Here is a 57,671-nt window from a genome sequence, read left to right on the forward strand (position 1 = left end):
TTTCTTTGTCTTTCGCTTGTCTCTCAAAGCGGGTGCAAAAGTAGTCAGTTTATCAGCATCCACAAGCCTTTTCATGATTATTTTTTATTTTTTTTTGAAACTTTTTTCTAAGTTTCTGATAATGCTAAACTTAGAGTTTAAAAATTTAAACAAATATTAAATATTTTTCTTACAATACTAAATTTAAATAAAAACACAATTATAATACTTACTGATTTTATTAAATTTATAAGCATGTGTAAAATATTATATTGTATCAATAAAATGATGTCGATATTTTTTACCGAAAAACTACGGCAAAATCATGGCTCTTAGCATTTTTTAAAAATTTCGAATTTCAAACACTATATATTTAGGGTTTGTATTGCGTGCCCTAATTTATGAAACGCAACGATCAGTCCTCTTGCAATGAATGGAAAAGACATTTCTCCAATAAACTGAATTAAAATTTATTAACTAACCGGTTTTCTGCATACTATTGCAGTAAAATCAAAAGAAACATCTTTAGATGTGCCCGCATGTTCGGAAATTTCAATTGTGTCCTGAAGACCATACGCTCCAAACTCTTTCTGTATAGAATCGGAATCATAAAAGAAAATCTGTACTCCCTGAGCATTTTCAAAAGTATCCGGGGCAATCTCCCTGCCAAGGCCATAATTAGAACTTGTTTTTGATAATACTGAAAAATACATGTATCCGCCGGGCTTTAACTGATTATAACAAGCATTAAGCATATCAGTCCGCTGTGCTGCATTTAAGAGATAAAGAAGTCCATGACAAAAAATTCCGTCATAAATAATATCATTAAAAGGCATTTCGGTTACAGATCCATGAATTATTTCTACTTTTCCATTATAATTCTGTTGTGCAATACGAATAGCCGTTTCAGATATTTCAATCCCAGTAACATTAATACCGTTATTCGTGAAAAGCTGTGCATTTCTGCCATATCCAAATCCCGGAATAAGTATATTTTTAAGACTGCTTGTACTAAACAATTCATTGGCCAGAATGGCAGAGTTTGCTGGTTCCAATCCCCATACAGTGTTATTAGACTGGAAACAATTGTCCCACTGTTCATGCATCTCTTTTGAAGAGTTTTTTTTCAACAGGCACAGCCTATCAGGAATAATTTTGCAGGAAAAACCTAAGTATAATGCTGTTTCGATAATCTTTTCACTATTAATGAACTCCGCTTCCACCCTCAATATGCGATCCTGGTCATCTAGGTCGAAATTAATCGTATAGTCGGCAAACTCTTTCTTTAAAGCCTCGCGCAGCTTATCCGCAAGTTTTTTATCTGTTATATCCGTTTTAAAAATTTCAATCATAATTATATTTTTTAATCCTCGTCAAACTTTTATATTTCCTTTTTACATTCCAAAATTACTTATATTTACTTTCCAAATGATAGCACTTCCTTTTTGGAAAGTACTTTCCAAAAAGGAAGTGAACTAAAATAATATTGCATGATACCACAAGAAAAAGACTGCTCAAAAGCTATGCTTTCTATAAAAGATGCACTCGAAGCAGTAAGCGGAAACTGGAAACTGCTTATTCTTTATGCTCTTTGTTCCGGTTCAAAGCGTTTCACCGACCTAAAGAAAGAAGTAATTGGGATTACAGATAAAACTCTTGCCAGAGAATTAAAAAATCTTCAGGCTGATAAACTTATAAGCCGGCACGTTTATGACAAAACACCAATATTAATCGAATATCAAATAACAGACCATGGAAGATCCCTGAACAAAGTATTGTATGAATTGTGGAACTGGGGTCTTTCGCATCGCAGAGAGGTAATTGGCTGAAGACAGCTCAGTCATAAAATAATTTTAATTAAAAATGTCTCAATAGTGAGACATTTTTTTATATTTGTATCCATGAAAGACACAAAAGGTAAAATAATTGAATCTGCAATATCAGTTCTTAATAAAGACGAAACAGCCTCTATAGAACAGATAGCGATCGCAGCAGGAGTTACAAGACGTACAATACATCGCTACTTTAAGGATAGAATGAACTTAATTGAGCACTGCAAAGAGAATATGCTGGCTGTGTGCAACGAAAAAATGACAAGTGCATTTAAATCGAGCGTGGATCCTGTTACACAAATTGAATATATGCTGTATGCGGCAATTGAAGTTGGAAATCAATACTGCTTTTTAAAAAAATTGTATCAGCATACTGATTATTCTGAAATTAAAAATAACAGTGAATCTGAATATGAGAATGTCAGGCTGGAGTGGTTCAGACTTATAGAAAATCTGCAGTCTAATGGTCAAATTGATACTGAATTAACAATTGGCTGGATATACAATTTATTTGGAGGAATAATTGAAACAGCTGTCATTTCCGTACAGTCTGGAAACATAACATTTAACGAGGTCAAAAAGTTTGCCTGGATTTCTTTCAAAGGAGGTATTAGTTTAAATAGATAAGAACTGTAATTGAATCTATACTTAAATAATTTCTACGGATATAACGAATAAATAAAAAAGCAAAAATGAATCTTTACAACGACGAATCTTTAATACAGCAGTTACCCGGTTTTAAAAATAACTATACTACAGTAAATGGAGTCAATTTGCACTATGTAACGGGAGGACAAGGCAGTCCATTGGTCTTAATTCCGGGATGGCCGCAAACCTGGTGGAGTTATCGTAAAATTATGCCCATTTTAGCAGAAAAGCACAGACTTATTGTTGTTGATTTACGAGGAATGGGTTCGTCGGAAAAACCTTTAGACGGCTACACTAAAAAAAATATGGCCCAGGATATTCAATTGTTAATTGCACATTTGGGATACAAAAAAATAAATATTGCAGGTCATGATATTGGAGCTGCAGTTGCTTTTAGTTATGCTGCTAACTTTCCTGAAAATACAGATAAACTTATCATTTTAGATACTCCGCACCCCGACGAAAACATATACAAACTGCCAATGATGCCTATTGGAAATCCTGTATTTCCTTGGTGGCTTGCTTTTAACCAAGTAAAACAACTACCCGAAGAATTACTGGAAGGACGTTATGACATATTGCAAAATTATATCTTTAACCACCTTTTGATTGACCCCGAAGCAATTAATGAGTTTGACAGAAAAGTCTATGCTGAGGCCTATAACAATAAAGATGCAATAAGAAGTTCTAATGGCTGGTACCAAGCCTTTACTGAAGACATTCAGGATATCAAACAATACAAAAAAGTCCAAATCCCTGCCTTTGGAATTGGAAGTCAGGAAGGTGCAAAAATGCTTAGTTTTTTCTTTTCTGTTTATCTTGAAGATTTTAGCATAGAAGAAATAGAAAATTCCGGTCACTTTATACATGAAGAAAAACCGGAGCTTACAGCGTTACTGATAAATAATTTTTTAATCTAAAAATCTTAATCATCTAATGTCAAAACTATGCAAGCCCGCAGGAATAACATGTGGGCTTGCATAATCTACAATATTTGGTTTAAAATCTGCTTCAAGTTACGGCTCAGCTTCCCAAAATAGTATTAAAGACAGCCAAATTTATTTTTGTACAAATTTAGCTCCCTATTGGTTTTATCCAGCAGTTTTTCCAGAAGAGCAATCTTGTCATTATAAAGTCTGCTTACAAGTATGCCCTGCTCTACAGGAACAGTGCTTTTGTCAAAAACAGGGTCCAGATAAAGACTGATATCAAACTTTATGATGTTTCTCACATCCATTTCAAAGACTTGAGCAATTTCTTCCAACTTTTCAAAACTTACTGTACTGGAGCCTTTTTCAATCTTACTGTAGCCTGCCTGAGTAATACCAAGCCTTAAAGCCATATATTCCTGGGTATAATTTTTAAGTTCTCTAATAATTTTTATATTGTCATTTATTCTACTGGACATGAAATTTGGATTTTTATTACAATTAAATTCACATGACTGATTAAATACTAAATCAGCTGCCACCGCAAATAAATAAACCTTAAGCACTCCTGCAATAACAAATGTTAACCGTTTGGGTTCTTTTTTTTCAAAGTATACTTTAAACGGCTGAGATGTACAGGACTAATATTGAGGTAGGAAGCAATATAATACTGCGGCACTCTCTGCATAAGACCCGGAAACTGAATATTCATTGCTTTATAGCGTTCCATGGGCGAATGCATATAAAAAGCCTTGATTTTTTCATTAAGCATAAAAAAATAATCCTCTGTAATCAGTCTTCCAAGCTTTTCACCATTTCTAAGGGTCGCGTATAAACTTTGCAGCATTTCAAGAGTAATTATTATAACTACACTATCCTCAAGAGCCTGTATTGAAAAATTTGAAGGCACATTCTTTAAAAAGCTCTCATAATCAGTAGCAAAGGTATCCTCCATACAAAAATGAAATATCTTTTCTTCTCCTCTCTCATCAGAAAAATAAATACGCAGCAATCCGCTGGCAATAAAGAAAATTTTATCACAGACCTCATTTTGGTCTAAAAGCATTGTCTTCTTAGGAAAATAACTGCTGCTGAACTTACTCTGGCAGTACTTCCATTCATTATCACTAATCGCTACATATCTCAAAATCAATCGATAGAGAGTATCTATCCCATTATTTTTAAGAATCTCAATTTCTTTGGCTTTCATCTCTGTTTTTTATTGGCATATATAAATTAACGCCGCAAAGACCGTGAAAATTTCTTAAAAACATCAACAGCATAGGGCAGAAATTAAATGTTCATTTAATCATTTTTTTGGCGGTGAGCATAACACATAAGATATTTCATTTCCCAAGCTTTGATAAAAAAGCAATTAGGTATTTTTAAAACTATATTTTATTCTTTTTACTCATATTTCATTCCTATTCAGACTCTTTAAAAAATAGCTTAAATCTTATATTTACATTTCGAGTGATCGACTAAAGATTAAAAAAAATCGACGTATAACATCTTTTTTAAATGTTTAATTATAAATCATTTATTTTTTTCTTTTCCAGATCAAATGCTAATTGAAAACTTAAAAATTATCTCAATTAGGAATAAAAACTACACATAATTTTATCTGTAATTTTAGTTTTAGAATATTTATTCTATTGTGTCTTCCTATTGATAATTTTAAAAGAATTAAGGTATCAGCGCATAGCTTTTATTAATATTTAAATTATCGTATTATGAAAAAACTTTTCTTATCATCTGTACTGCTTTTTCCTATTCATTCCATTCTTTTTTCGACCCCTGTCCCTGTTCAGAGCGCTGTTAATCTAGAAGCTGTATCCATTCAAAACTTTGGAGCTGACTTGCCTGCAAAATCAGTAAGTGTATTTGAAACGGAGAGACACCGGGTATGGATTAACTTAACAAATACACAGGGTCTTTTTAAACAAATTTTGATTGCATATATAACAGGAGCGACCAATGGATGGGATCATAATTATGATGCTCTCACAATGGATTCGAATCCCTATGCAGATTTTTACAGTATTAATGATGATAAAAAACTGGTTATTCAAGGACGCGCAGTTCCCTTTGACCCAGCAGATACTATACCTTTGGGCTACAAATCTAACATTACAGGTGATATGAATATAGCTATAGATCATGTAGAAGGCGAATTAACCAATAGGGCTATTTATTTACATGATAAACAAACCGGGACTGTTCATAATTTAAAAAGCGGAGGTTATACATTCTCTACTCTAACAGGTGTTTTTACAGATCGTTTTGTTTTAAGTTACAGTCCAGATAAAAACTTGGGATTAGATAATTTTGAAAATTCCCCACTGGGTCTTATTGTTACTTCTAAAAATAAAATCATAAAAATAAAATCTAACCAGTCACCTTTAAAACAGGTATCTGTTTTTGATGCTGCAGGAAAACTGCTTTACATCGTCCAAAAAATCGAAAAAACAGAATTAGAGATTTCGAGTATTGAGTCAGGATCTCAAGTTTTATTTGTTAAAACAATACTGAATAATGGGAATACAATTACTAAGAAGATACTTTTCTAGTGCAATTAAGCCTTAAAAATGCCACGCGGATATTATAAAGATTCCGCGTGCTTTTTATACTATACAAATTCGTGATTTTATTGATTTTACTTCCTTTACAAAACAATAAAAATCCTACCTTAAGCTTTCAATTCCGGTATGAGTAGGAACTACTTCCTTTATTGATCCTTCCGTATTAAACTCTAATTTATCGATACAAACCTCACGATGAAAACCGCCTGCGCGTCCCATTTTAATCCCAGTTGGATACGAAAATCTATGATACACAATATACCATTCGTCTTTTCCGGGAATCTGCAAAACTGAATTATGTCCCGTTGCATAAATTCCCTGTTTTGGAATTCCCTGAATGACAATATTATTCTGCGGTATTTCAAGAGGTCCAAGTGGTGAATCTGAAATACCGTATCTTACTTTGTAATTTGGACTTCTTGTATCGTCTTCACTCCAAAAGAAATAATATTTACCGTTTCTGTAAATTACATACGTTCCTTCTCTAAAGCTTTTATTTACTTCGATTATTTTAGTACTTCCTTCTTTTAGCGAAACCATATCCGGATTTAATTCTGCAGCGGCCATGTACATATTTCCCCAATACAAATAACTTTTTCCTGTTTTAGGATCCGTAAAAACATCAGGATCAATTTCCTGACCGTCTTTTATGCCTTGGGGTCTTTCTGCTACAATTGCTTTCCCGCTGTCCTTGAAAGGTCCTGTTGGATGATCAGAAACTGCAACACCAATTTTTTGTGCCGCCGTGAAATAATAAAAGTATTTGTATTTTCCTTTGATTTTCTTTTCTACAATACATGGCGCCCAGGCATTTCTGTTTCCCCAAGGCACGTCTTTTTTTAGGTCCAGAATTATACCTTCATCTTTCCAATCTACTAAATTATCAGATGAAAACGCTTTAAAATAATAACCCGACCAATCGTTAAATCCATCGCTTGTGGGATAGATATAATATTTTTTAGTTTTGTTTGAATACAGAATTTCAGGATCTGCGTAATAACCTTCTAAAACTGGATTATTATTTATTTTTGAAAGCTGCGCCGGTGTTCCCCATTTTGCAGTAATTCGTTTCAATTCAGAACGCGTAATCGGAAGAATCGTTCCGTGACGAGGTTTAAAATCCATTGAAATATCATTATCAATAACCGTAAAATTTTCTAAATCTTTGGTTTTTGTAAACTGATATTTTCCTTTTGAATATAAATCGTACATCAAAATATATTCATCAGAATTATTGAGTTTAAAAATACTCGAACCTTCTACTTTCTCTTTGGTTTGCTGCAGATAATTATCATTTTCAGTCCAATTTCCAGAAGTCAAATCGTTCGTTACCGCTGTTTTTATTCCTGCCGTTTCTGATTCTGTTTTGTAGAAAAGATGATACACACCATCTTTTAAAATAATATCGCCATCAATACACGCGCCTTTTGATTTTGGAACGAAAAGCAGTTTTGGAGCACTTTCTAAAGCTGTGAAATCCGCATTCGCGTAAGCGTAATAGATTTTATCAGGTTCATTGCCATGTTTCATACTAAAATAAATCATGTATTTACCCGCTTTCGTATCATAAATCGTCTGTGGTGCCCAAACTCGTTTTAAATCTTCGTTTCCCGAAAATGCTTTTTGAATATTAACAACACTGCTTTTCCAGTTTACCAAATCAGTACTTTTGAGCAAAACCATTGCACGATTGCTATCCCAGCCTTTTGAAGAAGTCATATCAGTCAAAACCATATAAAATGTCTTGCCGTCTTCACCGCGCAGGATATGCGGATCTCGAACGCCTCCTGTAGAACTGATTGTTTTACTGTCTAAAACGGGTTTATTATTATTAAGACTGTAATAATGATAACCATCTGTACTTACGGCATAATTAACCGCTTCTTCTTCGACTTTATTTCCAATAAAATAAACAAATAAATAAGCCGTCAAATCTTTTTCGGCAAGAACAGGCGGAATTCCGTCTGCCGCATTTTGAGCATTTGCCGGAATTAAAAAACTCGTTACTACTAGAAAACAGTAAAGCAATCTTTTCATTATTTTTTACTTTTTAGTTGGTACAAAACAGAACTGTGCGGTTTTAAATCGGTACCTATTTCTGTTGAATTCACCTTTGATTTTTCTCCTGTCCACATATTTAAAACATCGACAGAACCTGAAATTCCAAGATCTGAAAGATTTACAGAAACTTTTTGAGAAGCATTATCAGCAATATTAAATAATGCGAGATAAACACTTCCATCTTTTGCTTTTGAAGTAACAGCAATTTTCCCGTCTTTCTGAAAAAGCTGTTTTACATCTGTGCTTTCGTTATGCATTTTTACAACTTCTTTATTTGTTAATAATGAAAGTGTAAAAGCATCATTGCTGGGCAAATCACCACCAAAAAATAATGGTGATTTAAAAATATTGAAAAACGTGATTAAAGTATATTGCTCGTCTTTTGTCAAACGGGTCATTCGATCTTTTCCGCGTTCGCCTCTGATTGAAATTCTTCCTAACGGAATCATATCACAATCCGGCCAAGTTCCCGGCGCGATATACGGATACCATTTTTGAGCCACATCCATTAAATGTGTGATATGGGGCCATGTATCCCAAACGTCGTCTACCATACGCCACATATTCGCATGCGTGCTTACATGCGAAGCGGCTGAAATGGGCGTTTCTCCCGGCGAAGTACTCAAGACAATTTTACGGCCGCATTTGTCAATGGCGTTTCGAATTAAGTTGATTTCGCCTTCATGATAAGGTCTTGATAAATCATCAATTTTAATAAAATCTACGCCCCATTGCGCATACAATTCAAAAATAGAATTGTAATATTCCTGCGCACCTGGTTTGTCTGCCAAAACGGTATAATTATCTCTTAACCATTCACATTGCAAAGCGGTAGAATAAACTTGGTCTGCTGTAACTCCGTTTGTTCCTTTTATCGGCAGTTTGTTTTCGACTGCTTTTTTAGGAATCCCTCTCATGATATGGATTCCGAATTTCAATCCTTTTTTATGAATATAATCCGCTAAAGGTTTAAAACCTTGTTCGTCTTTAGCAGATGGAAAACGGTTTACAGCCGGCATATATCTTCCGTACTCATCCATTACATATCTCGGATCGGTTTGGTTGTAACCTCCCGCTTTATCATTTTCGACAAACCATCGAATATCAACTACTACATATTCCCAGCCGAATTTCTTAAGCTCTTTTGCCATATAATCGGCATTGGCTTTTACCTCATGTTCTTCGATTGTCGGCCCGTAACAATCCCAGCTGTTCCACCCCATAGGCGGTGTTTGTGCCCATTGTTTGAATTCTTCTTTTTGAAATGTTTTATGCTGCGAATGTGAAGAAATCGAAACCAAAACGATTCCTAACACCAATGTGATTTTATTTTTCATAAGATACCAATAAATTGTCCCGATGAGACATTAAGCTCTGGAAGAGCGTTATATGTATAGCTAATTTTATCTGTTTTGTATGAAAAGCTCCAGCGGAGCGGTATGTCACCCCGCTGGGGTTATGCCTTGCTCATAATGTAATTTCTATAAATATTTCATCTCTTTGGGATTTTTTCTACTACTGATGAGATGTCCCAAAGGGACATTATTTAAATTATTTGACATTAATAGTAACTTCTACTGATTTTAACCATTGACTTGTAAATTTAACTTTTATAGGCTCTGTCGAATCTCCATTTGCCTGAATATAAGCCGCAATATGTCCGTGAAAAACTCTTTGAACATTATCTGTATAATCGGTCATATCACTGTTATTTCCAGCTTCTAAACCTAATAAAGTTCCAGGACCTGCAATCGTACAAGTTACTTCATTGTCTGAAAGCATAACCGGAAGTCCGTTTTGGTCTTTTACCTGAACCATGATTTTTGCAACTCCTTTGTCTTTGCTGATAGTACTATTTTTATCAGCAATCGTTAATTCAAAAGGCTGTTGTGTAGAATTAATTGTGTAACGACTTACTTCTTTCTCATTTTTATCCAATCCAACTGCTTCTAATTTTCCAGATGCAAACGGAATATCCCAATATATAATACCGGTTTTTTCATCGTATAATTTCGTTTCGCCGACTACTTTGCCATTCAATTCTAAACGTGCTTTTGAGGCATTGGTATAACAAACCACGCGTATTTTTTGTCCTTCTTCGTAATTCCAGATTGACCATGCATCTTTAGAAATATCTTTTTCATTTACAAGCGGATAAGTTCCCAAATAAAGCATCGGTTTATCTGACCATAAAGATTGGCGGAAATATCCTCGCGGTTTGATAACGCCTGCAAAATCAACCAAACCAGAATAAAATCCTCTAGAAGGCCATCTTCCGGATTCTCCCAGATAATCAATTCCTGTCCATAAAAACTGCCCAAAAATATGTTTGTTGTTTTTAACTGCAAGCCAAGGCTGCATATCGTGTGTATTTTCACTTCCGTAAATAACACGATTTGGATATTTTTCGTGGTCTGACTGGTATTTACTTTCTGTATAATTGTATCCTGTAATATCCAAAGCTCCCGGATATTCTGTTTCGTTAGACATTGCTACTCCGGCCAAACCTGCCGTTGTCGGACGCGATTTATCATATTTCTTAACTGCTGCGACCAAACGTTTTGCAATTGCACCAAGATGCATCGCATCGGGAGCATCTTTTTTGTAACCGCCGTAAGTTGCCTGTCCAAAACCGTCTTTTCCTTTGTCTAAAACGGGATGCGAATACGGATCGTTTGGATAATCTACTTCGTTGCCAATACTCCATGCAAAAACCGAAAGATGGTTTCTGTCGCGTCGTACAAAATCTTCCAAATCTTTTTCGGCCCAATCGGCAAAAATATCAAACGAACCTTCGTAACCCGGCGTACCGTAATTCCAGCCTTGCAACCATTTGCGTTTTGGGAATTCCCATTCGTCATAAGCTTCATTCAAAACCAATAAACCCAATTCATCACAAAGTTCATAGAAATCCGGCGCCTGCGGATTATGACTGGTACGAATGGCATTTACACCAATTTCTTTTAACGTTTCTAATCTGGTTTTCCAAACTTCTCTTGGAACTGCCGATCCTAAAACGCCGGCATCATGATGCAGACAAACACCTTTCATCTTCATCCATTTTCCGTTAAGGGCAAAACCATTATTGGCATCGAATGTAAAACTTCTAAAACCAGTCTGTGTTTCGGTTTTGTCGATTTCTTTTCCGTTTTGTAAAACCGTAGTTTTCAGCTGATACAAATTCGGATTTTCTAAATCCCATAACTGTGGATTCTTAACATTGATTTTTGCTGTAATTTTTCCTTTAGTATTAGCTGAAATTGTCGCTTTTGAAGAAGATTTTGCAATAGATTTTCCTTTAAAAAACAATTCATTTACTACGGTTAAAGCGGTTTTTGATACCGCATTATTTTCTACCTCTACTTCAACATTCAAAATTCCGTTTCCATTTTGTATTTCTGGATAGGCATAAACGCCCCATTGTGCAATATGAATCGGATTTGCATAAACCAACCAGACATTTCTGTAAATTCCAGAACCGCTGTACCATCGTGAATCGGCGCTTTGACTGTGATCTACACGAACTGAAATGGTATTTTCGTTTCCAAATTTTACGAATTCTGTAGCATCATAAGCAAACGAAATGTAACCGTTTGGACGTTTCCCTAACGAATGCCCGTTGATGAAAACTTCGCTTCTATTGTAAACGCCTTCAAAATACAAATACACTTTTTCGCCTGCTTTGATCTGCGGAATATTTATGGATTTTCTGTACCATGCAATTCCTCCTGGCAGATAACCTGTACAGCTTGCCAAAGTCGGACTCAATTGTCCTTTTACACTCCAGTCGTGCGGTACGTTTACTTGTTTCCATTTGCTGTCGTCAAATGTGACGTTTTTAGCATCAGAAACATCCTGAAGGTTAAACTTCCAATTGTCATTTATTTTCTTTGCATCTCCAAACGAAATTTGAGCGAAAGCTGAAAAACACGAAAGAAAAAGTACGGGCAGTAAGATCTTATTTTTAAACACTATACTATTTTTTTTAGTTTATTAAATGAAAAATTATTGAAGAGGATTTATGATGTAAGATGTGCCATTCTTAGTCCCAAATACAGCCGTATATCCAATAGATGATTTCTCGCTTTTGATATTCAGTTTTTCAATTATAAAGGGTTCTGAAGATCTTATTTTACAAGTTCCTCCATTATTCGATACGATTTTAGTCTGGCTCATTTTTCCATCATTCCATTTTATATTTACAGTGAAATTTCCTTTTGCTGTAATTCCTTTAATTTCGCCCTCTTTCCAATCGTCTGGTAAGGCAGGAAGCAAATGAATTTCATTGTTCTGGCTCTGCATCAGCATCTCGATTACTCCTGCCGTTCCTGCAAAATTGCCATCAATCTGAAATGGCGGATGCGCATCAAAAAGATTGGGATAACAGCCTCCTTGTCGTTTGTATTTTGGATCGTTATCTTTTGTCAATCGCAGCTGATTCTTGAATAACTTATAAGCATGATTTCCGTCCAAAAGTCTTGCCCACATATTTACTTTCCATGCCAGACTCCAGCCCGTTCCTTCGTCTCCTCTTAATTCTAAAGTTTTCTTAGCTGCCGATGCTAATTCTGGTGTGTTTAAAGGTGAAATTAAATTAGCAGGATGCAAGGCATACAAATGCGAGGTATGTCTGTGATGCGGGTCTTCGTCTTCAAAATCTTTATACCATTCCTGCAGCTGCCCTTTTGCTCCTATCTGAAAAGGCAATAATTGATTGGCCGCTTTATCAACTTTCTGTCTAAAATCAGCGTCGATATTTAGAATTTTAGAAGCTTGACTCGTATTTTCAAACAAATCTTTTATAATACCAATATCCATAGTAGAAGCTGTTGTTACTACGCCTCCTTTTTTTCCGTCATAGAAATATTTATTTTCTGGGGAAGTCGATGGCATCGTAACCAAATAGCCGTTTTTGTCTTGCTGTAACCAATCTAAACTAAATTCGGCGGCGCCTTTTATAATTGGATATACTTTTTTAAGATATTCTGTGTCTCCTGTATATTGGTAATGTTCCCATAAATGTCTGCTTAACCAGTTGGCTCCCATATACCAGTTGGCCCACATTGGGTCTCCTTTTCCAAAATCGCCGACAGGATTTGTCGTTGCCCAGATGTCTGAGTTATGATGCAAAACCCAGCCGTTGGCATGATAATAACTTTTGGCAGTTTCGGCTCCGGTTATCGAAACATTTTTTACAAAATCGTCAAGCGGAAAAAACAATTCTGATAAACTTGCCGATTCAACAGGCCAATAATTCATCTGCAAATTGATATTGGTTGTATAATTACTGCTCCACGGCGCACGTAATTTATTGTTCCAGATTCCCTGTAAATTGGCTGGCGCGTTGTGTGTACGCGATGAGGAAATCAATAAATAACGTCCATATTGAAAAAATAAAGCCTCTAATCCAGCGTCTTTTTCTCCTTTGGCATATTGTTCTAAACGAATATCTGTTGGAAGATTGCATTTATTGGTTTCTTTTTCATTTAATTGTAAAGAAACTCTGTTGAAGAATTTTTGGAAATCCTGAAGATGTTCTTTTACTAGATTATCATATTTTTTGACTGATGCTTTTTTAATCGGGTTTTCAGCAAAAGCATGTTCGTCTTTTCCCTGACTGTCGGGACATTTATCAAATCCGTTGAAACTGGTTGCTGCCGAGATAAAAAGTATTATTTCTGAAGCATTTTTAATCACTATATTGTTTCCTTCATAACTTACCGTTCCATCTTTTACAATTGGTTTTACAATTAATTCAAAACGCATCCCTCGGCATCCCGCTGGATCGTCATAAATAACAGACTCTTTATTGTAATCAATATAATTCGGATCGGCATGTGAAGGCGCTTTTCCTTTTAAAACCAATGACTGGTTTTGTATTTCTTTTTCATTTTTTAAAAGACTGGAAGCGTCAATTGAAACCGAAAGTTTTTTCAGCTGGTCTGCCGAAAGTTTCATTACAATACATTTCGCAGGCGCCGATGCAAAGATTTCTCTTTTATAATTTACACCGTCAGCTTTAAAATTGGTCACCGCTAATCCAGTTTGAATGTCCAGACTTCTGTTATAAAAATCCGTTTTTTTGCCGCCTAAATCCTGCGTTAGTAAAAGATCTCCCAAAGGCATAAAACTTTCACTATAAGCGCCCTGCATATTTTTGGTCAGATTATAAGCTTTGTCAAAATCTTCCGCTTTAAGCGCTTCTCTAATTAAAGCCAGATTTTGAAATGCATTTGGATTTACATTTTTCTGAACAGGTCCGCCGCTCCATAAAGTCGCTTCGTTTAATTGAATTAATTCCGAATCTACTCGGCCAAAAACCATTGCGCCAAGCGTTCCGTTTCCAATTGGCAGAGCTTCTGTCCATTCAACCGCAGGCTGATTGTATTGCAGTTTTAAATCCTGTTGTGCAAAAACAGAAAATCCTGTCAAGGTTAACAATAAAAAGAGGTTTTTTTGAAGAGAATGATACGGCATGTATTTTATTTTTAAATGATAATAATGAAAGGAGCCAATTATATTTTTAGAAACCTGACAGGTTTTAAAAACCTGTCAGGTTTATTTGTACGAGTATGATTTTTAAATCGTTTTCAATTTCAAAACAGTAACAGAATAAGCAGGAAGAGTCAATTGCTGACTTCCTTTTGTTACTTTATATTCGCTTTGTTTCGGACTTATTTTTTTAGGTTCTGCAAACGTATTTTCGTCCTGAACATTCGAACTTACAAGTGTAATCATACTTCCTTTTGTACCTAATTTTGCTCCCTTCAAATCGATTGTAATTTCTTGATTTGATGCAGCAGTATTAACCAATTTCACAATAATTTCTTTTGCATTAAGATCTTTTACTGCTGAAGCATACAAATCATGCTGTCCGATTAAAGCTTTTCCATCTTGCGTAATACTCAATAAATCTGTTCCTTTATTGGTTGAAAATAATTGCTGCACATAATAATTTGCAGAACCATATGACTGCAGATTATTAAACCAAATCATATCCGGAGTCCATTGCCAAGCGTCTTCATGAGCCATTAAAGGTGCATACGAAGTCATATTTACCACTTCTGCATTTCGTTCTAATCCTGTCATAAAAGCGGCTTCAGAAAACGCACATTCCCAATTGTTTCTGTTATTCGGATTCGCCCCTGAAACACTTTGTGCCGCATATTCTCCAGCAAATATTTTTGGACCTTTTCTGTCGTAATTATCATAACGTCCGGCATTTTCTCTAAACCATTTCGGACTTTCATAATAATGTTCGTCTATCAATTCTGCGTTCAGTTTTTTTAGTTCTGTCATCGCATAATCAAAATGTTCTCCTTTTGGAGAAGGTCCAGTTCCAGATACAATTATGATTTTTGGATATTTTGCTTTTATAGCTTTTTCAAAAACTTTGTATCGGTCAATGTAATCTTTCCCCCACTGCTCATTTCCAACTCCGATATATTTTAGATTAAATGGTTTTGGATGTCCCATATCTGAGCGGAGTTTTCCCCATTTTGTGTTCACATCGCTATTTGCAAATTCAATCAAATCTAAAGCATCCTGAATATACGGATCGAGTTCATCCATAGGAGCTAATTCTCCAGTATTATATTGACACGCCATACCGCAGCTTAAAATTGGAAGCGGTTCTGCACCAATATCTTCTGAAAGCTGGAAATATTCAAAAAATCCCAATCCGAAACTTTGAAAATAATCAGGCGTTTGTTTGTGGTTGAATTCGACATTCCAGCGGTTCATCATTGTTTTTCTTTCCTCAACATCTCCAACCGATTTTTTCCATTGATAACGATCTGACAGCGTTCTGCCTTCGACAATACATCCTCCCGGAAAACGCAAAAAACCTGGTTTTACATCATACAAAAGCTGTACAAGATCTTTGCGAAGTCCGTTTTTTCTATTTTTCCAAGTATCTTCTGGAAACAGCGAAACCATATCCAGATCGATAGTTCCGTTTCCTTCAAAAGTGATTTTTAGTTTTGCTTTTGCTTCTGTTTCAACAGCTGTAAACTGCGAAGTATAATTATCCCATTGCTCTGATTTTGGAACAATACTCGTTTCGCCAATTACTTTTTGATCTTTATCAATTAACTGAAAAATGATTTTTTTTATCGCTCCATTATGATTGGCGGCTTTTAAAGAAAGGTTGTATTTAGCATCTTTCTTCACTCCCATTCCTCTAAATCCTTCGTTGATTAAAGCATATCCTTTATCATTGTTGATTTCAACCCTGCAAAAATTAGAATTGTTTTTTTCCTTCGAAAGATTAATTGGCAAAGCACTACCTGATTCTTTGTTCAAAGAAGATCTTTTGGTATTCGGCTGTTCCCACCCCATCATTGGTTTATCAAATTCAAAAGAGCGGTTTTTAATCATTTCTGCATATAATCCGCCATCTGCAGCAAAATTGATATCCTCAAAAAACAGTCCGAACATAGTGGGCTGGATTTTAGTAATCGTTTTAGAAGCATCAACTTCTAAATTCGCTTTTTGTGCATTTGTATAAAGACTGCTCAACAATAAACAGCCAAAAATAGATTTAGAAAGGAGGTTATTTTTCATAGTTTTTTGGAAATAGTCAAATGTTTATTTTTTTACGGCTTCTAATTTTTCAGGAAAAGCGGCCTGTCCGTCTAAATTAGTAATAATTAAAGAATCTACATTTTTACTTTCGACAGCATATTTAAAATAATCTGGTTTGTTTTTTCCCCATTTTACAGTACAGTTTTGGATCTTAATGCGTTCTGCATTTTCAAAATAAAATCCAGAAGTACTCCCTTTTACAAAACCTTCAACATTAGCCGGACGTCTGTCATATAATCCTCCCGGAAAAGAAGTTGTTTTATCCATAAAAACACTCACATTATCAAAAACAATATTCTGGATTTTATCTTTAGATTCGCCGCTTACAAACACGCCGTTTTCTCCAGTACACTGAATATTAGAAAAATATATATTTTTGATTTCGCCCACTTTCCCTTCAGTCGCACCTTTCGGAAAACGCCAGTTCGCATCTTTATGATTTCCTTTTGCTCTGCTAAAAGCAGTTACATAAATCGGTTCAGCTTTTCCCCACCAAGTATCTGTATTTAATTTACTTTCAACAATAATATTGGAGAAAATAACATCGCTTACTGTTCCTTCATCGCGATTCTGAATTCCTAAAGCCCGATTGCTGTTTTTAATAATGCAATTGTTGAAAACGACTTGTCGAATCGCATCCATATTTTCGGAACCAATTTTAATGGCACAGCTGCTGCTGGTCATGGTACAATTGGTAACCGTAATATTTTCGCAGGCACCAAATTCTTCAAACTCTCTGCGGTTTTTTAAACAAATACAATCGTCACCGCTTTCGATATAACAATCGCTGATTCTAACATTTTTAGAATGATCCAAATCTATTCCGTCGCTATTGCGGACTTTCAAGCTGTTCAATAAAGTAATCCCGCTGATTACAACATCGTTACAGCCCACTAAATGAATCGTCCAATAGGCTGAATTTCCAATATGCACATCATGAATTCTAATATTTTTACCACCGATAATCGTCAAAACGTGAGGTCTTGGATCTAAGACATTAAAAGGTTTCAGTACATAAGCATCTTCCTGCTCTTCACCCATAAAAGAAATTCCGTTTCCGTCTATTTTGCCGCTGCCGCTAATGGTAAAATCCTCAACATTTTCTCCTCCAATCCAAATTGTTCCTTCTCCCGGATTGGTTCTGAAAGCGCTTTTGGTATATAATTTCTCATCTGGACTTGCTAATAATTTTGCTCCGGCTTCGATATGTAAATCTACTTTTGATTTTACATCAAAAGGTCCTGCCAAAAACGTAAACGGTGCCGGAATTAAAACTCTTCCGCCTGTTTTACTGCATTCATCAATTGCTTTTTGAATGGCTGCTGCATCGTTGGTTTTTCCGTCTCCTTTTGCACCGTACTTTTTAACGTCGTAGATTTTCTGCGCAGAAACAGTTAAGGAAATACAGAAAATTAGGATCGCGATTATTGATTTCTTTTTCATTTTATTTTTGTTTATTAAAACCAATTGGTCTGATTAATATTAAACACATAGAAACATAGTTATTCTTTGGCTAAAAAGGCGTTTCACTTGCATCAATACACATAGGTATGTGTGAAAAACTAGTTTTTTTAAAACTCTTCTTTATTTTTTATTCTATGTTTCTATGTGTTTATTAATAGATTATTTAAAATCTTCATTTGTTTAAATCTGATTTACTTTGAAGGCAATTCAAATTTATTTTGCTCTGGCTCGATTTTTCGTTTTAAAGATTCGCTGTCTAGATTGCTTGATGAAACATCTTTAAAAACAATTTGATTTATTTTATCAGAAGGAACATCAATAGCTTTCATTGTCAAATCTTTCACATCATCAAAAACAAAAGCCGGACGAAAATCTTCTTTATCCAGAATCAATTTAATATTTTTCATTTCGATTCCGTTTACGTGGCGCACATAAAATCCCCAAGATGGCAGTTCTCCAAACATGGTAAATTCTGGATATCCGTTTATATTTTCTTTTACATCTTTTAATCGACTTAAAGGATGATACGCCATTCCTTTTGATGCTCTTCCCGGATACACAATTTCAATATTTTCTAAAGTCACATTTTCGATCAAATGCCCTGGAATTCCTGCAATCGAAGACGGAAACGGATTGTGGAAATAATCAACTTCTGGTCCGCGCATATCATAATCAATATCTGGACGCCCAAACGGAACTTGCACTTTTACATTTTTAACGGATATATTTTTGATATAGCCCGCTTTTTCTCCATTTCGGTGTCCTAAACGAATTAAAATTGCATTTCCTGTATTTACAGCCGTAATATCCGAAACTTTAATGTTTTCGATTTCCCCTCCGTCTACCGATTCGATCGCAACAGCCGATCTAAAAGTGTCAAAAACTTTAATGTTTTCGATTGTAACGTTTTTAAAACTTCCGTAAGAACCCGTTCCAAACTTCACTGCATTGGCACTTGATCTAATGGTACAACTTCCGATATAAATATTGTTATTGTGCAATCCCGGCACTTCCGATTTTAAACAGATTCCGTCATCGGCGGCATTTACATTACAATTGGTTATTCGAACATTTTCACAGCCGTTAACATCAATTCCGTCATTGTTCCAATAGGCTCTGCTATCAACTTTCATAAAATCAATTACGATATTTTTACATGCTGTAAAACACTGTACCCAGCCTGGACTGTCTTTTAATGTAATTTGAGTCATTGTAATTGAATCGCATTTTACAAACGAAATCAATTTTCCTCTTCCATCTTCAGGACGCATTCTTCTGTAATTGTATTTTGGGTCAATTCGCACTCCTGTATGATGCAGACTGTCAATTGCCAAAGCCAGTTCTCTTCCCTGTCCGTCTATAATTCCTTTTCCGTTTACCGCAATATTTTTGGAGTCGCTTGCAATAATAAAAGCACGAATTCCATCGTATTTTGGATAATCATCTGGATTTGTGCTTCCAAGCAAAATGGCACCTTCTTCAAAAAACAATTCCACATCATTTTTTAAAATAATGCTTCCAGACAAAAAGGTTCCTTTACAAAAAAGAACTTTTCCGCCTTTACTTTTATTGGCTGCATCAATTGCTTTTTGGATTGCTTTTGTATTTAAGGTTTTTCCATCTCCAACGGCGCCGTATTTTTTAATATCAAATACTTTCTGTGCCGAAACAGATAAGGAAATACAAAATATCAACAGTATGATTTTAAAATTTCTTTTCATTGATTATCATTTTAATTTTTATTCTCGATAGTATTGCTAAATTTTTTCACGCAGATTTAAAAAGATTTAAGCAGATTCCACGGATTTTTTTAAAAGAAATCTAATTTAATCTGCCAAAATCAGCAGAATCTGCGTAAAAAAAATCCTTTCTAATCTTAATAATCTGTGGCAATAAAATTTACCAGAAGACAGTATACAAAGCCACTAATATTCCACTGATAATAAAGGAACCTACAATAAATTCAGAAGAGACTTTGAACATTGATTTATCTACTTCTATTTTATGAATTTCAGACTCTTCCTCAGATGCTGGTTTTGCTAAACTAATACCAACCATTATGAATACGATCATAAAGAAAACAATAGTCATTCTATCTAAAAATGGATAATCTGGGAAAGCACCTTCTGTCCACATCGGCAGGAATTTTAAAACTGCTGCAATCGGCACCGTCAATAATGCTCCCGCCAATCCAGCAGATGGTGTTGTCTTTTTCCAAAACATTCCCAATAAGAAAATAGCTAAAACTCCCGGAGAGAAAAAACCAACATATTCCTGAATAAACTGATATGCCTGATCTAAAGTTTTTAATGCCGGCGCTACAAAAGCCGCGATAATCATACAAACTACAACACACCATCGTCCTGTACGTACCAGTTTTTTTTCTGATGCCTGAGAATTAAAGTATTTTTTATAAATATCTAAAGAAAAAATAGTCGAAATACTATTAGCCTTTCCTGCTAAAGAAGCTACAATTGCCGCTGTTAAAGCCGCTAATGCAACACCTTTTAATCCGGCAGGAAGCAAATTCATTAAAGTTGGATATGCATGATCTGGTTTTAAAACGCCTGCAGCATCAACCATTTCCTGTTGGAAAGCTCCATTTTGGTGCATTACAAACATGGCAATACCTGGCAAAACAGCAATAATTGGAACTAATAATTTTAGAAAAGCAGCAAATAAAATTCCTTTTCTTGCCGTTTTCAAATCGGCTCCTAAAGCTCTTTGTACAATATATTGATTACATCCCCAATAGGCCAGATTATTGATTAACATTCCGCCAACCAAAACCGACATTCCCGGCAGTTCATTATAATGCGGATTGGATTCGTCTAAAATCATATGCAGATGATCTGGCGCCTGATCTGCTATCACAGCAAGTCCTTTTAGAATATCTTTTCCAAAACCAAACTGATCTGAAAGTAAAGTCAATGCCAAATAAGTGGTTACTAATCCGCCCAAAATCAAAACGATAACCTGAAACATATCGGTATAACCAATCACTTTCATCCCACCTAAAGTTACGATAACCGAAAACAAACTCAAACCAATTACACAAAACTGAAAGCTAACTGGTGCAATAGAAGAAATCGCTAAAGCTCCCAGATAAATAATTGACGTAAGATTAACAAATACATAAATCAACAGCCATATAATTGCCATAATAGTACTTACGGTACCACTGTATCTTTTGGCTAAAAACTGCGGCATTGTAAATATCTTATTCTTAAGATAAATGGGCAGGATAAACATAGCCACAATAATTAAAGTGGCAGCCGACATCCATTCGTAAGAAGCAATGGCAAGTCCAATGGCAAATCCCGAACCGCTCATTCCGATAAAGTGTTCTGCTGAAATATTAGAAGCAATCAGCGATGCTCCAATTGCCCACCAGGTAAGAGAGCCTTCGGCTAAAAAGTATTCGTTTGAACTCGTTGCTGCTGTTTTTTTGCTTCTGTAAATATACATTCCATAAGCCGTGACTATGACAAAATAAATAAAGAAAACAATGTAATCTGCGGTTTGTAATACATTCATAATGTGTGGTTATTGTGTGGTTAGATAGTAAAATGTATTTTAAGATTTAATTGGAATCAAATCTTGAGAAACCATTTCTTTTTATATAAAAAATAGAGTAAAAAAAGCTGTATGACGGTTACTGATAAAGCAGCAAAAAAAGGCTGCCAAATAATTGACGTGTATTGTATAAGGCCGCCAAAAACATAATCTGCTGTATGCTTAAAATCGACAGAACCTTCTGCAGCGATGTAAATCAAAATAGAATTTGAGCCAATTAAAACCAATGGGAATGCCCATTTTTGAAAACCCAATAAATCAATTATTGCATAGAAAAAAACAAAAAATAAAATACTGAATCCGCCAACAAAACATACGAAAGAACTGGTCCACAAATGTTTATTGATAGGAAAGTTAATATCCCAGATTAAACCTGCAATAATCAAAACTACAGCTGCAAGTGCCATTAAAAGCAGTTTGACATTTATAGAAAAAGGACACTTGGATTTTAAAAATGTTCCGATAAAAACACCTAATAAAGCTGTTGCAATAGCCGGTATCGTCGAAAATATTCCTTCCGGATCGTACACCGTACTATGGAGTCTTCCTGGTAAAAACAAGCGGTCAATATAGCCTTCTAATGATCCTTCTTTGGTTAAAACTCCTGCTCCAAAATTGGGTACAGGAATCCATTTCATTGCAGCATAATACCCAATCAAAATACCAAAAAACCAAATTAATTGTTTTTTAAAGTCAAAATTCAAATAGATGATTCCTGCAAAAAACCAAGCCAGTCCAATTCTTCCCAAAACACTCGCAAATCGGGTCTGATCGAATCCGTCAAATCGCAATAATCCATTTACAACAAATCCTAAAACCAGTAAAATACAGGTTCTTCTCAGCATCGATAAATAGATTTTACGCTTTTCGGCTTTAGGCAGATCTTTTGGTTCCTTAACTCCTGCCAATTTCATTTTCTTTTCGAAAGAGAATGGCATAGAAACTCCGGCAACAAATAAGAAGACAGGAAAAATCATATCATAAAATGTAATTCCATTCCATTCCGCATGATGCAGCTGCGAAGACATCCAGATAAAAATAGGAATTGGTGCTGCTTTAGCCAGAGCATGAATAATATGTTCACCGCTCATAATCCAAAACATAACAAATCCGCGAAGCACATCTAAAGAGATTAGTCTTCCATTTGTAGTGTTATTCATTTTTTTAGTATTCGCTTTTGGGTTAGTCTTTAGCCGCAGCCGCAGTTTTCAGTACCAACTGTAACTGAAAACTGAGACTGAAAACTAAAGCAACAGGTTATTTTTAAAGTGGTTTAATGACAAATCCGTAGCTGTATTCGCTTTTTGTTAATACATACTGTTCATGCGGCGGTAATCCCCAGCTGTTATCGCCTCCAAGTCCGCGTTGCGTTAAGTCGACACAGACCACAACTTCATTTCTTGGTGTAATATCACTGGAATGAATATTCTTTTTCGAAATTCCACCGTCAAAGTCACTCGGATAATTATTCAAAGTACTCATAGCTAAAGGCTGCAGACCTTTTATTTCCAAGCCATTTCCTGAATTGCCTGATAATTTGAACCAGCGTATATCAGTCTTGTATCCATTTTCCTGAGGGCGTGTATAAGGCACATATTGGTCTGCAACTTTACTGCTATAAATTCCTTTTAAAGATGATGTTTTTCTGTCTGGATAATTTTCTAAAGGTCCTCTTCCGTAATAATCCAGATTCTCTAATGTATTTTTCAAAGTGAAAATCATTCCAAAACGCGGTAGTTCAGGAACAGGATTAGCACCTTTTTTATACGAAGCCTGAATTTCTAAAGCATCATTATTTGCCAATGCATATTTGATGGTATAATCTGATGCAACATCATTTAGTTTTAATTTTGCAACGATATATTTCTGACCGTTTTCTTCTGTCTGCTGAATACTTTCTAAAGAGGTATTTTTTCCAGCCGTTCTCCATACATTGGTTCTAATCTGCATTTTATTTCCAATATCATTATCGGTTGGCGCTCTCCAGAAATTAGGTTCAGGATATTGTTTGAAATATTCTTCGCCTTTTAAACTGTAATACGAAATCAATCCATTCGATTTGCTGATTTTAACCGTAACATTATCCGATGTCAAAACAAACTGATCTTTCTCATCCTGAACTTTTGCAGTATTTACTTTTTCAGATTTTTCGAAATACTTATCGTCTTCTATTACAAATTGTTCTTTGGCGACTTCGAAGTTTTGTGGCAATAATTCAGATCCTGTTTTTGTGTAAGCGAAAACATTCAGTAAATATTCCGTTCCTGCTTTTGACTGCAATTTTGGTAAATCAATTTTGAACTGTTTTTTCGTTTTTGGATCTAAAGCAACATTAAAAGTTCCTTCTTTAATTACTTTTCCGTTTTCTAAAACTTCGTATCTGAAATTGTATTTATTTAGGTTTGTAAATCCAAAATCATTATTAATTTCGATTACACCATTTTTGATATCAACTGCTTTGAACAAAATATTCTGATATACTTTTTTCACTTCAAACGCCCCAACATGCGGTGTTCTATCTGGATAAACCAATCCGTTGTGGCAGAAATTTTCATCGTTCAGGTAATTCTGGCTTCCCATATCACCGCCATACGTCCAATATTTACGGCCCGCTTCGTCAACTCCTTGAAATCCCTGATCTACCCAGTCCCAGATAAAACCGCCCTGCATATTTTTGCTGCCGCGAATGATATCCCAATATTCCTGAAAATTACCGCTGCTGTTCCCCATGGCGTGCGAATATTCACACATGATATAAGGGCGGGTAACTTCTTTTCTTGCCGCATATTCTTTCATGTACTCAATTGTTGGATACATTGGGCAGACGATATCTGTGTTTTCATTTTCTTTTGCCTGTTCAAACTGAACCAATCTGGTATTGTCTCTTTTTTTAATCCATTTGTATGCTTCATGAAAAACCGGTCCGTTAGCACTTTCATTACCTAATGACCAGATAATTACAGACGGCATATTTTTATCTCTTTCAACAAGGCTGTAAATTCGGTCCAAATGTGCTTCTCTCCATTCTGGAAGATAGCCCGGATTCGTTTTTGGATTCATCCATTTTAAAGGCTGACCCTCTACTCCCATTCCGTGGCTTTCTATATTGGCTTCATCGACCAAAAACAAACCGTATTTATTGCATAGTTTTACCCATAAAATATTGTTAGGATAATGACTGCAGCGAACGGAATTGATATTCAGCTGTTTCATCATTTTGATGTCTTTCATCATCGTTGCTTCATCCTGATAATGTCCCGTTTCTGGATTATGCTCGTGAATATTTACGCCATGAACCATCAATCTAACTCCGTTTACCAATAACTGACCGCCTTTTAATTCTACTTTTCTGAACCCGATTTGTGTTGAAACCGTCTCTACAATTTCTCCTTTTTGATTCTTTAAAGTCAAAAGCAGAGTGTATAAATTGGGGGTTTCACTGCTCCATAATTTTGGACTTGATACATTCTGAGCGAAATTGATTGTCTGAACTTTTGATGCTTCAAAATTGACATTGATTTCTTTAGTGAATACATTTTTCCCTGAAGCATCAACTAATTTTGCAACTAATTTTTGATTGTTAACTGAAGTCGAAGTCAGATTTTTCAAACTTACATCCACATTTAAACTTCCGTTTTTATACTTCGCATCTAAATCTGGTTTTGCAAAGAAATCTGAAATGCGAACATCTTCAGTACTATACAAATACACATTTCTGTCTATTCCAGAAAGTCTCCACATGTCCTGATCTTCCAGATACGAACCATCGCTCCATCTGTACACTTCTACAGCCAGATTGTTTTTTCCTGGTTTTAAATATTTAGAAATATCAAATTCTGCCGGACTTTTGGTATTTTCTGTATAACCAACTTTTTCTCCATTTACCCAAATATACATTGCTGCAGTTCCTGCTTCAAAATGAAGAAAAACATGTCGGTTTTTCCAGTTTTGAGGCAGCACAAAATCTCTTTTATAAGACCCTACTGGATTATCCCAATGATTGATAAAAGGCGGATTTTTTTCGAATGGATACGTGATATTCGTATAAATTGGCACGCCATAACCGTGCAGTTCCCAATTAGAAGGCACTTGAAGATCTTTCCAATGCAGCGTACTGAAATCTATTTTGTAAAAATCCTTCGGGCGTTCATCTGGTGTGGGCGACCAGGAAAATTTCCATGTACCGTTTAAAGAAAAATACCAAGGCGAATTTTCATATTTATCCATTACAGCAGAACTTTCATCTGCATAAGGAAGAAAAGCAGCGCGGGCTGGTTCTCTGTTAATTTGAAATACTTCTGGATTTTCCCAATCGTTGCGGTCTTTTTCCTGAGCTGAAATTCCTGCTGTGAAAAGAATTAACAAGCTCATAAAAAATATTTTGGTTGTGGTTTTCTGCATTATTTTGGTTTTAGATAGCTGGCAGTTATTTTTTTTAAACACATAGAAACATAGTTTTTCTTTGTATAAAAAGGCATTTCATTTATTACAAAAAACATAGCTATGTGTGGGAAACTAGTTTCTTTTAATTAATACTATTACACTCAAAAAAAATCTATGTTTCTATGTGTTTAAATAAACTTTTAAAACTTCAATTTTTCTGGCAGATATTTAGCAACTAATTCTTTATAATAAGGAAGTAATGCTTTTACATCTGGTTTTACGGGAGCTTTTGTGTACAAATCATAAGGATTGAATTTTCGTACCCAGTCAAACATTTCGATATCTTTTTCATTCATTAAATGTGCATACGCATTTTCTTTATGCTGAGAATAAAAAGAGTGATAACGAATCATATATAAGGCTGGATCTGGCAGATAATCTTTCATAATCTGATACAAATATTCGTCATGACCCCAGCTCATTTTTACGTTATCTAATCCGCAGTTTTCAGTGTAGATTCCTAGTTTAGTATTGAATCTATCATCTGTATAATCTGGATTTTCTTTGAAAAATTCTGAATACACAATTTTATCCGAATACGCACAGCCAACCGGAAAAGTATCTCCAACCACTGCCCATTGCGGTTCTCCAAATAAGCATAAAACTTTACCTAAGTCATGAATAAAACCTGTGAGTACAAACCAATCCGGATGACCGTCAGCACGAATAGCTTCTGAAGTCTGTAAAAGGTGTTGTGTCTGGTCTAAGTCAATATCTGGGTCACTGTCGTCTATAAGCGTGTTTAAAAACTCGACAGCTTCCCAGATTGACATTTCTTTTCTATTAAATTGCAGAAATTCTTGTTCTTTACTGCATACAAAGTCATAAGTTTGGTAGGTATGGTTTATCCTGTAAAATTCTTTTACCGTTTCTACTCTTTCAGAATCGACATAATTTCTAAATTCTTCTTTCTGCTTTTCTTTTACACTTTCATTTTCTTCAGAAGGGTCAGGATATCTCATTAACAAATCATCTTCCCACTCATCTAAATTTTTCAACGGATTGTCTGTGTCTATATGCTTTTTCATAAGGGTTATAGTTAAAAGTTAATAAGACAAAAATAGAATTACGTACTCCGTTCAAAATGGATTAATAGATCAAAAACATGGATAATTTTGATTATTATAGGATTTTTACATGTTATTAAATCTGTTTTTTTATCAAAGTATATCAAACATAGCCCGTGGTTTTAACCACGGAGATATCACGGAGATATCACGGAAAACATCACGGAAAAAAATAGATTGCGGATATGCCTTGGATTCCCGTGGTTGAAACCACGGGCTATAATCTTCAAAACATTTACTTGAATAATTTGTGGGAATTCGTGCAATTAGCGGCAAAAGAAAAATCCTTATAATCTGTGTAATCTGTCGCTAAAAAACCTAATTAATAATTTTACTAGGAGGAAAACCAAACTGCTTTTTAAAGCATCGACTGAAATAAAGCGGATCATTAAAACCAACCAGATTCGTCACTTCCGAAACATTATACTTTTTCGTTTTAAGCAGTTCTGCTGATTTTTTTAAACGAATCGTTCTAATAAATTCGTTTGGAGCTAAATCTGTTAATTCCTTAATCTTTCTGTAGAGTTTAGAAGAACTCACTCCAAGCTTATCGCAAAGAAATTCGGTAGAAAGATCTACTTCGCTTAAATTATCATTGATCAAATTGGTTACTTTTTCCATAAATTCTTCGTCAATAGGAGAATGCGTCAACATACTGACTTTACTTTCTACTTCGCCAGAGAATTTTTGTTTGAGCTCTAATCTCGATTTGATCATATTTTCTATAACCGTTTTAAGCAATAAAGGCTCAAAAGGTTTAACTAAATAGCCATCAGCTCCAGTGTCATAGCCTTTTACTTTGTCCATATTTTCAGAAAGAGCCGTCAGCATTACAACCGGAATATGACTTATGAATTCGTCATTTTTAAGCTCACGGCAAAATTCCAATCCGTCCATAACAGGCATCATGACATCGGTAACGCATAAAATAGGTTTTATTTGTCGGCAGATTTTTAAACCTTCTAATCCATTTTCTGCCTCATAAACCTTGTAATAATCAGACAAATAATCTACCAGATATTTTCTAAGTTCATTATTATCTTCTATTACTACTATTTTTTCTTTTAAATCGGTGTTTTGAATAATTTTCTTCGCCGCTTTTTCAGGAATAAGCATGCTCAGATTGTCATTTTTAAGCGCATATTCAAATACTTCTTTATGCTCATAAGATTCACGATCAATCGGAATTTCCACTTTAAATGTACTTCCTTTACCTTGTGTGCTTTCTACAGAAATAGTTCCTTTATGAATTGCCACTAAAGATTTTACTAAAGACAAACCAATTCCAGACCCTGTATTATTTGCTTTACTATTGGTCGCCTGATAAAAACGTTTAAAAATTTTCTCCTGACTTTTTAACGGAATCCCAATTCCATCATCGGTAACTTCGATAACAAGAATATCTTCAACTGTGTCTTTCAGTCGAACGTATAAATCTACGTTTCCATTTTTGTTAGTAAACTTTAAGGCATTCGATAAAAGATTGTACAAAATCTTATCGTATTTATCATTGTCCAGCCAGCCGTTTATTTCGTCATCTTCGGTAATAAAATTGAGCTTAATCTTTTTGTTATAAGCCATTTCCTTAAAGGAATCAAAGATATTTTTAGAATACGCCAGAATATCCGTTTTAGTCACTTTCAGCTTTAATTCGCCTGACTGTGCTTTTCTAAAATCCAAAACCTGATTCACCAGATTCAATAATCTGCTGGCATTTTGATAAATTAGATTATATCGGCTTTTTTCATAATCTGTTGCGTTGCTGTTTTCGTCTAAAAGCTGTTTCGCCGGACCTAAAATCAAGGTTAAAGGCGTTCTTAATTCATGCGAAATATTAGTAAAGAAACGTAATTTCTCATTGTTTAATTTTATATCATGCTCTCTGTTTACTTTCTCGGTAAGCAGTTCTTGTTTTAAACGTATACGGTTTTTAATTTCTTTTCTAATGAAATAAAAGACACCAAATAAAATCGCAAAAAACATTAAAAAAGATGTCGGCGTAAGCCAAAAAGGAGGCAGAATTTTTATTTTATAAGAAACCGTTTTGCTCCAATATCCGTCGCTGTTGCTGGATCTGATTTTAAAAGTATAGTTTCCCGGATAAAGGTTGGTATACTGAACTATTCTTGAGGTACTATTTGCCGTAATCCAATGTTTATCAAAACCTTCCAGCATGTACTGAAACTTATTCAGTTTTTCGTTTGCAAAAGACGGAGCCGAAAACTGAAGAGAAAAATTTCGGTTTTTATGGCTTAATTCTATTTCTTTACCATAATTGAGGTCTTTTGAAAGCGGAATTTCCCCATTGATTTCCATTTCAGGAAAAACTTCTTCGTTCTGAATTTTAAATTCAGAAATCACAGGCAGTGGCGACCAATTGTTTCTTTTCATTGCCGGCGGCGAAAAAGAAATAATCCCGTTTTTACCTCCCAGAAAAATATTCGAATTATTAAAATAAAAGAAACCGCTCGAACTAAAAACATCCAGTCTGTTACCGCTGTTTACATGGTAAATACTGATATCTTTTAGATTAGATTTTACAAAAGCAATATTATTGTTATTGATATTGAGCCAAAGGTTTCCATTAGCATCCGAAAGAATATCCGTAATCCATTTTCCTGAAAGCTCTCTAAGATTTTTTACAGGTTCAAATTCATTCTTTTTCGGATTAAACAAACACAAACCAAAACGAGTTGAAGCCCAGATTTTGCCTTTAACATCTACTAAAACATCGCTTACATTTTCATCATGCGGCACTCCTTTTTCTTTGACAAAAAGTGACGAATAGGTTTCTATTTTTCCTGAATTAATATTGTATTTCACCACTCCGGTTTCAGTAGCAAACCAAACGTTATTTTTGGCGTCTCTTTCTATCGCATTGATCTGAAAATTAGGTAAAAGTTTACTTGACGTTTCTACCTGAAGCGTTTTAGTATTGAGAATTACAGCTCCTTCTCCAAATGAACCTACAATCATTTTATCGGGTGTAATTTTAGAAAAAGCAAAAACAGGCGATTTTTCGAATCCTGCTTTAATTTCCCTTGAAGAATTTGCGGCGTAATTGTACACCAAAATGTTTCCGTCCCAAAGACCGCAGTAAAAAATCTTTCCGTCATCAGAATAAATGCTGGCAATGTCTTTACCAGTATTATGCAGCGGCTTCGAATCTTTTGTATTGGAAATAAAAAGTCCGTTGTGATAAGTTGCAACAATCACTTTTTCGTCATACGTTTTGGCAAAACCTCTAATTCTAGGAGCTTGATTACCAATAGAACGTGATATGTCTTTGTTTAAAGTAAACTGATTTTCATAAGGGTCGTATTTATCCAATCCGTCTTCTGTACCAATCCATAAAACGCCTGAAGCATCAAAATAAAGTGCCGAAATCAGGTTATCTACCAGCGAAGTATCATCTGATAAAATTGAATAATACCATTTGTAATTTCCATTTTGAATGTCTTCTAATTGATCACAAACCAATAATCCTCCTAGAGTACCAACCCAGTATTTTCCGTCAGGAGCTCGGGCAACTGAAAGAAAATAAGGTCCTAAAGCACCTCTAACTTGTTTGTTGTCAATATACAGATTAACAAACTTATCGCTTGCTTTATCCAGTTTATACAATCCTTCACGGGTTCCAATAAAAATATCCGATTTGGCATCTTCGTAAATGAAATTCAGATATGGATTTTTTATATTCGAATTTGGAACAGAAAGCGTATAATTATTAATTCTGACAATTGCTCCTTTTGAGTCTAAAGTAATTTTGGCTACACCTGCTTTTTCATAACTTCCAACCCAGATATTACCTTTTTTGTCTTCAAAAATTTCTTTTACGTAATCGAAACCTTTTAGATCAATTTTTTCAAATCGGTTTTCCTGCAAAAAGAATAAGTAAACTCCTTTGGTCTTCGTTCCTACCCAGATCCTTTTGAATTTATCTACATAAACCGATCTGACTTCATCATCCGGAAGACTGTTTGGATCTTCTTTTTTATGGAAAAAAGTAGTAAAAACATGAGTATCCATTTGAAAAAGCGTTAATCCTTTTCGGGTTCCAATCCATAACTGATTGGCTTTTTCGTCCAGTTTTAAAGCCGTAATGTCATCGTTGTATAATTTGTTTTTTCCAGGCGTAGAACTCATGTAGTTTTTAAACTGATAACCGTCAAAACGATTTAATCCTGAAAACGTTCCAAACCACATGAAACCTTTTTTATCCTGTACAATATGTCGTACCGAATTATGAGATAAGCCGTTATTATCATTATAATGCGCAAATTTTATATTCTGTGAATACGAATGATAAAAAAGGGCCGAAAGCAAGAATAATAAAAGGGATTTTAGTCTCATGGAAATAAATTATAAATGCAATTTAATCTTTTTGATTTAATAAATATCAAAATTATTTAACAGATAAATTATCAATTTTGTTGTTTTTTAAATCAATTTTAAAATGATCTGAAGGCTCGCCGTTCATGGTTTTAAGGAATATTGCCGCCCACAAAACCAATTTAGGATCGTTTGCTTTTTTTAACTGACTGCACATCAGTTCGTATTGTTTTAATCTTTTCTTTCCAATTTTTGAAAAGGCCAGTTCATCGGCGCTTTTTAGTCGATAAAAATCGAAAATCATATCAAATCCTGTCCACGATTCAAAATCAGAAATTGTCAAAGAATTGGATTTCAAAAGGGAATCAATCTCGGTTTTATCATCATTAATCAGCAATAAATCTTTTCCTGAAAGGTTTACAATTGATTTTAAAAAATCGGCCGGAAAATCTTCCGGTAAAAAACGCAAACGAACTAATTCCTTTAAATGCCAATTGGTAAAATCCTCATAATCTTTGGCTTTCAGAATTTCTTTATTCCAGATATCCTTGCTTTTAATTTCTTTTAAATGAGCATATTCTTGTTCATAAAAAGGAAATAAACTATTGAATTTATTGACTTTGCCAATGACAACTGTTTCTACTTCGAGATCAGAATGAGAATGAATGGTCAATATTTTGTAAGCCGGCATATACGCAGCAAGCGATGGCGTCTGGATATTAAACAAAGTATTTCCTTTTGCCGATGTTCTAACACCAGTGTCGTTGATGTGCATGTGTCCGCCAAAATGAATCTGAATTCCGGCATCGGCAAATTGCTGTGCTACTTCTTCATCAGGAACTCTTTGCAATTGCATTTTATTGGCTCCAAAAAGCTGTTTTAATTCAGGCGAAGCATCGTCATTAAAATCAACCATTGGATAATGACTGAAAGCAATAAGCACTTTTCCTCTTTGTTTCGCTTCCGCAGCAACTTTTTTCACCCAATTTAAAAGGTGATTTTTATAAATCAGAACGTTATTATACCCCGTATTCGCTCCCGAAAAATCATACGGATTATTAGGCTCTCCTGATAATTTTTCATTCGGAACATACGCATTCGCATCTATCGCCAAAAGCCAGATTCCTTTTATTGGTTCAACCAGATAGCTGGCATCAGGCAGATACAAATTGGTGTTTTTTATTAGATACGTTCTTTTTTCTAAAACGGATTCTTTTTGAGCTTCCTCAAAATTGTAATTGTCATAATTGTAATTAGAAAAAGGTGTTTCCCAATATAAATCAGTCTTTTTAGGAAAAAAACCAAAATCACGCATTTCGTTAATGGTTTCTTTGTAACCCCAGTTTTTTATATCGGCTGTAATGATGGGTTCCAGTTCTTTTTTGTTTTTACCAAGATTATCTGGAGAACTGCTGATAATCTGCTCTTTCCCATCTTTTCCTAAAAAATCAGTTTTTATGGCATCTTGAGAAAACGGTCTTACAACATCGTGATTTCCTGTAGTGACATAAAAAGAAAGTCCGTGTTTTTGAGAATATTCGTTGAGTATTTTTCGCAGTCCGCGAACGTGAACAGGCTGTCCGTCGTCGCTGAAATCACCCGGAAGCACAACTTGTTTGATGTCTCTTTTTACAATGTCATTTAAGGCTTCTAAAAAGGCGAAATAATTTTCATTGAAAATTCGGGTAGAATGCAATTGCGAATTCATGGTTCGGATATTGGCATATTTGCCTGTTGCCGGATTTGGAATTCCGTTATAATTGCTGTCTTCAAATTTGGCAAAAATATCCTGTAAATGAGCATCGGCTATAAAAGCAATCTGAACTTCTTTTTTAGTGTTCTGCTGTGATTTGCAGGAAGATAAAAAGAATAATAGTACTAGTATAGCCGATGTTCTAAACATGTATTTTGCTGGTTTTATTTTTATGATTATCCTTTATTTATCTTATTTTAAAAATAGAAAACCTGTAAAATCAGACGCGGATTAAACAGATTCGCTAACGCGAAGACGCGGATAAAATCGGGTTTTATTAATCTTTTAAAAATATAAATAGATTATCCGTTTTTATCCGCGTCTTTACGAAGTAAATCCGTTTAATCCGCGTTCTTGCTTAAAGGATAATTCTATTATTTTTTAATGTATGCTTCCAATTTATCTAAAGTGTTTAATTCTGTTTCTCTTGCACATGAAGATAAAATGGTTGTTTCTAAGTTCTTTGCTGGTTTAGAAATCAATAAATACTGCGTTCCGTCGTCTGTAGTTTTTTCAAAATCTTTCGGATTGTATTTAATTGCTCCTCCAACTTCAACAATTTCGGCTGCCACATCTTCCGGATGTTTTCCCCAAACTGCAATATAATCTGCACCTTTTTTCGTTGCACAATCTTTAAAGTAATTTACTCCTGTGGCAAATTGTACTTTCTCTCCAGTTAAAGAAACAGCTTCAACTTTTGCTTCTCTTTTACCTGAAAATACTGTTACGCGAACTAAAATGTCTACTTTTTTTCCTTTGTAAGGCACGCCTCTTGAAATCATTTCCATCCAGGAAGTCGTATCTGTTTTCCCTACTCTTGCCAAACGATTGGTTACCGGATTTAAAGGCACAACTTTTTCTCCATCCCAAAGTTTTACTCCTCCTAAACCAACTGTTGAAGCTACTTTATAATAATCAGCTCCCCAGCCTTCTTTTTGCTGTTCCGGTGTTGGGTACCAATTTGCTTTTCTTAATTCTAAACCTGGTTTGGCTTTAGAATAAACGTCAATTGCTACTTTATCGCTGAAATAAATTCGCAATGCCATCCACTCGTTTTCAACTGCCGGACCGTGATGCCCGATTGTTTTATATAAATCTCCTGATTCTGAGCCGATATCTGTTAGATATGTAATTTTGTCTGACTTCATATACAAACTGTTGTCTGTATTATTCTGTCCAAAACAAACACAGCAAAAAAGTAAAGAGGTTACGATAGATAGTTTCATAATTTTAAAATATTATAAGTTTAAGTGTAATTCCTGTAAATTTAAAAACAACTTTCAACAATCTACTAAGAATTCTATCTATTGTTTGGAAATTATCAATTAATACTAAAAATGTGAAATTTCTTTAACTGATATTTTTCCTCTTTTTTACTTCCAAATTTATTTTAAACACATAGAAACATAGTTTTAGATTGTCTAAAAAGAAAGCTAAAGAAACTAAGTTTCTAACACATAGCATATATGTGTATTTATGCAAGTGAAACGCCTTTAGCAAGCATTGAAACCTATGTCTCTATGTGTTTAAAAAACAATCCCAATTTTATTAATCTACTACTTTTACTAATGTTGGATTAATTCCTAACGGGTTTTTGATGATTTTACAGATTAAAGGAAACTCCGGATTTTTGATAATCCACATTTCGGTTTCGTCTATTTGTGCTTTTACGTGCAATGCATCAATTGTTTTTCCATCAATAGAAATTCCATTTTTATCTTCGCTTTTATCGAGAACATAAGTTGTATTATTGTAAACAAATGAATTGTTTTTGACTAAATCCTGATAAGCCGACTGTGAAATCATAAAAAACGTTTCGTTTGATTCTAAGTTCAAAACAGGTGCATATTCTCCCTGATTAAAACTCAAAGCATTTCCGTTTTTTACTGCTTCGGGCAGCATTACTATTTTACTTTTTACGCCTCTTGTTTCTAGTTTAAAAGCCAATGCATTGTTTGAAATTTCGGTCGTAAGTTGTAAAGTTCTGGTTTGTCCGTGCAGTTTGCAGACATAATGCAGCTGGGTGTTATTTTTCAATGTCGGAACATAATTCTGTGCGATTGTAGCTTGATAAATGGCACAGAAAACAATAACTAAAAATATATTTTTCATCTTACTCATCATTTTTATTTTGCTGGTGGTAAAATTGTTGTTCCCCAAGCTGAAGGTTTCGAATCCATTTCTAAAACTAATTCTCCGCCATTATTAATATCGTCATGTAAAATCCATGCTTTGTTGTATGGTTTTCCGTTTAGCAAAGCGGTTTTAATGTATCTGTTTTTATCACTCATTTTTTTAGTGGTGATTTTAAAACTTTTACCGTTCTCTAATTTTACAAATACTTCCTTAATCAAAGGTGTATTGATTAGATAATAAGGCTGTCCCGCATTTGGATACAATCCCATCATGTGAAAAGCCAGCCATGAAGACATCGCTCCTGAATCATCATTTCCGGGAAGACCTTCTCTTGAAGTATTGAAATTATCCTTGATAATGGTTCTGATTCTGTCACTGCTTAAATACGGTTTTCCAATCCAGTGATACAAACAAGGTGTTAAAAATGAAGGTTCGTTTGCGACATTGAATAAATTATTATCGAAGAAAATATCCAGTCGTTTTTCGAATGCTTTTTCTCCTCCTGATTTATTAACTAATTCCGGAATATCATGCGGTAAACTAAATGAATATTCCCAAGAAGTTCCTTCGTAGAAAAATACGCACCAATGGCAGACATACCAAGGTGATTCGATAATGACAGGCGTATATTTAAAAGTCGGCTTTTGGATTTTGGATTCTCCGAAAACGACATCATCCAGCCAGTTTCCATCTTTGTCTTTTGGCATTATAAATCCTTTTGCACCGTTATTTTCATAATCGACACGCCATAAATTCTGCCAGTTTTCGGCCTGTTTGATGTATTGATTGTACAAATCTGTTTTGCCTAAACCTTTGGCTACTGTGGCAATATTATAATCGTTGTACGAGTAATCGATTGTTCGGTTTCCTGCACGGTCTGTGCCGTACGGGACGTATCCTAATTTCAGATAATCTATCAGTCCGCCTCTTCCTTCTCTTTCTTCATTTCCTCCGGGCGGTACTGTAGCATCTTTAATCATGGCCTGTAAAGCCAGTTCGTAATCTATTCCTTTTAAATTTTTAACAAAAGCATCTGCAATTACAACCTCAGCGTTAGATCCGCCTTGAGTTCGTCCGTTATCGTTACCGCTTCTTCCTTCGGGCATATATCCTTCGCGTTTGTAAATATTCAGCATTGCGTTGATAATATCTACTTTACGTTTAGAATCTATTAAAGTAATTAACGGACTTGAAGTTCTAAAGGTGTCCCAAATCGTATAAAAATCATCATAATACGGTTCATCGTTTGTCCATAACGGATTTTCGCCTGTTCTGTCAACCGGCATAATCATGGTATGATACAAACCTGTGTAGAACATTTTTTTGTATTCCAAAGAAGTATCATCAGATAATTTGATTCGGCTTAATAAGTCTTCCCATTTATTTTCTAAAGCAGCTAAAACGGTATTGAAATTCCAGTGCGGGATTTCGACTTCTATATTGTTTTTGGCTTTTAATTCACTCAAAAATGAAATTCCAATTTTGACATTCAATTCTTCTTTTCCTGAATTCCCAAAAGAAAGCAATGCTCCGGTTTTCTTTCCTGAATCAAACTGTGCATTTTGATTGTTGTAAAACCTGCCATCTTTAAAAGTGACATATTTTGCAATTGGCTGATCAAAAACGGCCCAAAAATAAACGGTATAAGCACGTCCGTTATTCCATCCTCCTCGAATTCGGCTGTAACCTCTTACTTCGGTATCTGAAACTATTTCGATCTGAGAACCTACAAACTGCTGTGCTTCTCTGGCATCTGGAATCTTTTCTTCTCCAAGGAAAAATCCAGGGTCAATTTTTAATTCTTTTGATTGATTTTTAGGATAGGTTATTCTGTAAAATGAAACTTTTTCTCCAGTCGTTATTTCTGTTTTAATATTGTTTTCTTTGAAAACCGTTTCATAATACCCCAATTTTACATTTTCTTCTGCTCTGAAAGAAGTCTGATCCATTTTATCTAAAGCTCCGGAAAATGGCATAATTGAGATGTTCCCGTATTTTGGACCTCCTCCGGTTCCGCTGACATGCACCTGGCTGAATCCTGTAACTTCTTTAGGTATTGGAAGCCATCCGCTGTTTGGACTTACTGTACAATCAGGACTTGGCTTTACCATTCCGTACGGACAAGAAGGCCCGATAAAAACCCTGCCCACTCCTTCAGATCCAATCATGGGGTCTACATATTGGTAAACTGTTTTTTGGGCATAAGAAGTTATCGCAAACAAAAGTGATATTCCTAAAAGTATATTTTTACTGTATATTTTCATTGCTTCTTTATTTTTACTTTCTTGCTGACATCTGCAGGATCAGTTCTCCTCCGTTTGTAATCTCTTTATGGGTTAGTGTAAAATCTTTTACGTGTTTGTTGTTGTATTTTATGTCTTTGATATACACATTTTCAGGACTATTATTCTGAGCATTAATCACAAATGTTTTTCCTGAATAATATTTTGGATTTAATGTTATCGTAATTTTATTAAATATCGGACTTCCTATTTGATAAACAGCGTCTTGGTCTGTTCCTCCATTCATTTGAAACAAACCTAATTTCAACAAAACATTCAGACTTCCCATTAATCCCTGATCTTCATCTCCGTTATAACCTGTTACTGGCGATAAACCGCTGAAGGTTTCTTTTACCACATTTCTTGTCCAATACTGTGTTAAATCTGGTCTTCCTAAAATGGTGAAGATATTAGAAGTCTGCATAGACGGCTGATTTCCGAAATTTACAGGAATTCTGCTAAACTCCGGGTGTAATTCTGCATCGTGCGATGTGCCAGAAGTATAATTTTGTTTTTTAGCGGTTTCAAATTGCGCATTTAATTTTGCCGCTGCTTTTTCTTTTCCTCCCATTAAATCAGCCAGACCTAAAATATCATGCGGTACAAACCACGTTGACTGCGCACCGTTTGATTCTATAAATCCGTTTTCGTATTGATACGGATCGTAATTTTCACGCCATTTCCCGTCTGCGTTTTTCGGACGCATCCAGCCTATTTCAGTATCAAAAACATTTTTATAGTTTTCGGCTCTTTTTATGAAATATTGATAATCTTCGTCATGATTGAGTTTTTTAGCCAGCTGCGCCAAAGTCCAATCCTGATACGCATATTCCAAAGTCTGGCTTGCACCGTCTTCGTGGCTTCCGAAATTGCCGTCTGGAAGCGGATACGGCACATATCCTTTTTCTAAATAATACTTTAAGCCTCCGCCAATATTGGTATTGTGTTCATATCCGGCTTTTTCCATAATACCGCCGGGCATATGATTTTTTTTAAGTGCGATGTAAATTTCTTCCAGATTTTCTTTTACAATTCCTTTTTGAATCGCGCTGACAATAAAGGGGGTTGTCGAAGCTCCTGTCATTACATACGTATCATTTCCTCCAGAAGGACCGCGCGGGATTATTCCTCCGTCTTTGTAATACTGCATCAGCGAATACACAAATTCTTCCATAATTTCAGGATATACCAATCCCCAAAGGTTATTGATGGTCCATTGCGCTCCCCAAAAAGCATCTGAATTATAGTGGTTGAATTTTGGTTTTCCGTCTGCTTTTAAAGGCAAATGTCCTATCCTGAATATGTCCCCTGTATTATCAGGATAGGCTCCATTTGCATCACTAATCATTTTTCTTCCCTGCAGAGCATGCCATAAATCAGTGTAAAATCTTCTTTGGTCAGTTTCTGTTCCGCCTTCTATTTTTATTCTTCCTAACAAATTGCTCCATTCTTTTTGAGAATCGGCAGTTGTTTTATTGAAGTCCCAATGCGGTAATTCTGTTTCAATATTGTTATTAGCATTCTCAATTGAGGTATAAGAAATGCCGACTTTCATTAATACTTGTTCTTTGGTTTTATTAAAATGAATCAAATAATTCCCTGTAACATTGTCTCTTTCAACAGAAGAAATTGGCTCACTTGTTTTAACTTTAAAAAATACAGTTAATGGTTTTGGACGTCTGAAATTAGTACTTAAAACTAAAGATCCTGAAAATTCAAAATCATTGTTTTTTTCTAATTTCCCATTTGTGTTTTCGCAGGGTCCCAAAATTGTGTTCAAATTAAAAAGAACTGCTTTTTGTGCTTTTTCGGGAAATCTATATTTATGAAAACCAACTCTTGGTGTGCTGGTTAATTCTGCTGTTATTTGATATCGATCGAGTTTTAATGAATGATATCCTGGTGTTATGATTTCTGTATCATGACTGAATTTTGAGTAAAAATCTTTGAAAACAGTTTTTTTATTTTCCTCCGAAATGGTTACAGGCATTACGGATACACCCGACATCTGCCATTCGTGTACGTGGCTGAAACCTTTGACTGTATCTGTCGTATATTTATAACCGCCTCCCCAATCTCCTTTAATTTCTGTATCGGGATTTAAATTTACCATACCAAAAGGACGGCTTGCTGATGAAAAGTAAAACCATCTTGAATTTTCGGTGTCCAGCAGCGGATAAACCATATCTGAAATTTGTTTCTTTTGCAGAGAAAGTTTTTTCTGAGCGCTGCATGACACTAAAAAAATAAGTGTTAGACTTATTGCAATATGTCCTATTTTATAGATTTTTTTTAATTCCATTATTCTTGTATTGATGGGGCAATAGTGATTTTGAGCAGGATTGTTTGTTTTGATTTTTTTTAATCGAAAATCTAAGGCAAAGGATTTCCTGTGAGAATTGCAATAAATTCTCAAAACAGTAACTTAAAGAATGTTACAAAGCTTAATCTTTCAATGATTTTTCCGAAACGACATTCAACTAAGCTTTGTGTTCATTCAAACAAACAAAAACTGAACTGATTTTCATGAGCAACTACGAAATCAGTTTACCTTAGTAAAAAAGGAGAAGAGTTTTGCTCTCCTCTCCTTTTAAAATTAAAATGCTGACAAGGCGCGTACTAAACTAAATTGTTATCTTAATATCCGTCGTTCTGAGTTAGAGCCGGATTTAAAACCATTGCATTTGTTGGAATTGGGAAAACACGACGGTAAACATCTGTATTTGTTTTGTATCCCCATGCTCCTTCATATTTTCCAAAACGGATCATATCATTTCTATGCCAAGCTTCTTGTGCAAATTCTCGGCTTCTTTCCTGATAAAGCTGCTCTAAAGTTACACCGCTCAACGCTGCAGATGTAGTTCTGTTAGAACGAACCATATTTACCAGCGCATCTGAACTTTGTCCCAGAGTTACTGCTCCGCCGCGCAAAATGGCTTCTGCTTTCATTAAAAGTATATCTGAATAACGTAAAAACGGTACATCATTATTTTGATTACGGCTTGTTGATGTATTGTCCGGATAGAATTTTATATTTCTATACCCCATGTTCCAGGCAATTTCGTCATTTCCTAAATCAAACAATGTAGCGCTCTGGCGCGGTATAATATTTGGCGTCAAATTAACCTGATAGGTATAAGCTGCACTTCCGTCTGATCCTGTGTAAAACTGATCGTATCCTTTTTTAGTTGTTGTAACCATTACAGGCGTTACACCATCATTCAAATATTGTAAACCTGTAAGCCATTGTTTGTTACGAATGTCATTCGCATCATTAAAATAAGCATAAAATTCTGGCAGGGTGCTTCTAGGCGCACTAGGCGTAAAAGGCAGACCAAATTTTGCTCTTTCAGAACGAGGCACATCATAACGTGCATGATACATTTGTCCGTTGAAACCTACTGTAACCGCTGCAGGATCGTAAGGAATGGCAAAAATGAACTCTTTCATCTGTGGTCCGTTGTTAGGATAAAACATCTGAAGGTAAGTCGCTCTTGGCTCAATTGAATATAATCCTGAATTAATTACCTGATCACAGGCTGCAATACAATCGTTGTTACGTTCTGTTCCTGTATACACTGCTGCATTCAAATATAATTTTGCAAGCATTGCATTTGCAGTTTGCTTATTTGGTCTTCCGTAAGTTGTAACTCCAGATGCGGCGTTCAAATTCGGAATTGCTTTCTTTAATTCTTTTTCAATAAAATTAAAAACCTCTTTTCTAGGTGTTTTAGCATGAGCTGTAAAATCTCCGTAAACAGTGTCTAACGGTACATCTCCATAACTGTCCATCATCATAAAATACGAAATGGCACGCATGGTTTTTAATTCAGAAATTAGAGTTGCTTTATCTGATCCTTCCGGCATTGACTGGTTCAAAATTGAAATGGATTGATTGCTTAACCCAATAACTTTTGAAGTCCAGTCCCAAAGGCTTCCCACTATTCCGTTATCTGCATTCCAATCGTGAAAATGCATCGCAATATAATTTCGGTTATCAAACCAGTTTCCTCCTCTTGCCGGAAGTATTGCTTCGTCTGTAGACAGAGACTGCGACCACCACCAGGCAAATGAAAACTCACCTCTAAACGCGGCATAAACCGGTCCTGTTGTTTGAATATATTGTGTTGAATTTTGAGGGAAAACTTCTGGTGTTAACTGCGTTGTAATAGGCACATCAAGATCTTCGCACGACCATAACAAACCAGCTGCAAGTACTGGGAGTCCTAAATATTTTAATATATTTTTCATGATAATTTCAGTTTACTTTTTAGAAAATTACGTTTAAACCAAACATAAAAGTTCTGGTTTTAGGATAAAAGTTGTTCGAATCTACACCCGGAGCGGTTCCTCCTTGTTCAACTTCCGGATCAATTCCTGAATATTTGGTAATTACAAAAAGGTTATTTATCGTTTCGTAAACACGAACGCTTTGTATAAATTTCCCGACTTTACCAAAATTGTACCCTAAAGTCATGTTGTCTAATCTTAAATAACTTCCGTCTTCAATAAATCTTGACGAGTATTTATAAGAGTTCAAATCATTTGGCGATTCGTCCTGAGCGTCTACCAAAATATTTGTGGTCATTGCGGTACTCGGCCTAAATAAATCGGCACGTGTTGCATTGAAAATTTTGTTTCCGAATACTCCTCTGAAGAACACACTTAAATCAAACTTTTTGTAAGTAAACGTATTTCCCCATCCTAATAATAGTTTTGGCTGTGCATCGCCAACATAATGATAATCTACTCCGTTTAATGGTGTTGTTGTTAAATTTCCATTTTTATCGTAGTACTGTGAAACACCGTTTGCATCTTTTCCTGCATATTTAAGGGTAAAGAACTGTCCAAGAGGTTTTCCTTCTTTAAAAATCTGTAAAGTACTTCCTGTTTGTCCGCCTCCGTCAGGCTGCACTCTTCTGATAGAGTCTCCACCAATAAATAACGGATTTGTCAATTTCACGATTCTGTTTTTGTTGCTTGCCAAATTCAAGTTGGTAGACCAGCTGAAATTTGCCGTTTTTACAGGTGTAGCTCCTAAACTAACCTCAATACCTTTATTAGACATTGTTCCTCCGTTTGCTACAATTGTTCCTACTGGCACAAGCACTGGATTTACAGCATAGTTAAAAATCATATCAGTTGTTTTCTTGTCGTAAACATCAACAGAACCTGTAATTTTTCCTTTTAAGATAGAAAAGTCAACCCCAATGTTTGCTGTTGCTGTTTTTTCCCATTTCAAATCTGGATTTGCTGCCTGATTTGGCCCGTAAGCTCCAATCTGCTGTCCGTTGTAATAAAAAGTTCCAACACTTCCTGAGATAAACTGTGCAGTATAAGCATTAAATCCTGATGAGTTTCCTGTTACACCATAACTTCCTCTGAATTTTAAGTCAGTAAAGAAGTTTTGATTTTTCATGAAGTTTTCTTTGTCAACTCTCCAAGCTCCACCCACAGAAGGGAAAAATCCCCAGCGGTTATTAGCTCCAAACATAGAACCTCCGTCTCTTCTTAATGTTCCCTGTAAAAGGTATTTGTCTTTGTAACCATAGTTTAAACGAACGAATTCTCCAATTAAACGTGTTTTTTGATATGCTTTACTGTCTCCAAAATTTACTACATATCCGTTTACAGAAGTATAGTTGCTCAAAGCAAGGTTATTGTACCCAACATTATCTACAGGAAAATTAGTTGCTGTTGCCTGGAATCCGTCACCATAAGTGTTTTCCTGCCATGAATATCCTAAAACAGCTTTTATTTTATGGCCGCCTAAAGTTTTATCCCAGTTTAGGAAACTTTCTACAATGTTATTTGTATTATCATACGAATTTCTTAATGCAGAACCATTTACACCAAAATTAATCAACGTTTTTGTTTGAGGCGGATCTGGATTGTTGTAAAAATTCGCACTATTGTATCTTGAATAATAACTATCATAAAACTCTCCATGAGATGTAGATAATCTTTGGTGTGCCACATTTAAGTTATACGTAAAACCCCAAGGAAGTTTTAATTCTGCAGTAATGTTTCCAACAAGATTATTTGTTTTTGTTTCGTCTGTTCCGTGCTCGATTAAAGCAACTGGGTTAAAATATCCTGTGCTTACAAAGTTTTCGAAAAAGCTTCCGTCAGGATTTCTTACCGGTGAAACCGGAAGGTGGCTTACCGCTTGTAAAAGTACCGTATTACGTTGTGGAACATTGGTATAATTACTTGTGGAGTTGGTAACATTAAGACCTATTTTAAGTTTGTCATCAAAAGCATATTGATCTACAGATAAACGGGCAATAACACGAGAGAAATCACTTTTTAACAATACTCCTTCTTTTTGGATCGAAGTAATACTTGCCGTATAATTTCCGTGCTCGCCGCCGCCGCTCATCGAAATATTATGACTGCTGGATACTGCACGTCTTGATCTTAAAATTTCTTTCTGCCAGTCTGTATTAGCTCCTTTATCATTTTCCGGCGTAAAGTTCAGATTGTTTTTAGTCGTAAAAGCTCTAAGCTGATCTGCATTCATCATATTCAGTTCGTTCGAAACTTCTTCAAAACCATAATATCCATTATAAGCAATCTGTGTTCTGTCTTTACTTCCTCTTTTGGTAGTTACCATGATTACACCATTTGCAGCACGGTTACCATAAATAGCTGTTGCAGCGGCATCTTTTAAAACGTCGATCGTAGCAATGTCATCTGGAGAAATAATAGAAATATCTACTCCAGGAACTCCATCAATTACATAAAAAGGACCTTGCGAACTATTTAATGTAGATGCTCCACGTAAAACTACAGAAGCCGTTTTTGTAGGGTCGCCGCTGGATGAAATATTTAAACCAGAAACTTTACCTTGTAAAAGCTGTCCAACATCGCTGATAGCACCTCGGTTTAATTCATCTGCTTTTATAGAAGTTACAGCTGTAGTTAAGTTTTTACGAGAACCTTTACCATAACCTACTACTACAACTTGCTCCAGGTTAGTAGTACCCGATTGTAACTTTATGGAAAGATTTGTTTTTGTTCCGTCTAATTTTACTGGCTGATCTTCAAATCCTATAAAAGAAAATACCAGAGTTGCATTTTTGTTTGAAACCGAAATTTTAAATTTCCCATCAAAATCTGTCGTTACAGTATTACTCGTACCTTTTTCTAGTACGTTAGCGGCTGGAAGTGGAATTCCTTTGTCATCTAAAACTACACCAGACACATCTGTTTTTTGTGCCCAGGTATTAATGGAGAAGCCAAAGAATAAGGCTAATAATAAAAGTTTAAGTTTTTCCATTTTAATGTTTGGTTAATTGGTTAAATAGTATTGACGAAATTAATGGTAAAGAAATGTTAACAAATGGACAAGTTATTCATAAACATGGATAATTTCAATAAAGTCAATGATAATAAGGGTTCGCTAAGTTATTTTTATAAATTTCTATAATTAAAAACTTACTAATTAATCGATTTCGTAAAATTTCATTTCATATATTTTAAGATTATGGTTTGTCATTGTTTCATTCTAGTTTTCAGTTGATTGTTATTTCTGCTTATTTACGTATTATTTACAATTGAGAGATTTCATTTAATTGTTTTTTGTCCATTTTATTTCCCAATTTTTAATTGCTTCTCTTTCTTTTGTTTCATCAAATGGTGTATTGTTGACCACAGTATTTTTTAAAGCCGTCAAAAACATTTTCCATCTTGGCCAGTAAAAGCCTTTGTACATTCCCTGCCATGATCTTGAAGCATAATCATTCAAATGACCTTCTCCGCCCCACAGTGTAATTAATGTTTTAGCATTTTTTACGTATAATTTAGAAACTTCAGGTGTGCTTCCATATTCTGCTGCCGACTTAACCCAATAATTCAAGCTGTTTAGCGGCTGTCCAGACATTAATTTATCTATTTCTAAAACTTGCTTCTCTATCTTTTTAAATAACTGATCGCCTTTTAAAATGTCTTTTTGCTGATAGGCTTTTACACATTCGACTAAGTCTTCATCTATAGAAAGTGAATAATAATGTCTTGAAGCATCGATTAAATCATATTGTATAAAGTTCTTTTTATTGTATTTTTTAGCTTCTGTTTTTAGAATGTCCAAAGCTTCTTTTAATTTTTTCTTATCGCCGGGATTTCCTTTAAATTCTGTAATTGTTGCCGTTGGTCTTTTAAACAGCAAATAAGCTCCAGCCCTGTCATTCCACCATCTGGTTTCCCAGTATTTGGTACTGTAAACTGATTCTAATAATAATTCCCAAGCCTTAAAAACAGAATCAGATGTCTTTTGTTCGTACCTTGCGTTTAAATAATTTGTAAGCCAGTCTTTAACAGACTGCTCTCCTTTACTCCACGGAAGATCATAAATAAATTCATAAACAATAGAATTGTTGTTTAATCCTTCTGGCATCGCGCCGTAGCCAACGACATTTCCTCTATGCGGATTTTTGAGCAGACTTACCAATTCATTTTTGTAGAAATTTAAATCTCCATATACCGGATTCGATCCTCCATAATTATGTACATATCCGTAAGTCCATTGTTTGCCGTAAAATGCTTCCTGATTTTCCCATACCTTATATCTATCATTGGCATAATCCTGAACCATTAATCGGTCATTTGGAACTTTGCTTAGAAATGCGCTTGTAGCTTCTTTTGTCCAGAAATTTTTGTTGTCTCCAAAAAGCCATCCCTGCATTACCCAAACTGCTCCCGGAGTGGCTTCATTTATGGTTTCATAAATAGCACTTCCGTAATTGGCAAGTTCTTCATATTTATTGTGTTCAGAAACCGGCGGTTCAATTTCGTTAAAAGAATCAGCCAAATAAAAATTAGACTTTCCGTACATTTTGGTATAGATTTCTATAAAACGTTTTCCAATTTTTTTAAACAAAGGATCTTTTGAATCAAGCAGAAAAGTACTTTCAAAACCGCCGCCAGACCAAGAATTGAGTTCGGTTATTTTGGCTTCGGGATGTTTTTCGGCGAAAGCCTTTGGAACATAACCGCTAAAAGCCGGCACAACAGGATGCATGTCTAAAGCACGCATTCTTTCTAATATCTTTTTTTGCAGTTCTTCTTTTTTACTGAACCATTCTTGCGGCAATGGTCCTTCGAGACTGTTTATATTTCCCATGCGCTGCCATGGCAAAAATGCCGGTCCTGCAAAATGCGCTTCTAACTGCGTGCTGGTTAATCCGTATTCTTTCCATAATTCCTGCCATACTGCTTCCTGCCCTTCCATTGCGGTTGGGAGATTAATTCCGTGCAGTGCCATCCAATCAATTTCCTGCTCCCAGCGTTTCCAATCCCACCAAGGCGTGGTATATCCAAAAGTACAGGCATTTAGATATTCTCTATACGGAAACGGAGTGTCACCTTTTTTAGAATATTTTGGCCATGACTTTGGAAGATTGATTCTGTTTCCTTCCCAGCTCACTAAAACTGCTCCAATATCTCGCAGAAAGTTGTATGCCGCATAACAGATTGTTGTGTTATTTGAAGCTTTAATTTTTACAAGATTGTCTGTAGTTTCAATTTCAAACCAATCTTTGTTTTCATTTTTGTTTTCAACAATATGCAGTTCAAATTCATTGACACGAAGGCCGACAAGTCTTTCTATAACTGCTGCAGCACTTTTTGTTTTTTCATTATTCTGGGAGTACCCTTTACTGCCATAAAAAAATAACAGCAAAAAAAACATTACAGGCAATTTTAAGGAATTGCTCTTTTTAATTTTAAAATTCTCTCTTTTCATATAAATTGGATATCATTATTATCTCAAATCATCTTACCATAAAACAAAGGGAGATTAAACAGGTAATCTCCCAATAAAAACAAAAATCTATTACCAATAATTAATAATCTTGTTCAATAAAATTCGGTATGGAATAATAGGATTTGAACTGAAAAATAAATGTATATATAATGTGATTCTATAAGATGGATTTATCAATCAAAAGCATAGACATTTTATACAGTTTCTTTTCATAATACAAAGCAAAAATGAAGTAGAACCTTTTAGCGAGGATCATTTTTTTGGTTCTAAACTATATGAAATCTTTATTTCTCCTTTCAGCGGGTATTTCTTTACTGTGTTTTTACTGCAAATGCTCAAGAAAAACAACAGTTGATTGGTCACAATAAAATTATTGAGACACGAATTAAAAATGAAGAGGATGAGATTAATTCGTTTGGAATTTGAGATACTGCAAAAATTGAGACAGGAAAAATATTTACTAAATCTTTAAAACAAAAAAAAGATGTTAAAGAAACATTTATATATAAAAAAACTCCAAAAATGAAATTATTTCTGGAGTCTGTATTGTTTGGATTTTTTCAGTAATCTATTTTTTATTTTTTCTCATGCCTTCTTCTATCTTTTTATTTACGGCATTTTAAACCTGATCAAGTGAGAAACTCGCAGGAAGCTGGCTAGGCGGATATTCAACAAAAGTTTCTAAATATCATATTAAAGATCAACCTTTATGTCATTGTCGCTTGTGCTGATTTTAGGATTCCCATTTTTAAGCAACTCTGACAGCAGATGGTTAATTTCTGATTCCTGCATACTGTAATCCAGCTGTTGATCTGTATTAAAATGGAATACCAGCAGCGTGGCTTCTTCAGCATTTTTATTGTTTACAGCTGCGGTGCTCCCTATATAATCAAGTTCAAGCTGTCCAACGTGCAGCAGATCTGTGACAAAATGAAGATCAGTTTTTTCAGGAAGCAGCAACTGCCCTGTTTTGAATATAATAGTGTGTTTGTACATGATTTTTCGTATTATAGTTATGATGTCCGTCTGAACAGTGTTCTACTAATTTAAAACAATAATTTATTAAAAGTTCCTTAGTGTGATTTCTTTGATTTTATGTTTTTCATGCCTAATTGTTTGATTACAGCAAATCAGTTACAGTGTTGATTTTTAAATCAAGAAAAGATTAGAAATTAATTAATCCTGCAAGAAATTCTGAATAATCTGCATTGAAGCTGCTTCACAAAAATCTAAGCCAGAATAATCAGGATTAAGTCCGCCTATGTACGGCACCGCCATAATGTACAGGTTTTTATTGTAGGCTCCGTACTGATCAATAACTTGAAAATTGTCATTTATGGCTATGCCTGAAACATTCATAAAATAGTCACCAGCCTCATCTTTTTTTACTAAATTCTCATTGAGTATAAAGGCAGCATGACCGGCTTGGTTCGATTTAAATTTTAAACGTGCAGGACTTACGGCTTTTTGTGACAACAGTGATTTAAAAGGAAAATTATTGTATTCAAGGTGAGGCTGGCCTACACAGTCAATAAATGTTTTATAATAAACTGAATGTTTTTTCTGATCATCATCACTGAAGTGATATACTATTCCGCCGTTAAGCTGGGGTTCTATTGTACTGTCAGAACCTACAGAAATTAGATCAAGCACACCTGCATGATGAAGAGCGAGAAGTTCTTCACAGGATTTCTGCGGAATAAAAGCAATTACAATTGAAATAAGCGGCATGAGGACTTTCTGCAGCCGCTGCATGTCTTCTGCTGAAAGATATTTTGCAGGATGGTTCATGGCGAAACTAAGCACACCAAGCATCTCTTTCCAATAAATCGATTCCTGTCTCTTAATTGATTTTTCTGCCTCGGCATATTCAGCCCTTAAAAGCAGGAAGGGATCCAAACGCTCGCGGAGTTTCATCATTTCTTCAACAAAATCTTCAATTGATAAATCTTTGATGCGTTCATAAAAATCATAATCCCTGTCACGGAATATCTCTTTAAAATTCTTTTCAAATACAAAATCCAGCGACAAAAAACCATTATTATTTTTTCTGTGATCTTCTATTTCATCAGTGGTTAATAAAGAATCATTGAAAAGCCGCGAATCTTCCAGATGGAATCGTACAGCAGGAAGCATACCGTTTTTCGAGTGCATCATAATTTTAAATTCGCTGCTTTCAGGGAATAAAGTAAAAAGTAAGTTCCCGTCTTTGTCTGATTCAAATGAACCATTGTTTCTTGCAATAGTCCTCACTGCATCTATCGCTGTCAAAGAAGAGCCTTTAACTGCAACAGTATGATTAAACTTCTGCACTAGTTTTTGCGGAGGATAAGGAGCATCGTAATAACCCGGAATTTTTCCTTCATGAGTTCTCGGCCAGTTATGTCCTGTGCAGATAACAGCTGAATCAAATACTTTTGTCTGCCCTGCTTCGGTTTGAATCTCTACTGTACTGCTTTTTGTATCATACTTAATATCAGTTACTACACTTTGAAAATGTATTTCTGAACTGATTCCGGCTTTAGATCCTGCCTCTATCAGCATTTCAAATTGTGCAGCAAGATATTCCCCAAAAAACAATCGGGGAAATACTTTGTAATCGTTAAATTTATGCGGATTAATTTTAAATCTTTCAAGAAGTTCCGGAGGCGCAATGTGAACCCATTCAGACATTGGAATCACAATATTCGGAACCTCATTACCGGAAACATTGGTAATATGTTCATTGTTTGCACCTTCACTGCTGTATGGCATTCCTGAACCAAGCTGTGCTTTACGTTCAAAGATCTCTACTTCAAAATTATTCTTTCCAGATTCAACCAATCTTTTATATACAAAAAGTCCGCTTGGACCTCCTCCTATAATTGCAATACGTTTTTTATTGTTGGCGGTCATTGAATTTACATTTTATAAGGTTCGGATTATTATCTTCAAGTAAAAACCACTGATGTCTAACAGCAGTATTTCTATTTTTTATAATGTGTTTGACACTGATAACCTGAAGATGAAATGCAGTATTCAGCTTTTTATCCTATACTTTCAAATTTTCGCATTCCAGACATAAATTTAAATCAAATAAAGATCTGCCTCTTACAGAATCTTATCTATAAATTACATGATATCATTTATTTTAAGTTTGAATTATTTATGGCTTTACCGATTTTTCTAATATTATTAGCAACTATTAATTTTGAAATTCAGTAAATTCCGTTTGAAAGAAAACTAAATTTATGATGTGATATGAATCTAATTTATAGATTTTTGTAATCGCAGCTGATCCCTAACCCACAAACAAAGACAAAATGAAAGAAATCATAGCGCTTTCAGACAAAGAGATAACCATTAATAGAAATGAATTCCTGAAAGTAAATGGCAGTATAGATACCAATTTGTACTATATAGAAAGCGGCAGCATGAGAATTTTTGTTTTGGACGGCAGCGATGAGCAAAACATTAGATTTGGATATACAGGAAACTTAATCGTAGCACTTGATTCTTTTCTAACGGGACAATCTTCTAATTTGTGCATTCAGGCCATAAAAAAAACAGTTTTAAAAGTGATAACCAAAAAACAGATTAATGAATTTTTAGCCTTTAATAACAACCAGATTTTATGGATTGAAATTTTGGAAAATCTTGGAGTCCAACAGCTGGAACGCGAAATTGACCTTCTGAAAAATTCGCCGAAAGAAAGATATGAAAGAGTCTTAAAACGAAGTCCGCAGCTTTTTCAGGAAATTCCAAACAGGCACATTGCAAATTATTTAAGAATGAGTCCTGAAACTTTATCACGCCTGAAAAAGTCTTGATTTCAATCAAGATTTATAAAAATCTATTTTTTGACCTTTACATAAAAATTAAATTTATGCAGTCAGAAAAATTTATTATGGCTCTTTTAGAGCAGACAGAAAAGATTATACAGGAAGCGGAAAAACTAAAAACGTATGATTTAAAGGTATTAACCTGGAAAGAAGATGAGATTTCCTGGAACATTCTTGAATGCCTCGAACATTTAAACAGGTACGGGAATTTTTATCTGCCGGAAATAGAAAACAAAATCAAAAATGCTGACAGCAGTTCTGAAATTGATTTTAAAAGCGGATTAATAGGGAGTTACTTTGCAAAAAGCATGCTGCCCAAAGAGAAATTAAATAAAATGAAAACTTTTAAGGATAAAAATCCTTTAAACGAAAAACTTGACAAAACGGTTGTTGACCAATTTATAAAGCAGCAGTTCAAATTGCTTGATTTGTTAAAACAATCGCGAAATGTAAGTTTAAACAAAGTAAAAATTAAAATATCGATCTCAAGATTAATCACTCTAAAACTAGGCGATACTTTTGAATTTTACATTAATCATATTATAAGACATTTAAAGCAGATAGAAAAAATACAATCGCTGGCTAAAATCTCTTAAGATTGTAAAAATTGATAAACAGCTATAAGATTATAAAATACAAGCTTTAATTTTTTGGCAGGTAGATCCAAAAAGTTGTTCCCTTTCCTGGTATACTGGTAAAATTAATGGTTCCGTTATGGTTTTCAATAATACGCTTGCACAAGGCCAGCCCAATACCATTCCCGCTGTACTGATCCCTTTGGTGCAGGCGCTGGAACATATCAAAAATTCGTCCTGAATATTCGCTGTCCATTCCAATTCCATTATCTTCAATGGAAATTACATGAAAATTCCCTGACGGAGCCTGAGGATCAAAAGAGGTGTTGCTTTGGGCTGAAATTAGACGGTACGATATATTTACTGCCGGGTGTGCTGTATTAAATTTTAATGCATTATTTATTAAATTATAAAACAGCTGGCGCAGCTGGGTCCCTATTCCATTAACAGCTGGAAGCGGACTTAAATTTACAACGGCTTTTTTTTCTTCAATAATAAGACTCAAATCTTCTAAAGTCTGTGCAACGATATCATTAAGATCAACTTCTGCAGTAAATTTATCATGATTATTGACACGGGAGTAATTAAGAACGTCTGAAATCAAATTAGATAATCTGCCGGCTGCCATCGTAATTTTATCAAAATAATAAAGCGTTTTCTGCTGCTCGGTCAAATGTTCTGCTGCTCTTGAAATCATAATCATGATTTTTCGCAGCGGCTCCTGAAGATCATGACTTGTTATAAAGGCAAACTGTTCCAGTTCCTTGTTTTTGAATTGGAGTTTTGAGTTCGCACTTTCCAGCTCAAGCTGAATTTTTCTAAGCTCTGAATTATCCTTCAGCGCTTCAACAATCATTTTTTGGGCATTATTATTTACAAAATAAATAAGCCAGCTGCCTACAGAACCATCTTCGGCTTTATTTGGCATAATAGAAATATTATGCCAAATATAAATGTCTTCTTTTTTAATACGAATATCGGCAGAAAAATCTCCTCTATTTTTTTTTGCATTACTCCATCCTTCAATAATCAGCTGTACATCGTCATGATGTATAAATGCGCTCAGGCTTTTTTTATCAAAAGAAAGTAAAGGAACTTTTAGATAAAATTCAAATGCATTATTTGCCAGCAGCACCATGTTTCGGTCATTAACTATGCAGATTAAAACGGGAATTGTATCCACTAAGTTTCTATACCTGTTCTCACTTTCTCCCAGCTTTTCTGAAAGCGCTACAAGCTCAATATTCTTTTTTCTGATTTCATCATAAGCAGAAATTGGCGGTTCGTATTTGAAATAATCTGCCAGAGTATTGATCTTTGCATCTGAAAGAAGCCCGGGTGACGGGACTTGATGGCTTAAAGTTGTTACTGATTTGTTGTCAGCATAATTATATTCTATATTGCCTGATATTTTGGCAGCATATTTATAGGCTTCAGGATTGCATTTTTTAAGATCGACTTTATCTGTAAGCACAGCCATTATTTCTTTGTGGCTTGCTCTAATGGTATTAATTCCCAAAACCAGCACAGAATTTTTCCCATTGGCAATGGAGCATCGCGCCACTTCTGAAACAGCTGTAGAAAAACGGGTCTGAGCCGAAAGCGGCATACCGCACATTTCAGCAATTTTCATTGACCGTTTATGAGCCAGTATGAGGTCCATTTCATTGTCTAGATTAATTTTTACAATTTCCTTCATAAAGCTTAAATAATTTTTCCAACCAGAACCGTAGCATCATCAGTTCCTCTCACATTGTCTTTATACAAGGCAGAGGCAATAATGGCCGGACTCTGTTTAATTATAGAATTAAGTTCGCTTAAATTCCATCTTGTTCGAAGCCCATCGCTGTGCATGATAATAATCTGATGTTTTTGATAGGGAACAACTGTGCTATTGATCGTGCGGGGAATATTGTGACCTATAATACCATTATACGGGGTATAGGTTTTGTTATCAAGTCCGTTGTAGATACGTGTATTGATATTACCTATCCCGCAGATATTCCAGGTCTCTGCTTCAAAATCGACAGCTGCAATAGTAGCGACAAGTCCTCTGCTTTTTTTAACATGTTCATGAACATAACGAAGCACTGCTACAGGATCATTTTCAGCGCATTGCTTAAAAGCCCTGACTGCCTGTTCTACTGCTTCGTGAGCATTTGCCCCGTGGCCTAATCCGTCTCCAACAAAAATTTGGAAACCTTTTCTGGTATATTTAATATGATATCCATCTCCGCACACGCGCTCACCGGGATAGTTTACGCTTAATGCCGAGATGTCCAACCCTGTATTGGTATTTGGAATACAAAGATCAGTTTTATCACAAATTTTAATATATTGGACAGTTCCCCATCCGCGCATGGAATAAATCTGAAAATCATTGCTTAATCTTTTAATAGCGCCAATTCCCTGCCCCAATGTACTCGAGGTAGAATAACCGTCTTTCATTATCTTGGTAATATTTTCAATACCAGTTCCTTTATCAAGACAATATATTTCTATCTCATTACAGCTTCCATTATGATGTGATCGATACAACAAGTCACCGCCTCCTGCATATTTAATAAGATTAGAAGTAAGTTCGGCAATTATAATATCGGTTTCAGCAGCTCTATGCGGTTTAAAACCTAACTGAAGTGCTAAATTATGTATTTCTCTTTTGATGAACGCGACAAGACTACGATCATCAATTTTGTAAACGGAAAAAGTATTATCCATTTTTCCATTTTATTATAGTAACGGTTGTACCATTTCCTAATTCTGTTTGTATATCAAATTCATTCACCAGCCTTTTTGTGCCCGGCAGGCCAAGGCCTAAACTTTTTCCGGTGCTGTAACCATCCTGCATGGCCAGAGAAATATCTTTTATGCCCGGTCCTTTATCAATAAAAGTTACGCGTACTCCAAGATCACGGCCGTTGCTTACAGATTCTATAATAACCTTTCCTCCTCCGCCGTATTTCAGAAGATTACGGACAAGTTCGCTTGTAGCAGTAATCAATTTGGTCTGGTTTAAAATACTCATTCCAATTTTTACGCCATACTCCTTTACGCGGTTGCGTAATGGAACTACATCCTGCTCTTTTACAATAAGCAGTTCTTCTTTATTCGTTGCTGTCGTCATACGTCTGCTCCTCGTTATCGCCATTGTACATTTTCGCGCGAAGCAAATCCATGCCTTTCTCAACATTTAAAGCACTAATAACACCGTTTAAAGATAATCCAAGTTCAACCAGTGTAATAGCAACCGCAGGCTGCATGCCCACCACTACTGTCTGTGCATCCATAATTTTTGACATAACGGCGATATTTCCCAAAATCCTTCCCATAAAGGAATCGATAATGGAAACTGCTGATATATCAATCAAAACGCCCTTTGAATTGTTCTTGTTTATAGTATTAATTAAATCAGATTCAAGATTTTCAGCCAATTGGTCATACAAATCAACCTGTATGGTAACCAGCAGAAAATCTCCCATCTTGAGTATTGGAATTCTTTCCATGTCAGTAATCTTAATTCGTTATTTTCTTTTCACAACCGTAAGCTGTAACATTTCAAAGGCTGTTTGAAGAGCGCTTGCAAGCGAAGCTTTTGTAATAATTCCAGTAAGATCTATTCCTAAATGCACCACAGTCTGTGCAATTTCAGGGCGAATACCGCTGATTATACACTCTGCTCCCATTAATCTCGTTGCACTCACCGTTTTTATAAGATGCTGTGCTACCAATGAATCTACCGCCGGCACACCTGAAATGTCAAGTATAGCAATAGAACTGCCTGTATCTACAATTTGCTGCAAAAGATTTTCCATTACCACCTGTGTTCTGGAACTGTCAAGGGTTCCTATAATAGGAAGTGCCACAACACCATCCCAAACACGGATAACCGGTGTCGAAATCTCACTAATCTCGTCAATCTGTCTTGAAATGACATCTTCACGTCCTTTCATATACGATTCAAAAGTTAAGATTGTCATGTTATCCAGCAGCGTAGATAATTGCAAATTAGCGTTGTATAATTCTGTAGAATCAGTTGCTGTTTCTGAAAGAATTTTAGAAGCTGCTTCTTTAAAAGCAATCAGATATTGTGCATTTTCGCGGGGAGAAAAACCACGTCTGCCTCTCGAACTTGAAATTCCGATTAACAAGTCATGAACTTTTTCGAATTCGTGTGATTCAGTATTTCCGTTTGAATGCTGTAAAGCATCTAGAAAAAGAGCGGCGAACTCCTTTGATTCTTCTTCTTCTGTTGCTCCATCAGTAGATCCGTTTGCTTGTAAAAGCTGAGACCATGTGGTCAATAATTTGTTTTGGTGCTCTTTCAAGCTTCCCAGGAGATTGTTCTGCATTTGTTGTGATATTTGGATATTCATGTAAATGTAGACAATTAATATTAGCAAAACTCTTTAAATTCAGAAAAAACTTGTAAAAAAACATCACTTAATTCTTAAATCAATAATCGGATTTTTTTTGTAAAATTATTCTCCTGTCTGTATATGGGGAGCATCTACAGGTTTAGACTGTGACGAACCAATCTGTCTCAGATAAATGGAAAAAATGACTATAGCAAAAACCGACAAAAATTCGCTCTGCCAGTTCTGGAATGACTCAAACCAAAACCGCGAATCTCCTATATATGCAGAGGCAGTTTCAAGAGGCAGGCCTTTTAATGCCAGCTGCTCATTTTCATCTTTTAAACTGCCGTAAAAATGTGCTGCCATTGAAATAAAAAACAATAAAAACAACGCAATACTTAGAGAATGCTTATACACAGCTAATATCCAGCCTCCTTTTGTAACTGGCCATGGAACATTTTTTCTTTTAGCTGATGGTTCTCTGTCTACTTCTTCTTCTTTATCTAAATCTTTAGATTCTGAAGAACCTTTCTGCTGCAAAAAAATGGTCAGCACCACTAACAAAGCCATCTGCAAAAATTCACTTTCCCAATTTTCAAATGTAGATTCTATAAAATGTCCTGTAGAGAAATACGAAAATAGAGTAATTTGCGGCGCACCGTCTTCTAAAAGATCTTTATTGTGTTCTGCAAATCCAAATAAAATCTGTCCTGCAAAAGAGCCGGCAAACAATAGCAAAAAACAAATTGAAAGCCCATTATTGCGTAAAAATTTTTTCATGATTTTAGGTGTAAAAAATTGCATACTACTGATTTTCATCTTCCGCAGGCTGCAACTGAGATTCCATAAATTTTCCTTTTACAATTGTCCCTTCTTCATCCTCCCATTCTGTGACAACATTCTCTATCAAGTCCGGTTCAAAACCAATAACTTTCATTACCTGTGCGCCAAATTCCTGCTGCACTTTCTCGCCTTTTTTAAACATATCATTTAATTTTAAAAATAGTATTATTTATATCCAATTTGAAATTAAAGGTATACAAGCTTTATTGAAATACTTTATATCATTGTGCTGCTTTATTATATTATTACACTTTTCAAAACAAAAACAAACAATTGTATATCAATAACTTAAAATCGTTAATTCTGTAAAATGAGATTGTAATTCTATAACTGAATCTATTATAGTAGAGGTAAATTTGATTGCCTGAAAAATGATTTACAGTTTATTAAGCTGCATTTCTACACTTCTTTTCAGGTTCTATTTTTAACTAATAACATTACCTCATATGAAAAATTTTCAGGATGAAAAGCAGCGAGATCTGCTGATCAACAAATCAGACGGCACGAATAAGTTTCTGACCACCGATCAGGGTGTCAAGATTAACGACGACAATAATTCTCTTAAAGCAGGAGAAAGAGGTCCTTCCTTACTGGAAGATTTTATTCTTAGAGAAAAAATCACACATTTTGACCACGAAAGA

At 35.1% G+C, this 57,671-nt stretch carries 39 protein-coding genes (1 of these 39 only partly in view); 7 read left to right on the forward strand and 32 right to left on the reverse strand.

All coding sequences use genetic code 11. The annotated features are described in order from the left end of the window. Positions 1–452: 452 nt before the first annotated feature. The gene (locus tag ACTJIW_RS13260) at positions 453–1,331 is read right to left on the reverse strand and encodes a class I SAM-dependent methyltransferase (protein ID WP_440716700.1); all 879 of its coding nucleotides are present in this window, start codon (positions 1,329–1,331) and stop codon (positions 453–455) included. Between the two features lie 138 nt (positions 1,332–1,469). Here ACTJIW_RS13260 and ACTJIW_RS13265 point away from each other — a divergent pair, with 138 nt between their 5' ends. From ACTJIW_RS13265 to ACTJIW_RS13275, 3 genes are all read left to right on the forward strand, one after another. Beyond that, entirely contained in the window at positions 1,470–1,808 is a 339-nt protein-coding gene (locus ACTJIW_RS13265; RefSeq protein WP_440716701.1) for a winged helix-turn-helix transcriptional regulator, read from the forward strand. 72 nt (positions 1,809–1,880) lie between these two features. Then, positions 1,881–2,438: a TetR/AcrR family transcriptional regulator gene (locus ACTJIW_RS13270; RefSeq protein WP_440716702.1), complete on the forward strand. Its 558-nt coding sequence runs from the start codon at positions 1,881–1,883 to the stop codon at positions 2,436–2,438. Positions 2,439–2,503: 65 nt separating this feature from the next. Beyond that, positions 2,504–3,379: an alpha/beta fold hydrolase gene (locus tag ACTJIW_RS13275; protein WP_440716703.1), complete on the forward strand. Its 876-nt coding sequence runs from the start codon at positions 2,504–2,506 to the stop codon at positions 3,377–3,379. A 122-nt stretch (positions 3,380–3,501) separates the two neighbouring features. On the opposite strand, the gene ACTJIW_RS13280 is transcribed toward ACTJIW_RS13275, so the two are convergent. Beyond that, entirely contained in the window at positions 3,502–3,867 is a 366-nt protein-coding gene (locus tag ACTJIW_RS13280) for a helix-turn-helix transcriptional regulator (RefSeq protein WP_440716704.1), read from the reverse strand. A gap of 104 nt (positions 3,868–3,971) precedes the next feature. Beyond that, complete coding sequence (locus ACTJIW_RS13285; RefSeq protein ID WP_440716705.1) at positions 3,972–4,598, reverse strand: Crp/Fnr family transcriptional regulator; 627 nt, start codon at positions 4,596–4,598, stop codon at positions 3,972–3,974. 523 nt (positions 4,599–5,121) lie between these two features. Here ACTJIW_RS13285 and ACTJIW_RS13290 point away from each other — a divergent pair. Further along, the gene (locus tag ACTJIW_RS13290; RefSeq protein WP_440716706.1) at positions 5,122–5,958 is read left to right on the forward strand and encodes a T9SS sorting signal type C domain-containing protein; all 837 of its coding nucleotides are present in this window, start codon (positions 5,122–5,124) and stop codon (positions 5,956–5,958) included. Between the two features lie 114 nt (positions 5,959–6,072). On the opposite strand, the gene ACTJIW_RS13295 is transcribed toward ACTJIW_RS13290, so the two are convergent. The 22 genes from ACTJIW_RS13295 to ACTJIW_RS13400 form a co-directional block, all read right to left on the reverse strand. Next, complete coding sequence (locus ACTJIW_RS13295) at positions 6,073–8,007, reverse strand: family 43 glycosylhydrolase (protein ID WP_440716707.1); 1,935 nt, start codon at positions 8,005–8,007, stop codon at positions 6,073–6,075. Then, positions 8,007–9,368: a glycoside hydrolase family 27 protein gene (locus ACTJIW_RS13300; RefSeq protein ID WP_440716708.1), complete on the reverse strand. Its 1,362-nt coding sequence runs from the start codon at positions 9,366–9,368 to the stop codon at positions 8,007–8,009. Before ACTJIW_RS13300 ends, ACTJIW_RS13295 begins: the two co-directional genes overlap by 1 nt. A 214-nt stretch (positions 9,369–9,582) precedes the next feature. Continuing rightward, positions 9,583–12,003: a sugar-binding domain-containing protein gene (locus tag ACTJIW_RS13305; RefSeq protein WP_440716709.1), complete on the reverse strand. Its 2,421-nt coding sequence runs from the start codon at positions 12,001–12,003 to the stop codon at positions 9,583–9,585. A 33-nt stretch (positions 12,004–12,036) separates the two neighbouring features. Continuing rightward, complete coding sequence (locus ACTJIW_RS13310) at positions 12,037–14,508, reverse strand: glycosyl hydrolase family 95 catalytic domain-containing protein (protein WP_440716710.1); 2,472 nt, start codon at positions 14,506–14,508, stop codon at positions 12,037–12,039. 102 nt (positions 14,509–14,610) lie between these two features. Then, positions 14,611–16,596: an alpha-L-arabinofuranosidase C-terminal domain-containing protein gene (locus tag ACTJIW_RS13315; RefSeq protein WP_440716711.1), complete on the reverse strand. Its 1,986-nt coding sequence runs from the start codon at positions 16,594–16,596 to the stop codon at positions 14,611–14,613. Positions 16,597–16,620: 24 nt separating this feature from the next. Continuing rightward, on the reverse strand, positions 16,621–18,060 hold the full coding sequence (locus ACTJIW_RS13320) for a glycoside hydrolase family 28 protein (RefSeq protein WP_440716712.1): 1,440 nt from the start codon (positions 18,058–18,060) through the stop codon (positions 16,621–16,623). Positions 18,061–18,272: 212 nt separating this feature from the next. Then, the gene (locus ACTJIW_RS13325) at positions 18,273–19,802 is read right to left on the reverse strand and encodes a glycoside hydrolase family 28 protein (protein WP_440716713.1); all 1,530 of its coding nucleotides are present in this window, start codon (positions 19,800–19,802) and stop codon (positions 18,273–18,275) included. A gap of 178 nt (positions 19,803–19,980) precedes the next feature. Beyond that, positions 19,981–21,618 carry a sodium/sugar symporter gene (locus ACTJIW_RS13330; protein WP_121361344.1) on the reverse strand — a complete coding sequence of 546 codons (1,638 nt, stop codon included), beginning with the start codon at positions 21,616–21,618 and terminating at the stop codon, positions 19,981–19,983. A gap of 56 nt (positions 21,619–21,674) precedes the next feature. After that, positions 21,675–22,817 carry an acyltransferase family protein gene (locus tag ACTJIW_RS13335; protein ID WP_440716714.1) on the reverse strand — a complete coding sequence of 381 codons (1,143 nt, stop codon included), beginning with the start codon at positions 22,815–22,817 and terminating at the stop codon, positions 21,675–21,677. A gap of 103 nt (positions 22,818–22,920) precedes the next feature. Then, a complete protein-coding gene (locus tag ACTJIW_RS13340; protein ID WP_440716715.1) occupies positions 22,921–26,028 on the reverse strand; it encodes a glycoside hydrolase family 2 TIM barrel-domain containing protein in 3,108 nt (1,035 codons plus the stop codon). A 212-nt stretch (positions 26,029–26,240) separates the two neighbouring features. After that, complete coding sequence (locus ACTJIW_RS13345) at positions 26,241–27,128, reverse strand: inositol oxygenase family protein (RefSeq protein WP_440716716.1); 888 nt, start codon at positions 27,126–27,128, stop codon at positions 26,241–26,243. A 357-nt stretch (positions 27,129–27,485) separates the two neighbouring features. Continuing rightward, positions 27,486–31,520: a hybrid sensor histidine kinase/response regulator transcription factor gene (locus tag ACTJIW_RS13350; protein ID WP_440716717.1), complete on the reverse strand. Its 4,035-nt coding sequence runs from the start codon at positions 31,518–31,520 to the stop codon at positions 27,486–27,488. 52 nt (positions 31,521–31,572) lie between these two features. Then, positions 31,573–33,402 (reverse strand): metallophosphoesterase, encoded by a 1,830-nt coding sequence (locus ACTJIW_RS13355; protein WP_440716718.1) that lies wholly within the window; start codon positions 33,400–33,402, stop codon positions 31,573–31,575. 224 nt (positions 33,403–33,626) lie between these two features. Continuing rightward, positions 33,627–34,478, reverse strand: a complete 852-nt coding sequence (locus tag ACTJIW_RS13360) for a DUF4861 family protein (RefSeq protein WP_012025109.1) — start codon at positions 34,476–34,478, stop codon at positions 33,627–33,629. Between the two features lie 322 nt (positions 34,479–34,800). After that, on the reverse strand, positions 34,801–35,364 hold the full coding sequence (locus ACTJIW_RS13365) for a hypothetical protein (protein WP_440716719.1): 564 nt from the start codon (positions 35,362–35,364) through the stop codon (positions 34,801–34,803). A 14-nt stretch (positions 35,365–35,378) separates the two neighbouring features. Next, the gene (locus ACTJIW_RS13370; RefSeq protein WP_440716720.1) at positions 35,379–37,652 is read right to left on the reverse strand and encodes a GH92 family glycosyl hydrolase; all 2,274 of its coding nucleotides are present in this window, start codon (positions 37,650–37,652) and stop codon (positions 35,379–35,381) included. A 13-nt stretch (positions 37,653–37,665) separates the two neighbouring features. Continuing rightward, entirely contained in the window at positions 37,666–39,972 is a 2,307-nt protein-coding gene (locus ACTJIW_RS13375) for a GH92 family glycosyl hydrolase (RefSeq protein WP_440716721.1), read from the reverse strand. A 335-nt stretch (positions 39,973–40,307) separates the two neighbouring features. Then, positions 40,308–41,921: a RagB/SusD family nutrient uptake outer membrane protein gene (locus tag ACTJIW_RS13380; protein WP_440716722.1), complete on the reverse strand. Its 1,614-nt coding sequence runs from the start codon at positions 41,919–41,921 to the stop codon at positions 40,308–40,310. Between the two features lie 19 nt (positions 41,922–41,940). Further along, positions 41,941–44,952: a SusC/RagA family TonB-linked outer membrane protein gene (locus tag ACTJIW_RS13385; RefSeq protein ID WP_440716723.1), complete on the reverse strand. Its 3,012-nt coding sequence runs from the start codon at positions 44,950–44,952 to the stop codon at positions 41,941–41,943. Between the two features lie 291 nt (positions 44,953–45,243). Next, positions 45,244–47,361: an alpha-N-acetylglucosaminidase gene (locus ACTJIW_RS13390; RefSeq protein WP_440716724.1), complete on the reverse strand. Its 2,118-nt coding sequence runs from the start codon at positions 47,359–47,361 to the stop codon at positions 45,244–45,246. A 768-nt stretch (positions 47,362–48,129) separates the two neighbouring features. Next, the gene (locus ACTJIW_RS13395; RefSeq protein WP_440716725.1) at positions 48,130–48,432 is read right to left on the reverse strand and encodes a hypothetical protein; all 303 of its coding nucleotides are present in this window, start codon (positions 48,430–48,432) and stop codon (positions 48,130–48,132) included. A gap of 180 nt (positions 48,433–48,612) precedes the next feature. Further along, on the reverse strand, positions 48,613–50,331 hold the full coding sequence (locus ACTJIW_RS13400; RefSeq protein WP_440716726.1) for an FAD/NAD(P)-binding protein: 1,719 nt from the start codon (positions 50,329–50,331) through the stop codon (positions 48,613–48,615). A 407-nt stretch (positions 50,332–50,738) separates the two neighbouring features. On the opposite strand from ACTJIW_RS13400, the gene ACTJIW_RS13405 reads away from it, so the two are divergent. Beyond that, positions 50,739–51,245 carry a Crp/Fnr family transcriptional regulator gene (locus ACTJIW_RS13405; protein ID WP_440716727.1) on the forward strand — a complete coding sequence of 169 codons (507 nt, stop codon included), beginning with the start codon at positions 50,739–50,741 and terminating at the stop codon, positions 51,243–51,245. A gap of 56 nt (positions 51,246–51,301) precedes the next feature. After that, entirely contained in the window at positions 51,302–51,853 is a 552-nt protein-coding gene (locus ACTJIW_RS13410) for a DinB family protein (protein WP_440716728.1), read from the forward strand. 46 nt (positions 51,854–51,899) lie between these two features. Here ACTJIW_RS13410 and ACTJIW_RS13415 read toward each other — a convergent pair whose 3' ends face one another. The 7 genes from ACTJIW_RS13415 to ACTJIW_RS13445 all read right to left on the reverse strand — a co-directional run bounded on the left by ACTJIW_RS13415 (position 51,900) and on the right by ACTJIW_RS13445 (position 57,172). Further along, on the reverse strand, positions 51,900–53,531 hold the full coding sequence (locus ACTJIW_RS13415) for a sensor histidine kinase (protein ID WP_012025120.1): 1,632 nt from the start codon (positions 53,529–53,531) through the stop codon (positions 51,900–51,902). A 5-nt stretch (positions 53,532–53,536) separates the two neighbouring features. Next, complete coding sequence (locus ACTJIW_RS13420) at positions 53,537–54,550, reverse strand: SpoIIE family protein phosphatase (protein WP_440716729.1); 1,014 nt, start codon at positions 54,548–54,550, stop codon at positions 53,537–53,539. Continuing rightward, positions 54,543–54,956, reverse strand: coding sequence for an anti-sigma regulatory factor (locus ACTJIW_RS13425; protein WP_012025122.1), 414 nt, complete (start codon positions 54,954–54,956; stop codon positions 54,543–54,545). The genes ACTJIW_RS13420 and ACTJIW_RS13425 overlap by 8 nt, the downstream gene beginning before the upstream one ends. Continuing rightward, positions 54,937–55,335 carry an STAS domain-containing protein gene (locus ACTJIW_RS13430; RefSeq protein WP_012025123.1) on the reverse strand — a complete coding sequence of 133 codons (399 nt, stop codon included), beginning with the start codon at positions 55,333–55,335 and terminating at the stop codon, positions 54,937–54,939. Before ACTJIW_RS13430 ends, ACTJIW_RS13425 begins: the two co-directional genes overlap by 20 nt. 18 nt (positions 55,336–55,353) lie before the next feature. After that, a complete protein-coding gene (locus ACTJIW_RS13435; RefSeq protein WP_121361360.1) occupies positions 55,354–56,181 on the reverse strand; it encodes an STAS domain-containing protein in 828 nt (275 codons plus the stop codon). Between the two features lie 129 nt (positions 56,182–56,310). Continuing rightward, positions 56,311–56,967, reverse strand: coding sequence for a DUF6766 family protein (locus ACTJIW_RS13440; RefSeq protein WP_044048343.1), 657 nt, complete (start codon positions 56,965–56,967; stop codon positions 56,311–56,313). 25 nt (positions 56,968–56,992) lie between these two features. Continuing rightward, complete coding sequence (locus tag ACTJIW_RS13445) at positions 56,993–57,172, reverse strand: hypothetical protein (protein ID WP_012025126.1); 180 nt, start codon at positions 57,170–57,172, stop codon at positions 56,993–56,995. A 304-nt stretch (positions 57,173–57,476) separates the two neighbouring features. Between ACTJIW_RS13445 and ACTJIW_RS13450 the strand changes: the two genes are divergently transcribed. Then, positions 57,477–57,671, forward strand: the 5' end (the start) of a protein-coding gene (locus ACTJIW_RS13450) for a catalase (protein WP_440716730.1). It continues 1,947 nt past the right edge of the window; the window shows 195 of its 2,142 coding nt (coding positions 1–195); it begins with the start codon at positions 57,477–57,479; its stop codon lies off the right edge, out of view.

The organism is Flavobacterium sp. 22659, assembly GCF_052044235.1.
Classification (GTDB): Bacteria; Bacteroidota; Bacteroidia; order Flavobacteriales; family Flavobacteriaceae; genus Flavobacterium; species Flavobacterium johnsoniae.

Bases quoted from the DNA above. Each gene is read 5' to 3' on its own strand.
- ACTJIW_RS13260 (WP_440716700.1), bottom strand. From the start codon at position 1,331: ATGATTGAAATTTTTAAAACGGATATAACAGATAAAAAACTTGCGGAT.
- ACTJIW_RS13265 (WP_440716701.1), top strand. From the start codon at position 1,470: ATGATACCACAAGAAAAAGACTGCTCAAAAGCTATGCTTTCTATAAAA.
- ACTJIW_RS13270 (WP_440716702.1), top strand. From the start codon at position 1,881: ATGAAAGACACAAAAGGTAAAATAATTGAATCTGCAATATCAGTTCTT.
- ACTJIW_RS13275 (WP_440716703.1), top strand. From the start codon at position 2,504: ATGAATCTTTACAACGACGAATCTTTAATACAGCAGTTACCCGGTTTT.
- ACTJIW_RS13280 (WP_440716704.1), bottom strand. From the start codon at position 3,867: ATGTCCAGTAGAATAAATGACAATATAAAAATTATTAGAGAACTTAAA.
- ACTJIW_RS13285 (WP_440716705.1), bottom strand. From the start codon at position 4,598: ATGAAAGCCAAAGAAATTGAGATTCTTAAAAATAATGGGATAGATACT.
- ACTJIW_RS13290 (WP_440716706.1), top strand. From the start codon at position 5,122: ATGAAAAAACTTTTCTTATCATCTGTACTGCTTTTTCCTATTCATTCC.
- ACTJIW_RS13295 (WP_440716707.1), bottom strand. From the start codon at position 8,007: ATGAAAAGATTGCTTTACTGTTTTCTAGTAGTAACGAGTTTTTTAATT.
- ACTJIW_RS13300 (WP_440716708.1), bottom strand. From the start codon at position 9,368: ATGAAAAATAAAATCACATTGGTGTTAGGAATCGTTTTGGTTTCGATT.
- ACTJIW_RS13310 (WP_440716710.1), bottom strand. From the start codon at position 14,508: ATGCCGTATCATTCTCTTCAAAAAAACCTCTTTTTATTGTTAACCTTG.
- ACTJIW_RS13315 (WP_440716711.1), bottom strand. From the start codon at position 16,596: ATGAAAAATAACCTCCTTTCTAAATCTATTTTTGGCTGTTTATTGTTG.
- ACTJIW_RS13320 (WP_440716712.1), bottom strand. From the start codon at position 18,060: ATGAAAAAGAAATCAATAATCGCGATCCTAATTTTCTGTATTTCCTTA.
- ACTJIW_RS13325 (WP_440716713.1), bottom strand. From the start codon at position 19,802: ATGAAAAGAAATTTTAAAATCATACTGTTGATATTTTGTATTTCCTTA.
- ACTJIW_RS13330 (WP_121361344.1), bottom strand. From the start codon at position 21,618: ATGAATGTATTACAAACCGCAGATTACATTGTTTTCTTTATTTATTTT.
- ACTJIW_RS13335 (WP_440716714.1), bottom strand. From the start codon at position 22,817: ATGAATAACACTACAAATGGAAGACTAATCTCTTTAGATGTGCTTCGC.
- ACTJIW_RS13340 (WP_440716715.1), bottom strand. From the start codon at position 26,028: ATGAGCTTGTTAATTCTTTTCACAGCAGGAATTTCAGCTCAGGAAAAA.
- ACTJIW_RS13345 (WP_440716716.1), bottom strand. From the start codon at position 27,128: ATGAAAAAGCATATAGACACAGACAATCCGTTGAAAAATTTAGATGAG.
- ACTJIW_RS13350 (WP_440716717.1), bottom strand. From the start codon at position 31,520: ATGAGACTAAAATCCCTTTTATTATTCTTGCTTTCGGCCCTTTTTTAT.
- ACTJIW_RS13355 (WP_440716718.1), bottom strand. From the start codon at position 33,402: ATGTTTAGAACATCGGCTATACTAGTACTATTATTCTTTTTATCTTCC.
- ACTJIW_RS13360 (WP_012025109.1), bottom strand. From the start codon at position 34,478: ATGAAACTATCTATCGTAACCTCTTTACTTTTTTGCTGTGTTTGTTTT.
- ACTJIW_RS13365 (WP_440716719.1), bottom strand. From the start codon at position 35,364: ATGAAAAATATATTTTTAGTTATTGTTTTCTGTGCCATTTATCAAGCT.
- ACTJIW_RS13370 (WP_440716720.1), bottom strand. From the start codon at position 37,652: ATGAAAATATACAGTAAAAATATACTTTTAGGAATATCACTTTTGTTT.
- ACTJIW_RS13375 (WP_440716721.1), bottom strand. From the start codon at position 39,972: ATGGAATTAAAAAAAATCTATAAAATAGGACATATTGCAATAAGTCTA.
- ACTJIW_RS13380 (WP_440716722.1), bottom strand. From the start codon at position 41,921: ATGAAAAATATATTAAAATATTTAGGACTCCCAGTACTTGCAGCTGGT.
- ACTJIW_RS13385 (WP_440716723.1), bottom strand. From the start codon at position 44,952: ATGGAAAAACTTAAACTTTTATTATTAGCCTTATTCTTTGGCTTCTCC.
- ACTJIW_RS13390 (WP_440716724.1), bottom strand. From the start codon at position 47,361: ATGTTTTTTTTGCTGTTATTTTTTTATGGCAGTAAAGGGTACTCCCAG.
- ACTJIW_RS13395 (WP_440716725.1), bottom strand. From the start codon at position 48,432: ATGTACAAACACACTATTATATTCAAAACAGGGCAGTTGCTGCTTCCT.
- ACTJIW_RS13400 (WP_440716726.1), bottom strand. From the start codon at position 50,331: ATGACCGCCAACAATAAAAAACGTATTGCAATTATAGGAGGAGGTCCA.
- ACTJIW_RS13405 (WP_440716727.1), top strand. From the start codon at position 50,739: ATGAAAGAAATCATAGCGCTTTCAGACAAAGAGATAACCATTAATAGA.
- ACTJIW_RS13410 (WP_440716728.1), top strand. From the start codon at position 51,302: ATGCAGTCAGAAAAATTTATTATGGCTCTTTTAGAGCAGACAGAAAAG.
- ACTJIW_RS13415 (WP_012025120.1), bottom strand. From the start codon at position 53,531: ATGAAGGAAATTGTAAAAATTAATCTAGACAATGAAATGGACCTCATA.
- ACTJIW_RS13420 (WP_440716729.1), bottom strand. From the start codon at position 54,550: ATGGATAATACTTTTTCCGTTTACAAAATTGATGATCGTAGTCTTGTC.
- ACTJIW_RS13425 (WP_012025122.1), bottom strand. From the start codon at position 54,956: ATGACGACAGCAACGAATAAAGAAGAACTGCTTATTGTAAAAGAGCAG.
- ACTJIW_RS13430 (WP_012025123.1), bottom strand. From the start codon at position 55,335: ATGGAAAGAATTCCAATACTCAAGATGGGAGATTTTCTGCTGGTTACC.
- ACTJIW_RS13435 (WP_121361360.1), bottom strand. From the start codon at position 56,181: ATGCAGAACAATCTCCTGGGAAGCTTGAAAGAGCACCAAAACAAATTA.
- ACTJIW_RS13440 (WP_044048343.1), bottom strand. From the start codon at position 56,967: ATGAAAAAATTTTTACGCAATAATGGGCTTTCAATTTGTTTTTTGCTA.
- ACTJIW_RS13445 (WP_012025126.1), bottom strand. From the start codon at position 57,172: ATGTTTAAAAAAGGCGAGAAAGTGCAGCAGGAATTTGGCGCACAGGTA.